Source organism: Pseudomonas sp. 18173 (assembly GCF_050432945.1).
GTDB lineage: Bacteria > Pseudomonadota > Gammaproteobacteria > Pseudomonadales > Pseudomonadaceae > Aquipseudomonas.
In genome coordinates this window covers 56567-114237 of record NZ_JBKFTN010000021.1, presented here as the reverse complement: position 1 = coordinate 114237, position 57671 = coordinate 56567, and the positions used below count along the sequence as shown (strand labels likewise).

The following is a 57671-nucleotide window of genomic DNA, read 5'->3' as shown; positions in this document are numbered from 1 at the left end:
CCTGGCGCAAGGGACACGGCCTGGGCGGCGAAGAGCGGGCGCAACTGGCGCTTTCGATCGCCTGCGCCAAAGTGGCGGCGACCCGTACCGGCCTCGACCTGTGCACCCGCCTGTTTGAAGTCACCGGGGCCCGCGCGACTCACGCCTCGCTGCGGTTCGACCGCTACTGGCGCAACCTGCGCACCCAGACACTGCATGACCCGGTGGACTACAAGATTCACGAACTGGGTGACTGGGCGCTGAACCAGAACCGCCCTACCCCTACTTTTTACTCATGAGCGAGGGAGCCCATGCAACTGCTGACTCTGCCCCCATCCCCATCGTTGGCCACGTCGATACGGGCCACCGCCCAGGTCTTCGAAGACCCCAAGTCGCAAGCCCTGCTCGCGCATCTGCAACAGGTGGCGCCGAGCGAGGCCAGCGTCCTGATCATTGGCGAAACCGGAACCGGGAAGGAGTTGGTCGCCCGCCATATCCATAACCTCAGCCGACGCAGCCAGGGTCCGTTTGTGGCGGTCAACTGCGGCGCCTTCTCCGAATCACTGGTCGAGGCCGAATTGTTCGGCCATGAGAAAGGCGCCTTTACCGGCGCCATCAGCGCCAAGCCGGGCTGGTTCGAAGAGGCCAACGGCGGCACCTTGTTCCTCGATGAAATCGGCGATCTGCCAATGCCTGTGCAGGTCAAGCTGCTGCGTGTACTGCAGGAGCGTGAAGTGGTGCGACTGGGGTCGCGCAAGAGCATCGCGATCAACGTCCGGGTGTTGGCGGCGACCAATGTGCAGCTGGAGAAAGCGATCAACGCCGGGCATTTCCGCGAAGACCTCTACTACCGCCTCAACGTGGTCAGCCTGCATCTGCATCCGCTGCGTGACCGCCCCGGCGACATTCTGCCCCTGACCCGACACTTCATCCGCACCTACAGCGAACGCCTGGGGTATGGACAGATTGCCCTGAGTGCCGACGCCGAACGCAAGCTGGCGGACTATGGTTGGCCCGGCAACATTCGCGAGCTGGAAAACGTCATCCACCACACCTTGCTGATCTGCCGCGACGGTCTCGTGCGGCAGGAAGATTTACGCCTGTCGAACTTGCGTATCGAGCGTCAGGAGGAAAGAGTCAGCACCTCTGAAGAATCAGCCCAGGCGCTGCTGCAACGGGCGTTCAAGCGCCTGTTCGAAGAACATCAGGGGGCGCTTTACGAGAAGGTCGAGGACAGTTTGCTGCGCGCCGCCTATCAGTTCTGCCATCACAACCAGGTGCATACCGCCAGCCTGCTCGGGCTCTCACGCAACGTGACCCGGGCACGCCTGATTGCCATCGGTGAGCTGGTGGTCAACAAGCGCCGCGCCGTCAATGACGAGCCGGACAACCGGGTTATCCAGCTATCGATCTGATTGCCCGGCGCTGCCGCCGCCAACGGCCGGCTCAGGCACTGGCCCGCTCGACCCGATCGGCAATCTGTCGTGCCTGTTGCAGCAACGCATCCCACCCGCCACTGGCGGCCTCCACGCGCACCCGCAGGCAACCCAGCGCACGGCCCTGGATGCGTTCGATACCGCCTTGCACCAGGTGCGTCCGGCAGCCGAACAGCGCGGCGATGGCCGACAGCTCCGGCTCGTGGCCACTGGCTCCGGTGTAATGCAGATCCAGCAGTATCCCGGCCGGTTCCTGTGCTGACGACGCCTCATGCCCAGCAGGCAGCAACGTGCCAAGCAAGGCGCGGGTGACGTCGTGTCGCGGGTCACCGAACACTCGCCAGACATCGCCCTGCTCGACCACCCGGCCATGCTCCATGACCACCACTCGGTCACACAGATCGCGGATCACCTCCATCTCGTGGGTGATCAGCACGATGGTCAGGCCCAGGCGCCGATTGATATCGCGCAGCAGCGCCAGAATCGCCTGGGTGCTCTCCGGATCGAGTGCCGAGGTTGCCTCGTCGCACAGCAGCAGATCGGGCTGCAACACCAACGCACGGGCAATGCCGACCCGCTGTTTTTGCCCACCGGAGAGTTGTGCCGGGTAAGCGTCCCGCTTGTCTTCCAGCCCCACCAGGCGCAACAGTTCGTCAACTCGTCGCTCGCGCTCGGCGCGCCCGATGCCCGCCAGCCGAAGCGGCAGGCCAACGTTGTCGCCGACGGTTCTTGAGGCCATCAGGTTGAAATGCTGGAAGATCATCCCGGTGCGCTGGCGCAAACCGGCCAGACGCGCACGATCGAAGCCGACGATGTCCTCGCCCTCGATCAATACCTGGCCACTGCTCGGTGTTTCCAGACGGTTGAGCGAGCGCAGCAGCGAGGACTTGCCGGCGCCACTGCGACCGATGATGCCGAACACTTCACCGCGGCGAATGTCCAGGTTGATGTCGTGCAACGCCTGCACGCTCTGCTGCCCGACCCGGTAATGCTTGCCCAGCCCCACCAGGCGTATATGCACGGCGGGGGCCAGGGCCTGCGGATTGAAACTGACCATGAATGAATGTCCTGCACAAACAAATGTGACCATGCCCCCCCTGTGGCGAGGGAGCTTGCTCCCTCGCCACAGAAAGAGCGTTCGTCTTCGAGTGAACGGTATGGCTGCCGATCAGAAGCCGGGAGCGATCTGGCCCTTGTAGCGCGTCAGGATGAAATCGCGCACTTGCGGCGAGTTCAGTGCCTTGGCCAGTTTCTGGATACCAGGATCATTGAGGTTGTCCGGGCGGGCGACCAGGAACTCGACGTACAGGTCCTTGCCCTTCTCGACGATCAGCGCGCTGTTGGTGTCGATACCGGCCTCCAGTGCGTAGTTGGCAAATACGAAGGCCAGGTCCACCTGGCTGACCGCACGGGCCAGCAGCGCACCTTCCAGCTCGCGAATCTTCAGCTTGTGCGGGTTTTCGGCGATATCGTGTTGCGTCGACAAGGTATTGCTCGGGTCCTTGAGCTTGATCAACCCCGCCTCGTGCAACAGCACCAGTGCGCGCCCGGTGTTCACCGGATCGTTGGGAATGGCGACACTGGCGCCTTCCGGCAGATCGGCGAGTTTCTTGATCCGGGTCGAATAGGCACCAAAAGGCTCGATGTGCACGCCCACTACCGGTACCAGATCGGTATGCCGGGTCTTGTTGAAGTCATCGAGGAACGGCCGGTACTGGTAGTAGTTGGCGTCCAGGTTTTTCTCGGCCAGTTGCAGGTTGGGCTGGATGAAGTCGCTGAAGACCTTGATATCCAGGTCGACACCCTCCTTGGCGAGTGCCGGTTTGACGAACTCCAGAATTTCCGCGTGCGGAACCGGGGTGGCACCCACCACCAGCTTTTCGTTGGCGTGGGCGCTCAGGGACAGAACGGCAGCGAGGGCGGCCAGGGTCTTTTTCATGCTCATGACTCCAGAATGATCGGAAAGTGGCCGTCGTGAGGTGGACGTAGGGCCTGCAGCAGCGGTACCCGGCTGCTGCGTTCGGGTATGCAGGGCGCTCAGCGCCTTGTGTAATGTCGGACCAGGCGATCGCCGCTCATCTGCAATGCCTGCACCAGCAGGATCAGCAGCAGCACGGTGACCACCATCACATCGGTCTGGAAACGCTGGTAACCGAAACGAATCGCCAGGTCCCCCAGGCCACCGCCGCCCACCACCCCGGCCATGGCGGTGTAATCCACCAGCACGATGGCGGTCACCGTGACCGCGGCGATCAGCCCGGTGCGGGCTTCAGGCAACAAGGTGTAGAGGATGATTTGCGCAGTACTCGCGCCCATCGATTGCACGGCTTCAACCAGCCCGCGATCGACTTCGCGCAAGGCGCTTTCCACCAGCCGGGCAAAGAACGGCGTACACCCGACCACCAGAGGTGGAATGGCGCCGCGTACGCCCAGCGAGGTGCCGGTGACCAGGGTGGTTACCGGGATCAGCACGATCAACAGGATGATGAATGGCATCGAGCGCAGCACGTTGGCCAGCACCGACAACAGCCGGTAGAGCCGGGGCGATTCAAGCAACTGGCGCTGGCCCGTCAGGTACAACAGCACGCCGAGCGGCAGCCCCAGCAACACCGTGCAGCCCAGTGCCACGCCGAGCATGCTCGAGGTGTCCAGGCAGGCCTCGGCCACTTCGCTCCAGTTGACATGGGCGAACCACTCGTTCATCGCCGCTCTCCCGCCCGCAACGCCGCGACCGGATGCGGCGCAGCCAGCCGATCGCCCTGACCGAAGAGCTTGTGCCGCAGGGTGCCCTCCTCGTACTCGCGCTTGAACAGGCCCCGGGCCTGTAACTCCGGCACCAGCAGATCGACCACCGCCCCAAAGGTCTCGGGCGCGACCACGCTGGCCAGGTTGAAGCCGTCGACGTCGGTCTCCTCGACCCACTCCTGCAACTGATCCGCCACCGTCTGTGCCGAACCCACCAGGATCGGGCCATCACCGCCGATAGCGCAGTAGTCGGCAATTTCCGCGGTGGTCCAGGTGCGATTCGGGTCGGCGCGGGTGAACGCCTCGACGGCCGACTGGATGGCATCGCTCGGCACTTCGCGCAGCACCTGGTCCGGCGTGTATTCGCCGAAATCGATCCCGGTCCAGCCCGACATCAAGGCCAGGGCCCCGCTCGCACTGGCGTACTCGCGGTATTCACGCAGGCGCTCCAGGGCCTCGGCATCCGTCGCGGCGACGATGACCGTGAGCTGCTCGAACACCAGTACCTGATCAGCCTGGCGACCGGCCGCCTGAACCGCGGCACGCAGCTGCGCGACCTGTTGTTTGAGCACCACCTTGCTCGGTGCGGCGACAAACACGCACTCGGCATTCGCCGCCGCGAAGACCCGACCACGGCTCGACGCGCCGGCCTGGTAGATCACCGGAGTGCGCTGTGGCGATGGCTCGCTGAGGTGGAAGCCGGGCACGCTGAAGAACTCGCCCTGATGATCGATGCCGTGCACCTTGCGCGGATCGGCGTACACCCCGCTGGCGCGGTCGGCCTGCACCGCACCCTCCTCCCAGCTGGCTTCCCAGAGTTTGTAGCAAACCTGCAGGTACTCCTCGGCCAGCGCATAACGCTGATCGTGGGACAACTGCCGTTCCTGGCCCATGTTGCGCGCGCCACTGCTCAGGTAGGAGGTGACGATGTTCCAGCCGGCACGCCCCGACGTCAGGTGATCGAGGGTCGACATGCGCCTGGCGAACGGAAACGGATGCTCGAACGACACCGACGCCGTGACGCCAAAACCCAGATGCCGCGTCGCTGCGGCCATGGCCGGCACCAGTTGCAACGGATCGTTGACCGGCACTTGCGCTGCACTGCGCAGCGCCTCGTCGGCACTCCCCTGGTAGACGTCATAGACGCCGAGCACATCGGCGATGAACAGGCCGTCGATCTTGCCGCGCTCCAGGGTTTTCGCCAGTTCGATCCAGTAATGGATGTCGGTGTAGCGCGTGGACTGATCACGCGGGTGCCGCCACTGGCCGGGCGACAAATGCCCGACGGTGTTCATGCTGAAGGCGTTGAGACGAATTTGCTTGGGCATCTGCGTCACCTCAAGACCAGTCATGGCGAGGCGGCTTGATGCCGTTGAGCAACCAGTTGCCGATCACGTGGTACTTCCAGCGCACCGGGTCGTGCAGGGTATGCACCCGCGCGTTGCGCCAATGACGATCGAGGTTGTGCTTGCGCAGCGTCGAGCGGGTGCCGCCCAGCTCGAACAGCTTGTTGCTGGCCTCGATGGCGATTTCGGTGGTCAACACCTTCGCCCTGGCCACCGCCAGCGATGCCAGCGCGACTGACTGCTCATCGGGCGCCACCCTGGCCTGGTCGAGCACCAGGCCCGCACGTTCCAGCAACGCTTCTGCGGCTTCCAGACGGATATCCAGTGCGCCGACCTGAATGATGGTCAACGGATCTTCACTGGCCTTTTGCACCCCGGCATCGATCCATGGCCGCGCCTGCTCACGCACAAAGCCGATGGTGTCGTGCAGTGCCGCACGGGCAATGCCGGCATCAATGGCCGCCGTGGTGATTTGCGCAAAGGGCCCGGCCAGGGTCGGACGCTCGTAGGAGCGGTAAGTCGGGAACAGGTTGAAGGCCGGCACCCACAGCCCCTCGACCAGCACGGTGCCGCTGGAGGTGGTGCGCTGACCGATGCTGTCCCAGTCGTCCACCACCTTCAAACCCTCGGCATGGCGCGGTACGAAGGCCAGTTGTGCACGGTCTTCGCTGTCCAGGGCCAATACTCCCAACCAATGGGCATAGAGCGACCCGGTGCAGTAACCCTTGCGCCCATCGATGCGATAACCCTCGCCCTCCGCAACCAGGCGGGTGCGGATGTCCTGCACGTTCTTGCCGCCGGTTTCCGACAGCGCGTTGGCGAAACGATTACCCGCCAGGGCCAGGTCGAAGAAGAACCGCTTCTGATCGTGGCTGCCCTGCAAGCGGATGTCTTCCAGCAGGCAGTAATGGTTCTGCGGTATCTGGCCAAGGGATGGGTCGGCCGCCGAGACGATCGCGATGACCCGCGCCAGGGTCGCGCAAGACACCTCGGCGCCACCGTATTCGCGTGGCACCGTAATGCCCCACAGTCCACTGTTGGAAAAAGCATCGACCACCTCGGCCGGCACCTGACGCGTCAGATCGCGCTCGCAGGCGCCGTCCTGCAACAGCGCAGCGATTTCATGGGCAACGCGAATGGCTTCGGCATCATCACCGATGACGTGGGCCGAGGGTGGATTGATCGGGTATGCGGCTGAAACTGACATGGATTCCTCACTCTATCGGTGGCTCCGCCAACGGCCGCACAGTCCTGCAAATGACTGTCGGCACGGAGCCTTACCTGGATTGAGCACGATCCATGCCATGACATTTAATCGTTAAATATCAATATCTTATAAAATTCATGGAAACCCTTAATAGCCAGAGGGACACTTGCTGTTGAAGTACTGTTGAGAATTCAACAGTGACCAGGCCACTCCTGGTCACACCCAATCCACCAATAGCCGGTACTCGATAGTCCTTCCCGGAGTTCAAGGCTGGTGATCGGACTGGTGGGCCTGTCTGCCGACGGCGCCGAATTCCACCGGGGTCTTTATGTAGAACAAGGAGATATCTTCGGCCTCAAGTCGCTCAAACAGGCGAACGAACTCTTCTTCGGTAATGGCCAGGCGGATTTCGGCAGGCTGGTCGGCCAGCTCGAAAAAATGCGCGGAATGCAGTTTCCCCGAATGCCCGAAGCCTTCGATACCCGTTGCCAGGGTGGCACCGCGCAAACCCATCTCCTTGGCCAGATCGATGAGCCAGTCACCCAGCATTTTTCCGCGATGCCGACGGTTCTGCTGGGTAAAGAAAATCACCAAAAAACCTTTCATGACTCATCACCTCTCTCTAACGTGTGCCAACCGATAGAAAAGAAACAAGCCCTGCAACGGTCATCGCCCCTCCAGCATGCCTAGGACTTCTTCACAGCGCACATGAGCTGTTCGATTTCCTGTGCGACCAGGCGTTGTATGCGCCACATGTTTCGGTCACGAATGCCATGGTCGTTCAGCATGGTCACGGTCCGGTACAGATATTGGGCTGCCGACCCCCAGTGCCCGGCTGCGCGAGCCAGCACATGGGCGACCTTTTCCATCGGCAACTTGCCTGCATAGGCCATTCCGTCCCGTGCGGCGACAAAGGCCAACGCACGCAATATCCCGGTCTCGGTTTTAACCGTAATCCAGCGCGGAACATTGGTCGGCGGGTTTGCGTCGATTTCCCGGAACATCAACAGTCCCAGTTGTTTGCAGTGATCCTGCGCCGGAAGCCGGTAGGCCAAGCCGTTGCAGCTGCCACCGCGGTCGAGGGCCAGCATCAGGGCTGGCAACTCGCGAGTGCCGCGCCAGCGAGTCAGTTTCAGGCAGAACGACCGATGCCATCCATAGGCCGTAGCACTACGGCTCTCGACAAATTCGAACTCCGGATTCCATATCAGTGAGCCATAGGCGAAGACCCAGAGATCTTCCGGTTCGTACTCACCCAAAAGCCTCTGCACCATCGCATCAAACTCGGCCTTGGTGTGTTCGGTCGTGCCCGGTTCGGGCCCGGGATCGGGCTCAAACCGCTCGACACACGCGACGAGTTCCGCTGTCAGGTCTGGCCCTTGCAATCGCGTGGTGTTTTTCATCGTTCATAACCGGCACTCAGGGCTGATCAACCGGAAAGTCTAGCACCACATGCCGAATCAGCAGGCATGCTCTGTGTGTCCGTACTGGCACGGTTGCAGTCCTTCCCGCAGCCAGCCAACGGCCGAAAGAGGACGCTCGCTTGAACACTTTTTCAGGAAATCTGCCTTCCAGCCGAACGTTGCATCTGAATGTGCTGGCTGACAAGCACATGAGCGATTGGCAAAAAGCAACAGGCACCTGAAGTGCCCATTCCGGTCCAGAGCCTGGAAGAAATAGCGGGTTTCTTGCGACGGGTCGCTGCCATCGCCGACTGGCCGCCATGGGCGGGTAGCAATCACGTTCAGTGACTGATCCAACTGAGCGGATCGATCCCCTGCAACGTCCACAACGGTGCGTACTCAAACAAATGCGCAATCAGTGCCTACACTGGCACGGGAGCAGCCGCCATCAAGGTTGCACTCGACACCCGCCAACAGGAAGAGCACATGCCGCGAATCTATCTCACGCATTTGTCAGTCATGCTGGTTGCCATACAGGTCGGTATCGCCCGGGCCGAAGACTCCGCAGAACTGGCCAAGGCTGCGCTCAACCCTGTGGCCGCCATGTACAGCCTGCCCGTGCAGTACAACTGGGATCAGAAGATGGGGCCCACCGGCGAAGGCATGCACAGTGTGACCAATATCCAGCCGGTGTTGCCGTTCACGTTGAACGAAGACTGGAACCTCATTTCACGCACCATCCTGCCAGTCATCGACCAACACGGCCTGGCACCCAACGGCGCGGCCGACAAATCGGGTGTGGGGGATATCACGCAAAGCTTTTTCTTTTCCCCGCGCAGACCCACCGACAGTGGCTGGATCCTTGGTGCTGGCCCTGCCTTGTTGATTCCAACCGGCAGTGACGAGTTATTGAGCAACGAACAATGGGGCCTCGGCCCGACCGCGGTGGCACTCAAACAATCAAATGGCTGGACCCGCGGCATTCTCGCCAACCATATCTGGGGCCTGGACGGCAGCCCGCCGGATGACAAGGAAAAGGTCAACCAGACATTCCTGCAGCCCTTCCTCTCCTACACCACCCAAACGCTTACCACTTATGGCATCAACACCGAATCGACCTATGACTGGCAGTCCCGTGAATGGTCGGTGCCTATCAACCTGACGGTCACCCAGCTGTTGAAAATCGGCGGACAACCCTTGACGATCCAGGCGGGTCCCAGATACTGGATCGACAGCCCCGAGGATGGGGCGCAAGGCTGGGGGTTTCGCGCAGCGGTGACGTTATTGTTTCCTCGTTGACAGACCGTAAATGCAACGCCGGATCTCCCCGCGTTCTGCCAATCATAAAAATCCTTCCGGGATAGTGGCTGTGGATTCAACCGGGCGGTGCCTGATTCAACGGTTCGGTTCGCCAACATCTACATGAAAACCCTGCTGCTACCCCGATGAATCAGGAGAAGAGCATGCGCACACTTACCGTTGCCGCGTTCGTCAGTCTGGATGGCGTCATGCAGGCGCCCGGCGGCCCTGAAGAGGATCGCGCTGGCGGTTTCAGGTTCGGTGGCTGGATCGTGCCCTACGCCGACAAGACCACCGGCCAGGCCGTACAGGACCTGTTCTCACAGCCATTCGAATTGCTGCTGGGGCGGCGCACCTACGACATCTTCGCTTCCTACTGGCCGTACATTCAGCCCGACTCAAGCAACCGAGCCCTTGCCGACCTGTTCAACGGCGTGCCCAAGCACGTGGCCACCCATCACGCCGATTCGCTGGACTGGCAGAACAGTCATGCGCTGCGGGGCAACCTGGTCGACGCGATCAACGCGTTCAAGCGTCAGGACGGTCCCCGGTTGTTGACACAAGGCAGCGGCGATCTGGTGCGCCAACTGCTTGCCGCCGGCCTGGTGGACGAATTGCGACTGATGATTCACCCCATCCTGCTGGGGCGCGGCAAACGCCTGTTCGACGACAACGCCCAAGCGGCGGCCTTCACCTTGCTGGATTCGACAAGCTCACCCGGGGGTGTGCTGATCGCCCGTTACACCCGCAGCGGCGAGGTGCGAACAGGTACGTTCGAGGGCGTCAGGCAGCAATAGCCAGCCCCCTGTCGCCCGAGGCCTGCCTCACGCCACCTGCATCAACCTGGCATAAGCCTGCAAATGGTGGTCGTCATCGCCGAACTGACGCGCCACCATCAGCAAATGCTTGGCATGGTGCGAAAGCATGTACTCCCAGGTCAGGCCTATACCGCCGTGCAACTGGATGCCCTGGTCCGCGACAAAACGGCTGGCGCGACTGACGATAAACTTGGCCGCGGCCAACACGCGGCGGCGTTCGTCACTGTCCACCTGATCGGCCACGCAAGCGGCGAGCAGCGTCATTGAAGTGGCCTGGTCCAGTTCGATGCGCATATCCACCATGCGGTGCTGCAGCGCCTGGAACTTGCCGATGGGCTGGCCGAACTGCTGGCGGGTTTTCAGGTAGTCGAGGGTCAACGCGCACGCCGCCTCCATGCTGCCGACGGCTTCGGCGCATTGCGCGGCGATGCACCGGCCTTGCTGATAACGCAGCGCCGGCAAGGCCTGCCCTAATTCGCCGAGCAGCGCGGCGCTTTTGACGAACACGTCCTCAAGGTACAGCTCGCAGGCCATGCGCCCATCCAGGGTGTCGAAGGTGCGCCGGCTGACGCCCTCGTCTTGCGGATCGACCAGGAACAGGCTGATGCCCTGCTCGTCTCGAACCCCGTGGCTGGTACGCGCCGAAACCAGCATCAGCCCGGCGCTCTGGCCGCCGATGATCACCGACTTGCGACCATTGAGCTTCCAGCCGCCAGTGACCGCCTCGGCGCTCGTCTGGACGTCGTGCAACTGGTAGTGACTCTGTGGTTCCTCAAGGGCGACGGCCAGTTGCAGGCTCGCGCTGCCGACTTGCGGCAGCAGTGTGTCTTTCTGGGAGGCGCTGCCCAACTGTTCGACCAGGCCTCCGGCGAAAATCACGGAGTGCAGGTATGGCTCCAGGCACAAGCCCCGGCCCAGTTCGGTCATGACCAGCATGTTCTCCACACCGCTGCCGCCGTAACCGCCATAAGCCTCGGGAAAAGGCACGGCGCAAAGTCCGAGTTCGCCCAGCTGTTGCATGAACGGGCCACTGAAACCCTGTTTGCTCTGGCGGTATTGTTCGCGATGCTCAAAGCCATACACGTCACGCACCAGGCGCGCGGTGGTTTCCTGCAGCATCAGCTGCTCGTCTGTCAGTTTGAAATCCATGATCGTGGCGCCTTACAGTTCGAGGATCATTTTCGCGATGATGTTCTTCTGGATTTCGTTGGCGCCGCCATAAATCGAGGCCTTGCGCGCATCCAGGTACTGGCAGGTGGCAGCGCTGCTGTAGTCGGTGTACAGCAACGGTTCGCTGCCATAACCCAATTCATCTTCAATGAACGGCAACGCGTACGGCCCCACGGCCTTACTGGTCAGGTAGGTAATGGCCTGGCGAATCTCGGTGCCCCTGATCTTCAGGAACGAGCTTTCGGCACCGGGTGCATCGCCATTCTGCGTGGCCGCCAGGGTGCGCAGGGTGCTCATCTCGGCCGCCATCAACTGCATCTCGACTTCGGCGATCTGCGCGCGAAACAGCGGTTCATCGATCAGCGGCCGACCGTCGCGGACTTCCTGGCTGGCAATGTGCTTGAGCCGGGTGAGCAACGCCTTGTTCTGCGCGATCCCGCCGATGCTCGTGCGTTCGTGGGTCAGCAGGTACTTGGCACAGGTCCAGCCCTCGTTTTCCTGCCCCACCAGATTCGCCACCGGCACCCGCACATTGTCGAAGAACACTTCGTTGACTTCATGTTCGCCGTCGAGGGTGATGATGGGCCGCACGGTGATGCCCGGCGTTTTCATGTCGATCAACAGAAACGATATGCCCCGCTGTTGCCGGGCCTGCGGGTCGGTGCGCACCAGGCAAAACATCCAGTCGGCGAAGTGCGCCAGCGTGGTCCAGGTTTTCTGGCCGTTGACCACATAGTGATCGCCCTCGCGCACGGCACGGGTTTTCAGTGACGACAGATCAGAGCCGGCACCCGGTTCCGAGTAGCCCTGGCACCACCAGTCTTCACAGGAAAGAATCCGTGGCAAAAAGTGCGCTTTCTGCTCGGCGGTGCCGAACTTGATGATCACCGGAGCGACCATTTTCAGGCCGAACGACACCACTTTCGGTGCGCCAGCGGCAAAACATTCTTCGTCGAAAATATGCTTGTGCACGGCGTTCCAGCCGGTGCCGCCAAACTCGACCGGCCAGCCCGGAGCCAACCAGCCTTGCTGGTTGAGAATCTGCATCCATAACACCTGTTGCGCTTTGCTCAGGCGTTTGCCGAGGGAAATCCGTTCGGACAATTCGCCCGGCAGATGCTCGCGCAGGAAGGCCCGAACCTCCTGGCGAAAGGCCTGTTCCTGCACCGTGAATTCAATGTCCATCCATCCACTCCAAAAGCACTTGGGCAAACCCCGCCCCCTGTAGGAGCGAGCTTGCTCGCGATGAGGACGGGCCAGTCGATAGCATCGTTGCCTGACNAAGGCCTGTTCCTGCACCGTGAATTCAATGTCCATCCATCCACTCCAAAAGCACTTGGGCAAACCCCGCCCCCTGTAGGAGCGAGCTTGCTCGCGATGAGGACGGGCCAGTCGATAGCATCGTTGCCTGACACACCGCTATCGCGAGCAAGCTCGCTCCTACAGGGGGGGAGTACGCTGTTTATTCGAAAACGATCACCGAGCGCGCCAGCTCACCGCGACGCAACTCATCGAACGCCTCGTTGATCTGGTCCAGACGGATGCGTTGGGAAATCATCTCGTCGAGCTTGAGCTTGCCCGCCATGTAGAAATCCACCAGGCGCGGCATATCGACGGGGAAGCGGTTGGAGCCCATCAGCGAGCCCTGGATGCGGCGTTCATGCAGCAACTGCATCGGGTCGAGCTCGATTTTCAGGCCAGGTTTGAGCATTCCGATCACCGTGGCGGTACCGCCACGCGCAAGCATGGCGAAGGCCTGTTCGGCGGTCTGCTTGAGGCCGATGCATTCGAAAGCATGGTGTACACCGCCGCGGGTCAGCTCCAGCACTTGTTTGGCCGCATCGCCGTCGCGGCCGTTGATCAGGTCGGTGGCACCGAACTGCCTGGCCAGTTCCAGCTTCGACTCGAGCATGTCGATGGCAATGATGCGCCCTGCCCCGGCCAGCGCCGCGCCGTTGATCGCGGCCAGACCGATACCGCCGCAACCGATCACCGCCACGGTCTCGCCCGGCCGCACCTTGGCGGTGTTGAACACCGCGCCGGTACCGGTGGTGACCGCGCAACCCAGCAGTGCGGCGCGGTCCAGCGGCATGTCGCGGCGGATCGCCACGCAGGCGTTTTCGTGCACCAGCATCTGCTCGGCGAACCCGGACAGGTTGACGAATTGCGGCATCGGTTTGTGCACGTAGGTCAGGCGCGGCTCTTCTTCCTTGCCGCGCTTGGTTTCCGGCGACACGCAGCGCGCCAGATGCCCGGTGACACAGTGTTCGCAATGACCGCAGAACACGGTCAGGCAGGTGACCACATGATCGCCGGGCTTGACCGAGCGAACTTCGGAGCCGACCTGCTCGACCACACCGGCCGCTTCATGGCCCAGGACCATCGGACCGGGATACGGAAACGAACCGTCGATGACGTGCAGGTCCGAGTGGCACACGCCCACGGCCTTGGTGCGGATCAACACTTCACGCGGGCCCGGTTTGCTGATGCCCACTTCTTCGATGACCAGCGGGGCTCCAACCTGATGGAATACGGCAGCTTTCATGGCAATTCTCTCGACAATGACCTGGGGTTCAGGCCTGGTTGGGCGCTGTGCGCAAAACGGCTTTGGCATGGCTGAAGGTGCGGAAACCATCGATACCGTGGTAGGCACCCATGCCGCTTTGGCCGACGCCGCCGAACGGCAAGCCTTCGGTGCTGGCGTGGCTCATCACGCCGTTGAGGGTCACGCCCCCGGAACAGGTACGGCTGAGCACCAGGGCTTCTTCGGCGGTATCGGTGCCGAAGTAATACAGCGCCAGCGGACGCGGCCGGGCGTTGATCCAGGCGATGACTTCGCTGAGGTTTTCGTAGGGCTTGACCGGCAGCAGCGGGCCGAAGATTTCGTCCTGCATCACCTGCAAGTCATCGCCGGGATTGCGCAGCAGCGTCGGTACGATCTTGTTCAGCGTCGATTGGCTGAAGTCCTCGGCGGCGGCGTTCAGTTCGATCAATTCGACACCGGCGGCGCGGGCCTCGCTCAGGTAACCCTGCAAGCGTTCGAAATGGCGGGCGTTGATGATCGAGGTGTAGTCGGGGTTGTCCCTGAGCGTCGGGAAGAACTTCGCCACCACGGCTTGCGCCACACCGATGAAGGCATCCATCGACTCCTGCGGGACAAACACATAGTCCGGCGCCACGCACAACTGACCGGCGTTGAGCAGCTTGCCGATGACGATCTTGGCCACCGCGTCATTGAAGTTCGCCGAGCGCGAGATGATCGTCGGCGACTTGCCGCCCAGTTCCAGGGTCACCGGCACCAGGTTTTCCGCCGCCGCGCGCAATACGTGCTTGCCGATGCTGGTGGCGCCGGTGAACAGCAGGTGGTCGAATGGCTGGCCGCAAAACGCCTGGCCGACGTCGGCGCCACCGAGGATCACCGCCACTTCATCTTCGGCGTATACCGAGCGGATCAGCCGCGCTATCAATGCCGAGGTGTGCGGGGTGAATTCCGATGGCTTGATCATCACCCGGTTGCCCGCCGCCAAAGCGCCGGCAAGCCCGCTGAACACCATGTAGCCGGGCACGTTCCAGGCCGTGACAATGCCCACCACACCCAGCGGCTGGTATTGCACCCAGGCTTCACCGGCACGGGCCTGGCGTTGTTCCGGGCGCATCCACTCGGCCAGTTCGGCCTTGGTCTGCTTGAGCGTCGCCAATGGCGACAGCACTTCACTGCCCTTGGAGAAACCCGGGCTGCGATGGCCGAAATCGGCGGTCAGGGCGTCGATGATTGCCTGTTCATGATCGACCAGCAAACCGATGGCCCGGTCGAGCAATTCGCAGCGTTCTTCAAAGGTGTAAGGTTCCCGGGCCTGGAAGACCGCTCGCTGTTTTTCCAGGATCGTGCGGATGTCACAGCTCGTCGAGCTCTCGATGGCGCTCATCACTACCTCTCTTGTCATTGTCGGGACGCGGCCACGGTGGGGCTGCAATGCACAGGGTCTGGCTGCATGGTTGATCATCGCCGGTGCGGTGCCGCCACCCGGATCAGGTGGGTGGCGATCAGGCGAGAATGCCCATGGCCTTGGCGCTATTGATCGCCTGGGTGCGACGGCATGCGCCGAGCTTGACGTTGATGTTCTTGGCGTGGGTTTTCACGGTGTTTTCCGAGATGAACAAGCGGCTGCCCACTTCGCGAACCGACATCCCCTCGGCCAGCAACTTGAGCACCGACAACTCCCGGGGTGTCAGGTCATCCTGGTAATCCGGCACGCCGCTCAAGCGCGCCGGCGAGACCTTGTCGTCGATGGCCGGTTGCTCGCGGGCGGCGATCCTGGCGTTCTGCCGGGCGATCGGCCCTTGGTAGCACGCCGGATGGATCTTGCCCCAATGCATGCGCCGCTCGGCTTCGTACAAGTGCCAGCGGGCCTTTTCCGGGTCAAGGCTGCGCGAAGCGATTTCCGCTAACAGCAGATAGCCGTTGAGCACAAAGGGAGCGCAACAGTCCCGGACCTGCAACAGCCCGGCCTGTACCACCACCTCGGCTTCACTGGCGTACCCCTGTTGCAACAGCAACTCACCTTGCGCAAACAGCAGTCGCCCGAGCAACGGGTGCGGCTGTGCTGCGCTCACGGTCAGTCGATTGAGTTCGCTGCGCACCAGCGATTGCGCCAGCCCCGTTTGCCCCTCCAGCGTCAGCAGGCGCACCCGGTCGACATTGACCAGCGCTTCCGACTCATGGCTGCCCTGGCGCCGGGCCAGTTCCAGCGAGTGATCCAGCAGCGACCGGGCCTCGATCAGGTCACCGGCCTCCATGGCAATGCGCGCCAGGATGCAATGGCACAACAGCACCGACAGCCAATCCTCGGCCATCAGCTGGTCAAGGGCCGCACGACAATGCAGGCGCGCCAAATCCGCATGGCCGAGCAAGGCCTGCAAGGTGCCGTACAACGCCTGCCAGTTCGCCAGCAGGCGCTGGTTTCGCCGCGCATCGGGCAACGGCAGAAAATGCCCGAGCCGCGCCAGGCATTCGCCGGCTTCGTCCAGCCGTCCACTGAACAACAGCGCCTTGGCACACAGGTAGATCAGGCGCGGGCTGCTGTGCAGCAGCTGTGGTTCGATACGCTCGCGCCAGTCCATCAGCTTGTTCAGATGCCGCTCGCCGAGGATCCAGCTCAGCCACAAGCGCTCCATGTAGTTGGCCGCCACCTCGGGCTGGTCGGCGGATAACGCCTGCTCGACCGCATCGTCGACATGCCCCAGCACGCTGAGCAACTGACAGGCGCGCAAACGCATGCGGTTCAGCGCCATGCCGGTCAGCTGCGGCTGCAGCGCCCGGGACACGGCAGGAAGCAGCTGGAACCAGCCGGGTTGTTGGTCGAGCGGGAACACGAACGCCTGGCAGTGCAGCAGGCTGTTGAATACCCGAGCGCCCTGCCGGCCTTCCCATAACTGTTCGCACAAGTCGGCGCTGACCCGGGACAAATGCGCAAGCCCGCACAGGACCTCGCACTGCTCTTCGCTTAGCCGCGACAGCAGTTCACGCTCAAGGTAATGACCGAGCAAGGGTGCAGAGCGTGTCGGTTGCGCAGAAAGCGACAGGCAAATACCGGCGCACCAGCCGCCTGTCTCATGCCAGAGTTTTTCTCTGGCCAGGGCATTGGTGTGCGGTGCCAGCGCATCGATCAGCGACTCGAACTCATCGGGGCGCAGGGCCAGCTGCCGGGTGTCCAGCTCCAGCAACTGCCCCGTCAGCATCAGGCGTGGCAGGTTCCAGTCCGGGCGCTGGCGGCAGGTGACCAGCAGTTGCAGATGAGGGTTGTGCAGAGACAGGAGCTGGTCGAACCAGAGGTTCAGGTCTGTGGGCATTTGTGCCGGGAGGTCGTCGAGGACCAGGCGAAGTTTTAGATTTTCATCACTAGGGATGGTCTCTTCGCGAGCAGGCTCGCTCCCACAAGAGAACGCACTCCCCTGTGGGAGCGAGCCTGCTCGCGAAGGCGGTATGACAGTCACAGCAGATCCTGAATCGAGAAACGCCAGTACCGCCTCCGGCGCAGTATCAGCCGCCAACCCCACAGCCCCCGCCAGTCTCGCAACGAACTGCTCCAGCGTCTGCGGCGGCCCACCCATTGACATCCACACCACTCGCCCCGGCAGCGCAACGCCTGGCAAATACTGCTGCAACAATGACGTCTTTCCATACCCGGCAGGCGCGCAAAGCAGTTGCAAGCGGCATTGCTTGCCCTCAAGTGCATCGCACAGATGCGGCCGTGGCACCAACATGGCGGACCTCGCTGATGGAAAGTGGACTCCATCATTGAGCCGCACGCCCGACTGCGCGCCACCCACATCAGGTGGGTATTGGCCGCACAACGCACAACGCCCTGCGGACAGGGCGTTGCTCGAGGCGCGGTGAACGGTCAGCGAATGCCGGCGTTACGCAGGGCGGACGGGGTGAAGTCGGTCATTTTCGCGGTCATGCCATAGGTGGTTGCATGCCTGGACTGGTTGGTCATCGCCAACACGTTGTAGCGACCGGCGATCAGGTCATAGATGCCGAGCATGGCGAAGTTCGGCGCGCCGCGTTCGTAATCGTTGAGCGCATAACCTTCGGCGACACGCCACAACTGGCCACGGCCGTCGTAATGATCGACTTCGGCCAGTTGCCAGGTGTCTTCGTCGAAGTACAGGTCACGCTTGGCATAGACGTGGCGCTGACCCGGCTTCAACGTGGCCTGTACGTGCCACACACGGTGCAGCTCATAGCGCGTCAGGTCCTGGTTGATGTGCCCTGGCTTGATGATGTCGTCATACTTGACCTTCGGCGACTGCAGCCTGTAGTTGTTGTACGGGATGTACAGTTCCTGCTTGCCGACCAGCTTCCAGTCATAACGATCCGGTGCACCGTTCATCATGTCGGTGTTGTCGGCGGTGCGCATGCCGTCGGAGCCGTTGCCCGGGCCGTCGTAAGCCACTTGTGGCGCACGGCGCACGCGGCGCTGGCCGGCGTTGTAGACCCACGCCAGGCGCGGTTCCTTGACCTGGTCGATGGTCTCGTGGATCAGGATCACGCTGCCAGCCATGCGCGATGGCGCGGTGATTTCCTGTTTGTAGTAGTACAGGACGTTGTCGGCCTGCCCGGCGTCGACGCCTTCCATCAGTTGCGGGAAGGCCAGTTTGTCCTCGTATTCGACAATGGAGTAGGAACCGTTGGTTTGCGGAGCCGCCTGGGCCGCTTCGCGCTCCATGTTGCCGCCGCGAAAACGGTTGGTATGGTTCCAGTAGACCTCGACGCCATTCTTGGGAATCGGGAACGGGTAGTAGCGGGTCTGGGTGAAATTCAGCAGGCCGTTGCCATCGGGCGTCAGCTCGGTGGTCACTGCGCTCTTCCTGGCGATGTCATAGATGTTCTGCGGTGCGGCCGCGGTGCGCTGGGTCTTGAACACCGGGATCTTGTAGCTGTCCGGATAACGCTTGAACATCGCCAGCTGGCCCGGGGTCAGCTTGTCCTTGTACTGCTCGACGTTGGCCGCGGTGATCACGAACTGCGGTTTTTCACCGGCGAACGGGTCGCCGAGAAAACCATTGTCGAGTGCCGCCGCGCCGGGTTTGAGACCACCGCTCCAGGCCGGAATGCTGCCGTTGGCATTGCCCTCTTTCTGTGCCCCCAACGGCGTCAGCGTGGTGCCCAGTTGCGCGGCCTCCTGTGGGGAAACAGCGGCCATCACAGCACTGGCCAGCAACGACAGACTCAGTGCGCCAGCGCGCAGAATTAAACGTGCGTTCATGTTCAGTTTCCTCTGGCAGGGTTGCATCAGAAATTCACGCCGAAGCTCAGCGCAACGTAGTCGCGGTCGACGTTGGTGTTGAAATCGCCACCGAAGTAGTTGGTGTAATTCAGGCTGGCGGTGTAGGTGTTCTGGTAATCGGCATCGACACCGAGGCTGACGGCCTTGGAGCCTTCATCGAAGTTCGGGCCGAAACCCTGGACGTCGTGGGACCAGGCAATGCTCGGCGACAGGTTGATGCCGGCGATCACGTTCGGGTAATCGAGCTTGCCGCGCAGGCGATAACCCCAGCTGCTGCTGGTGTAGAAGCCATCGTTGTTGCATTCCTGCGCCGGGTTGCTGGCGTTGGGCAGGCCTGCCGCGGTACCACGGCAGGCGGCTGCGCCCGCGGCACCCGGCAGTTCACCGGAACCGAATGCCGGGCTGCGGCCGAAGCGCAGGTCCGTGCCGTCCGCCTTGCCCAGGCCGTTGATCTTGTTGTAACCCACCTCACCCACCAGGGTCAGGCGATTGGCGCCGAACACCTGATCGAAGAACTGCGTGGCGGTCACCTGCGCCTGGGTCACCGGCATGCGCTTGTAGCCATTGACCTCGGCACCCAGGTTGCGGCCGGCGAAACCGGTGGTGATCAGCGGCGAGGTCGCACCGAAGGTGGCGGCGGAGAGCAAGTCAGCCGTGTTCAGTTGCAAGGGCATGTTCGGCCGGTAGCTGAGCTCACCACCCAGCGAGACACCCGCGACGTTGGTCTGGAAACTCAAACCGTACAGGCGGATATCTTCCGGATAGTCGATGAAGTAGCGGGCACTGCGCCCCGATGCCACGCCGCCAGCCGTGCTGGTCATTTGGTTGACGCTCAGGAACGGGTTGCGGCTGTGATAGTTCATCGCGTAGGCGCCGAACTCGGTGTCATTGGCTTCCGGCACGTACCAGCGCAGTGCCAGGCCGTACTGGCCGCTGTTGCGCGCATCGTTGTCTTTCAGGCGCGGAATGAAGGCGTCATCAGTCCCGGCGGCAATGGCCGCCAGGCTACCGGTGTTCTTCGCCACGCCCGGCGGCAGGTCCAGGCCGGCGAACACCAGGCGGTCGTCACAGCCTTGCGCCACGCCGTCACTGCCAAAGAAGGTGCCGCAGTTGTCCACCACCGACTTGTCCCATTGCAGCTGATAAAAGCCTTCGGCGGTGATGTTGTCGGCCAGGCCCTGGGACACATACAGCAGGTTGACCGGAATCAGGCCTTCCTTGACTTCCGCACCGGGGCGACGCAAGGCGGCGACGTCGATCGGGTTGATGCTGTTGATCGAGTTGCCGATGAAGGTACTCTCGCCCCAGCTCACCACTTGCTTGCCCAGGCGCACGTTGCCGACCTGATCGCCAATCGTGTAGTTGTGGTAGACGAAGCTGTCGAGGAACATCGCCCCGGAAGACTTGGCCGCGCGGTCGCGCCCCGAGTCATCGATGTCGTAGAACGGACGGTGTTCGTCCATCAGCTCGAAGTCGTACCAGTATTTGCCGCGCACGAAGGCGCCGCTGTCGCCGTACTTGAGTTCCAGGTCATGCACGCCCTTGAAGATCTTCGAGAAGGTTTCACCCTTCTTGAAGTTCAGGCGGTTGTCGTCGGTGGTCCGGGATGCAGACTCGCCGCCGGTGACGCCCTGGGAGTTGAAGTTGGAGATGAACTGCTTGTCTGGATCCGCCGTCGACCAGCTCGCGCCAATCGACAGCGACGAATCGAAATTGCCCTGAATTTCCCCGATGTTGAAATCAACAGCGTGAGCCTGGTTGCTCGCACAAGAGGCAACCATCACAGCTACGGCCAGCAGACTCGGCTGGAAGACTCCGCGCATTGTTTTTGTTGTCATGCGGTTTCTCCGGTTAAGGATTAAGTGTTGGAGAGCCCATGCTAGTGGGGCTCCGGCGCGTTCCTCACACCCGAACGGGTGATTTGGAACGCTGTTGGTCGCAAGGTTTCGCGCGGTGTAACGACCCGCTGTACGCAGGGCGTTACGCTCGGTGACATTCACCCGGTAAAGCTCGGCACGCGCTTGTCGATAAAGGCCGCCACGGCTTCGCGGTGGTCGGCGGTCTGGTGCGACAACACCTGGAATGTCGCGGACATTTCCAGCAGCGTGTCGAGCCGGGTGTGCAAGGCTTCGCGCAACAAGCGCTTGGCCAGGCGCACCGCGTGGGGTGGGTTGGCGGCAATGGCGTTGGCCATTTCCCTTGCCGTATCCAGCAATTGTTCAGCGGGTACGACCCGGGACACCAGGTTCCATTGCTCCGCCTGGCGGGCGTCGATCATTTGCCCGGTCAGCGTCAGCTCGGTGGCACGGGACAGGCCGATGATACGTGGCAACAGCCAGGCGCCGCCGTCCCCCGGAATGATCCCCAGCTTGACGAAGCTCTCGGCAAACTTCGCCTGCTCGGACGCCACGCGGATGTCGCACATGCACGCCAGGTCCAGCCCCGCGCCGATGGCCGCGCCATTGACCGCGGCAATCACCGGTACTTCCAGGTTGAACAGCGCCAGGGGCAGGCGCTGGATGCCGGTGCGATATTCCTGGCGCAATTGCATGCCCGACATCTGCGCGTAGCGGTCCATGTCGCGCACGTTGCCACCTGAGCAAAACGCCGTGCCGGCGCCCGTGATGATCACGGCGCGAACGCTGCTGTCGCGCTCGATACGCTCGATGGCTTCGAGGAACTCGGGCACGGCACTGTTGCCGGTCAGCGGGTTGCGTCGCTCGGGGTCATTCATCGTCAGGGTGACGACATGGCCGTCCTGTTCGTATTTCAAAAACGGGCTCATGGGAGATCCTCAGGCCGATGGAGATGGGGTGACGTGACGCACGAACTCGCTGGCCGTGACGTTCGGCTGCGCCAGCAACGCCTGGCCGACAATCGCGTTCCAGCAGGTTTCCGAACCTTCGCTGATGCGCCACTCGTGCAAGCGTCGAGTGAACAGTTGCAAGTCCAGCTCTTCGGTCACGCCGATGGCGCCGAACAGCGCATGGGCCGTCGCGGTCACCTGCGACACGGCCATGCTGGTACGGGCCTTGGCGATGGCGGTGGCCATCCGGTCCGGCACCTGGCGCCCGGCGCAAAACGCCAGTTCCGCGGCGATGCGCGATGCGGCAACCTGCTCCGCCATTACGCTGAGCTGGTGTTGCACCGCCTGGAACTTGCCGATGGCCTTGCCGAACTGGACACGGTCGTTGCAGTACTCCAGCGTCATGCCGATCACGGTTTCCATGGCCCCGGCGATGGCGGCGGCGTGGATCGTGGCATGAAACAACCGAACCTCTTCACCGTTGTGTCCAATGGCCGACCCCAAGGTCTCTGGCGGCCAATACAAGGTGGCGCACTGACTGGCGTGAACGCCGACGGGCTGACGAAGGGCCAGGCTGCAATCGAGTAACAGCAACTGACCTTCCAGGTTCACCAGGGCAAAGTCGGCCAGCAGGCCGAAGGCCATGCGCGGGACGCACAGCGTGCCGTCGATCTCGCTATAGGCCGTACCGCTGAGGGTGATCATTCCAGCGGGTGGCGCGATCGGGCATGCACGCATCAGTGCGCGGGCGGCGATGCTCTGCGCCGCCGGAACCGGCAAGGCGTGGCGACCGAATGCAACGAAAATCGGCAACAGGGCATCCAGGCCCAGCCCGGCGCCGTCGGCCGCTTCCGGCGTCAACAACTCCAGAAAACCGCTGTCTTCCAGGGCACTCCACAACGCTGGTGCGCCTTCGCCGTTTTCCACCGCCCGGACCAGGGCCGGCGTGCACAGGTCAGTCAGGATTTTTTCAATGGCTTCAGTGAACATGAACACTTTCCTATTCGATGCGCCTCAGCGCAGGCCAAGGCCGCGGGCGATCATGCCGCGCAGGATTTCCCGGGTGCCGCCGCGCAACGAGAATGTCGGCGCGACCTGATTGAGGTACGCCACGGTGCTGTACAGCGCCTCATCGACGGGCACATCCGGATCGGCACTGATCGCCGCGGCAATCGCCGCCGGGATCGCCTGCTCGAATTCGGTGCCGATGTCCTTGACCAGCGCGGCTTCCACCACCGGGCTTTCGCCCCGGGCGAGCAACGCCGTCAGTGCCAGCGAAAGGTTGCGCAGGCAGGTGAGCTGGCTGAGGAAACTGCCGAGCAACGCGGTCTCCTGGGCAGTGGCACCCTTGCGCCGCAACGTATCGGCCCACAGGTCGAGCAGCACGATGCTGGAGTAGAAACGCTCCGGCCCGCTGCGCTCGAACGCCAGTTCGGCGTTGACCTGCTTCCAGCCGCTGCCCTCCTCGCCCACCAGCGCGTCTGCGCCGAGCAAGACGTCGTCGAAGGCCACTTCGGAAAAATGCGCGTCGCCCGCCAGGTCGACAATGGGACGCACGCTGACGCCGGGCTGCCTGAGATCGATGATGAATTGCGACAGGCCGTTGTGACGGTCCTCGGGCGAACCGCTGGTGCGCACCAGGGCGATCATGTAGTCGGCGTGGTGGGCGTTGGTGGTCCAGATCTTGCGCCCGCTCAGGCGCCAGCCTTCAGGGCAACGGGTGGCACGGCTGCGCACGCTGGCCAGGTCTGAACCCGAGTTCGGCTCGCTCATGCCGATGCAGAAAAACGCCTGGCCTGCGCAGATGCGCGGCAGGAAAAAATCCTTCTGCGCATCACTGCCGAATTTCAGGATCAACGGCCCGCTCTGCCGGTCGGCGATCCAGTGCGCCGCCACCGGGGCACCGGCCGACAGCAGTTCCTCGACCAGCACGAAGCGACTGAACGCATCCAGTCCTGCGCCGCCGTAAGCGGCCGGCAAGGTCAGCCCGACCCAGCCGCGTTGCGCGAGTCGGCGGCTGAAGTCGGCGTCAAAACCGGTCCAGCTGCGCGCTCGCACAGCCGGCGAAGCGCTCGGCAGATGTTCGGCCAGAAAGGCTTTGACCTCGGCACGAAAGGCCTCGGCGTGTGGCGGTAGCGCAGTCAGTCGGAAGGCGTCGAGCAAGCCGCTCACTGGGCACCTCCGCTGACTTTGCCGTACAGCGTCACCACGCAGGCGCCGCCCAGTCCGAGGTTGTGGGCCATGGCCAGGCGCGCACCGTCGACCTGGCGCTGCTCGGCGTTACCGCGCAATTGTCGGGTCAGCTCGTAGCACTGCGCCAAACCGGTCGCGCCCAATGGATGGCCCTTGGAGAGCAGGCCACCGGACGGATTGACAACGATTTGCCCACCGTAGGTGTTGTCGCCATCCATCACGAACTTCTCGGCGCCACCCTCGGGACAGAAACCCAGGGATTCGTAGCAGATCACTTCGTTCTGGGCGAAGCAGTCATGCAGTTCGCAGACATCGATGTCCTGCGGGCCAACACCAGCCTTCTCGTAGACCTGGCCCACCGCAGCGTGGGTCATGTGGGTACCGACCCAGTCGAGCATCGACGGTTTTTCGAAATTGAAGGATTGCGGCGTATCGGTGGTCATCGCCTGGGCGACGATTTCCACGTCGCGGCGCAGGCCATGCTTTTTCGCAAAACGCTCGGACACCAGGATGGCCGCTGCACCGCCACAGGTCGGCGGGCAGGCCATCAGACGCGTCATCACACCGGGCAGAATGACCGGGTCGTTCATCACGTCTTCGACGCTGAGCACCTTGCGAAACAGCGCCAGCGGATTGTTGGCCGCATGGCGGCTGGCCTTGGCGCGCACGGCGGCAAAGGTTTCCATTTTCGTGCCGTATTTGTGCATGTACTCGCGCCCGGCACCGCCGAAGGTCCGGATGGCCTGGGGCATGCCGTCCATGTCGGCGGTCAGGCCACGCAGGATCGGCAAAAAGCGTTCACGGGTTGGCGGGCGGTCGTCCCAGTGGGATTTCAACGCACCGCCCTGCATCTGCTCGAAGCCCACCGCCAGCACGCAATCGGCCGAACCGGATTCGATGGCCTTGCGCGCCAGGTACAGCGCGGTGGAGCCGGTCGAGCAGTTGTTGTTGACGTTGACCACCGGGATCCCGGTCATGCCCACTTCGTACAGCACGGTCTGGCCGCTGGTGGAGTCGCCATAGACGTAACCGGCATACGCCTCCTGCACCAGACGGTAATCAATGCCCGCATCGGCCAGGGCCAGACGCACGGCCTCGGACCCCATCTGCACATAGGTCGGGCTGTCGCTGGGCTTGCGGAACGGGATCATGCCGACGCCGGCAACCAGTACTTTTTCGCTCATGGTGTCACCTGAAAATGAGGGGGAAGGATCACAACTGGCGCGCGATCAGTTCGCGCAGCACTTCGCTGGTGCCACCAAAGATGCGCGTGACGCGCATGTCGACGAAGGCGCGGGCAATCGGGTACTCGAGCATGTAGCCGTAGCCGCCGTGCAGCTGGACCATGTCGTCGATGCATTGGCACAGCGTCTCGGTGGCGAACAGCTTGGCGATGGCCGATTCCTGCACCGTCAGGCGCCGGCGCATGTGTTCGGCAATGTAGTGGTCGATGGTCAGGCGCACGGCGGTGGCCTTGGCCTTGATGTCGGCGAGCTTGAATTTGGTGTTCTGGAAGTCCCAGACGGTCTGGTTGAAAGCCTTGCGGTCCTTCACGTACTCGACGGTCTGCTCCAGCAGGCGTTCGAGCTTGGCGGCACTGTACAGGGCGATCACCAGGCGCTCCTGCGGCAACTCTTCCATCAAGTGCATGAAGCCTTTGTTTTCTTCACCGAGCAGGTTGCCCACCGGCACACGCACCTCGTCGAAGAACAGCTCGGCGGTGTCGGCCGCGTGCTGGCCGACCTTCTCCAGCTTGCGCCCACGACGGAAACCTTCGCGATTGCACTCGACCATGATCAGGCTGCAACCCTTGGCCCCGGCGCCCGGATCGGTCTTGCACACCACCACGACCATGTCGCAGGTCAGGCCGTTACTGATGAAGGTCTTGCTGCCGTTGATCACCCACTCGTCACCGTCGCGCACGGCGGTGGTACGGATCGCCTTGAGGTCGGAACCGGTGCCCGGCTCGGTCATGGCCACCGCCAGCACGGTTTCGCCGGAGCAGATTTTCGGCAGCCACTTCTGCTTCTGCTCCTCAGTGCCCAGACGCACGATGTACGGTGCGACGATGTCCGAATGCACACCCAGGCTCCAGCCCGAGACACCGGTGCGGTACAGCTCTTCGATCAGCACCGCCGAGTGGCCGAAGTCACCGCCGCCACCGCCGTACTCGGTCGGCACAGTCAGGCACAACAGGTTGTGGCGCCCGGCCTTGAGCCAGGTTTCCCGATCGACCTGCCCGGCCTCGTCCCACTGCGCCTGCTTGGGCAGGCATTCACGCTCGAAGAAACGCCGCGCGGTTTCACGCAGCATTTCGTGGTCTTCACGGTAGACGGTACGGTTGATGTGCATCGGGATCTCCAGTGGGTTGCCAGGCAGGCATGCGCCCGGTTCGTGAGTCCACTGTATTGATGCGGGTGGGTGGTGAAGCCACCCGGATCGGGTAGCGAATCTGGAGGGCTGAACAACGAACTCAGGGAATGGAACACAGTCCCCTGTGGGAGCGGGCTTGCTCGCGAAAGCGGTGTGTCAGTCAACATCAATGTTTAATGTGCCGACGCCTTCGCGAGCAAGCCCGCTCCCACAAGGGATTTGTGGTGTGGTTACTTGCGCAACTCGCGCTTGAGGACTTTGCCGGCGGCCGACAGCGGCAGATCATCGCGGAACTCCACGCTCTTGGGGCACTTGTAGCCGGCGATGAATTCGCGGCAGTGCAGGCGCAATTGCTCTTCATCGACCTGGGCACCGGGCTTGCGCACCACTACCGCATGCACCGCTTCCCCCCATTGCTCGTGAGGGACGCCGATCACCGCACACAGCGCCACTGCCGGGTGCCGGGCAAGGACGTTCTCGACCTCCGCCGAGTAAACGTTTTCCCCGCCACTGACGATCATGTCCTTCAAGCGGTCAACGATGAACAGGTAACCCTGCTCGTCCATCCACGCGGCATCGCCGGTGAACAGCCAGCCGTTGCGCAGCGCCTTGGCGGTTTCCTCGGGCTTGTTCCAGTAGCCCTGCATGATGTTCGGCCCGCGCACGATGATCTCGCCCACAGTGCCGCGCGCAACCTCCCGGCCCTGCGGGTCGACAATCTTCACATTGACGCCCAGGCCGCCACGTCCCACCGATCGCGATAACCCACTGAGGCGCGCCTCGGGCGTGTGGTTGCAAGGCAGGTTGCTGGACACCACCGGGCAGGCCTCGGTCAGCCCGTAGGAATGTGAGAGTTCGATGTCCGGCAGTTTCGCCAGCACTTGCTCGACCATATCCCCGGCGCTGGGCGATGCACCGTAGGTCAGGCGTTTGAGGCTGCCGAGGTCGTGGCGCTCGAAGTCCGGGTGGGCCAACAGGGCAAGGATCATCGTCGGCACCAGCAGCGTCTCGGTGACCCTTTCGCGCTCGATCACCTGCAATGCCTGCAGTGGATCGAAGCTCGCCACCAGCACATGGCTTTCACCGGCCAGGAACTGAACCAGGGCACGGGCCAGGCCGGCGACATGGAACAGTGGCGCCACATGCAGCAACAGGCCGCCGCGGATTGGCGGCATGTCCACCATGCGCGGCATGCACGCCGACCACAGGTTCAGGTGCGACTGCATCACGCCCTTGGGAAACCCGGTGGTACCGCCTGTGTACATGATGCAGGCGAGGTCTTCACCACCACGCCCGGCGTCCTCGATCGGCATGGCCTGGGCAATCAGTTGCTCGAAACCCAACATGCCGGCCGGCACCGCACCGTCCCCCGCATAAATCAGCAACGGCGCGCGACGGGCCCTGGCACAGATGCCTTCGGCCAGCGCCGCGAAGTGTTCGTCGACGATGAGAATGCCGGTACTGCAATCGTCCAGCGAATAGACAATCTCCGGCACGCTCCAGCGCACGTTCACCGGGTTGAGCACCCCACCGCCCCACCATACGCCCATGATGTATTCCAGGTAGCGGTCGCTGTTGAGCGCGAGCATGCCGACCCGGTCACCCGCCGCCATGCCGAGCGCCTGCAAGGCACCCGCCAGGCGGGCGACACGCTCGCCAAACTCGCGGTAGGTGTGGCGGCGGTCAGCGAAGAGGGTCGCGATGTGTCCCGGGTCCTGTTGCAACGTACGTTGCAGGCATTGGGTCATGTACATGCGGTCAGCTCACGCCCCGATCGGTGCCACGCCAGAACGGCTCGCGCAGATCGCGCTTGAGCACTTTGCCCGCACCGGACAGCGGCAAGGCTGTACGGAACTCCACGGATTTCGGGGTCTTGTAGCCGGCAATCTGGCGGCGGCAATGCTCGATGAGCTGGGCGCTGGCCACATCGCTGTCCGGCTTGAGCACCACCACCGCGTGCACCGCTTCGCCCCACTGTGCGCAAGGAATGCCGATCACCGCGCAGGCGGCAACGGCCGGGTGACTGGCAATGGCGCTTTCCACTTCACCGGAATAAACGTTCTCGCCACCGCTGACGATCATGTCCTTGAAACGGTCGACAATGTAGATAAAGCCGTCGGCGTCCATGTAGGCGCCGTCGCCGGTGTGCATCCAGCCACCACGCAAGGCCTTGGCGGTTTCCTCGGGTTTGTTCCAGTAGCCGAGCATGATGTTCGGCCCGCGCACCACCACTTCGCCGACGGTGCCGCAGGGCACTTCGTTGTCATTGTCATCGACGATGCGCACCGTGACGCCCAGCCCCGGTCGCCCGGCCGAGCGCAGGCGACCGTTGGCGATGCCTTCGGCGCTGTGGTTTTCCGGACCGTTGGCAGTTATGGGTGGCGCCGCTTCGGTCATGCCGTAGCCCTGGGTGAACTCGACATTCGGCAAGGCCTTCAGCGCCAGCTCCAGCAGGGGCACGGCAATCGGCGAGGCGCCATAAGTGAGGCTGCGCAGGCAACTCAGGTCATGTCTGGCGAAATCAGGATGCATGATCAGCGCCGCAAGCATGGTCGGCACGATCAGGATGTCGGTGATGCGCTCGCGCTCGATGGTGTGCATCACGTCCTGGGCATCGAAGCCCGGGACGAAAATGCTCGGCAAGCCCAGCAAGGAAATCAGGATCACCCGCGACAACGCCGCCAGGTGGAACATCGGTGCGATGTGCAGGGTCAGGGCGTCCGCCGGCACCGGCACATCGGCCGCACGGGCCACGGCAGCGGTCCACAGGTTCATGTGCGATTGCATCACGCCCTTGGGCTGGCCGGTGGTGCCGCCGGTGTACATGATGCTCGCCAGATCGTCACCGCCGCGAAACGCGTCGTCCACCGGCTCGGCATCATGAATCAGTTGCTCATAGGACAACATGCCTTGCGGTAAGGGCCCGTCGCCGATGTGAATCAGCAGTGGCCGCACCCTGGCGCTGCTGGCGATGTCTTCGGCCATGGCCAGGAAGGTGTCGTCGATCAGCAGGATGCGCGTGTCGCAGTCGTCCAGGGAGTAGACGATTTCCGGCACGCTCCAGCGAATGTTCACCGGGTTGACCACGCCGCCGCCCCACCAGGTCGCCAGGAAGTACTCAAGGAAGCGGTCGGAGTTCAAACCCAGCAAGCCGACCCGGTCGCCGGTCCGCATCCCCAGTTGCTGCAAGGCCCCGGCCAGCCGCGCCACCCGGTCGGCCAGTTCGGCATAGGTGCGACGACGCTCGCGAAAGACCGTCGCCACGGCTTGGGGACGTTGCTGCAGCATGCGGTGCAGGCCTTGGGTCAGATACATGGGGTTCTCCTGTGAATTATTATTGTCAGGTCAGGACGAAGGCGGCGCTTGGCCGTTGTGTCAGGTGCCGGTGTACTTTGGTGAACGCTGCTCGACCTGGGCCATGCGCCCTTCGGCGTGATCTTCGCTGTCGCGCAGCAGGCCCCAGTGCAGATGGGCCAGGGCGACGAAATCCCGGGGGGCGAGGTGGGCGGTCTGCAAGGCCAGGCGCTTGATCGACTGCACCGCCAGCGGGCCGTTGGCGGCAATGCGCTCGGCCAGGTCCAGCGCCGCTGGCAGCAGACGGTCCTGGGGCAACAGCTCTATGACCAGACCGATATTCAAGGCTTGCTGCGCACTGATCGGTTCGCCGGTCAGGGCCATTTTCATCGCGTGTGCGGCTGGAATCGCACGCAGCAGGTACTGCACGCCACCGGCTGCCGGAATGGTCGCGTCGCGCACTTCGGGCAAGCCGAACGTGGCGCTGGCCGAGGCGATGCGCAGATCGCATTGCAACGCCAACTCCAGACCGCCGCCCAGGCAGGCACCATTGATGGCGGCGATCACCGGTTTCCAGATGTCCAGGTCGCTGAGGTCGAACAGCCGGCTGTAGCCACCCTCCTCGGCTTCGGTCTCGCGGCTTTTGAGGGTGCCGGCGACAAAACCGGAGGCCGCCAGCAACGATTCCTTGTGGCTCGCACCGCTGCAAAACCCGCGCTCACCGGCGCCGGTCAGGACGATGACTCGCACCTGCTCGTCATCCTGGCAGGCACCCAGGGTCTTGCGCAGGTGCATCAGATCGCTGACGGACAGCGCGTTGTTCGACTGTTGCGCATCGAGCGTGATGAGTGCCACGTGATCGATGATCTTGAACTGAATGGCCATGGACGAGCTCCTGCGCTGCGCCGATCTTTATGTTGTTGTTCGAGGCGGACGCGCTCAGGCGCGCAATCCCAGGCCCAGTTCACGCAAGCGCTCGATGGCCGCCGTGTCGAAACCCCAGTCGCGCAGTGCGTCGCCGCCGTGCTCACCACGCTCGGGCGCCGGTCGCGGCTGTGCCGATGGCGTGCCAAGGAAACGCGGCGCCGGGACTGGTTGCACCACCCCGTCGACCTCGATGAAGCTGCCACGGGCAACGCCGTGGGGGTGCCTTGTCGCTTCGGCGAGCCCAAGCACCGGCGCAACGCAGGCATCGCTGCCTTCGAAGGCTTCTTCCCATTGCTGGCGGGTACGGCCGAGGAACGCGGCGGTGAATGCCTCACGCAGACGCGGCCAGCCAGCCCGGTCATGCTGATTGGGCAGGTCTGCGTTGGAGAGTCCGAGAATTTCCAGCATCTGCGCATAGAAGCGCGATTCAATCGGCCCGATTGCCATGTGCTGGCCGTCGCGGGTCTGGTAGGTGTCATACCAGGGCGCACCGCCATCGAGCAGGTTGCTGCCGCGCTGTTCTTTCCAGTGCCCGCCGGCCAGCAGGCCCCAGATCGCCGAACCCAACTGCGCCGCCCCCTCGGTCATGGCCGCGTCGACCACCTGCCCGGCACCACCGCGCTGCACATTGACCAGCGCCGCCAGCACGCCCATCGCCAACAGCATGCCGCCACCGCCGTAGTCGCCCACCAGGTTCAGCGGCGGCACCGGTCGCCCCCCGGCCGGGCCGATGCTCGACAGCACGCCCGACAAGGCGATGTAGTTCAGGTCATGCCCGGCGCGGTCGGCCATCGGACCGGTCTGGCCCCAACCGGTCATGCGCGCATAGACCAGACGCGGATTGCGCTTGAGCGCGACCTCGGGGCCAAGGCCCAGGCGTTCCATCGTGCCGGGGCGAAACCCTTCGATCAGCACGTCGGCACGCTCGATCAGGTCCAGCGCAGCGGCGACACTGTCCGGGCGCTTCAAGTCGAGGGTGACCGAACGACGATTGCGCCCGGTGATATCGGCACGCTTGCCTTCGAGCTTGGGCCCAAGGTCAGCGGCCTTCTGCGGGCGGTCGATACGCACCACGTCGGCACCCATGTCGGCCAGCAGCATGGTGCCAAACGGCGCCGGCCCGATTGCCTCAAACTCCACCACCCGAATGCCGCTCAGTACGCCCATCGCCAACGCTCCACTGTTCTGACGGAGCGCCGCAGCACTCCTATTCTTGTGCCTTCCAGTAGAACAATCCGTTGATCGACGACCACCACCCGCATCGGGTGGTGGCCGCCAAAGACAGGCTCATGCCGCCCATGGTCTGGGTTACACTCGATGAGATTCGACGTACTCACAAAACAAGAAAGAATCGGACAGCCCCATGGACAAACACCGCAAGTCCAATGCATCGGACACCCATGCCAGCCAGGCCTTCAATCCGGTTCAGTCCCCGATCGTCAGCACCAAACTGATTCCGCCGCGCAGCGCCGGGCGCCTGATTTCCCGCGAACGCCTGCAAGAGCAAATGCTCAAGGCCCGCCGCCTGCGCTGCATCGTGCTCAAGGGGCCGGCCGGCTGCGGCAAGACCTCGACCCTGATCGCCTGGCGCCAGGCGCTGTTGCCATTGGGGTTCGACGTGGCGTGGCTGACGCTGTCGGCGGATGACAACGAACTGACGCGTTTTCTTGACTACCTGCTGGCGAGCCTCGGCCAGATCGACCCACTGCTCGTGCTTGAAGCGACTCAACTGGAAGGCCGTGGCATCGACAGCGAAGCCGTGGAACGCACGGTCATCACCCTGGTGCGCAGCATTGCCAGCCGTGGCCGTGAACTGGTGCTGGTGCTCGATGACCTGCACCACCTGACCGACGTCGGCATCCATCAAGCCCTGCAATGGCTGATCGACTACGCTCCGGCCAACCTGCATCTGGCGCTGGTGTCGCGCAGTGCCGTGCCGTTGTCCCTGGCACGCTTGCGCAGCCAGGAGCTGGTGCTGGAACTGAACCTGCGGGACCTGCGTTTCACTCCCGCCGAATCCGAACAGTTTCTCAAGACCCAACTGGGCGACGTCAGCGCCCGCGACGCCCGGCAGATGCATGAGCTGACCGATGGCTGGGTGGCCGGGCTGCAACTGCTGGCGGTCAGCCGCAAGAAGAATCGTTCGGCTGTCACGGCCACCGATCAGACACAAGTGCGCGACGATCAGGCGTTCGCGAAGTTTTTCGAAGTCGAGGTGCTGTCTCACCTGACCCCGACAGATCTGGACCTGATGCTGCTCATGGCCGTCTGCAACCGTTTCTGCGCATCCCTGTGCGCCGCCCTCAGCGGCAATCCGCAAGCGGTCGGCTCGGCCAGCACGCTGTTGGCCCGCCTGGAGCGGGACAACCTGTTCCTGATCCCGGTGGACAGCGCCGGGCGCGAAACCTGGTATCGCTTGCACCCATTACTGCGCGAGACATTGCTCAAGTATTTCGACTCGCGCAGCAAGATCGAACAACAGGCGGTGCACGCACGAGCCTGGGTCTGGTTTCACGACCACCAATACCTGGACGAAGCGGTTCACCATGCCGTCATGGCAGGCGACCCCGATGCCGCGGCCGATCTGGTGGAGCAGCACGCCGAAGCCTTGTATGCCCATGGCGACTTGCGCATGCTGATCGAACTGGTCCGGCTGCTGCCGTTCGAGCAAGTCCAGGCGCGGGTCAAATTGCGTATTCTCAAGACCCGGATGCAGCTCTATGCGCGGGATTTCGCGGCCTGCGCGCAAAGCCTCGATCAACTGTTCAGGGACGTTCCCGAAAGCGACGTCCATGACCGCTTCATGATCGCACTGCTGCGGGCCTCACTGGCCCTGCAACGCGATGACACCGACGCTGCGATGACCGTACTGCCGCAACTGCTCGACCCGCCCGCGGGCAGCAACGCCGTTGCCGTTGGCTCGTGCCTGAATATCCTGTCCTGGCTCTACATGCACCGCGGTGACTACGAACGGGCCCGTCAGGTGCAACTTGACCGCCCTGCCTTGCTGATCAATGGCGAACCGCTTCTGGGAACCACGGCGGGCAGCCTGCAGGGGCGTTGCCTGGTCGGGTTGAGTCACGCCCTGGAAGGCCAGATGAAGCTGGCCGAACGGGTCTATCGCGATGTGCTGCATGAAGCCGCCCAGTGCGGAAAAGCCGGGACCGACGCAACGTACCTCGCCACCGCCCTGCTGGGCGAGGTGCTCTACGAAACCAATGACCTGGACGCCGCGTTCAAACTGCTGGCGGGCTGGGTCGATATTCTTGAGCGGATTTCGATTCCGGACTCGGTCCTGCGCGTCCTTCAGGTGCTCTGGAAGGTCCAGTGGCTGGCCGGCAACCGTCAGGAAGCGTTCGCCTTCATCGACCGACTCGACGAGTACGCGACCAAGCTTGGCCTGGATCGCCTGCAGACCTACTGCCTGACCTGGCAGGTGTATTGGAATACGTTGCTCGGCGAGACAGCCATCGCCGAGGCCAAACTGGCCCGGCTGGAGTCGATAGACGCCCGTCACCGCGACTCCGGTCCCAGCGCATTCAAGGAAATCAACATCCTCACCGAGAACGTGCGGGCGCGTTGGCAAATTCACCAGGGTGACCTCGACGGTGCGCTGCAACGCATTGAACGGCTGATCGAAACCTGTGACCTGCAACGTCGGCATTTGGCCACGGTGCGCCTGATGGTCCTCAGTGCCGTGATCGAATCCCGCCGTGGCAACCGGGAGATTGCGCGTACCAGGGTCATGGAAGCGCTGCGCCGCGGCCAACGATTGGGCATGCTGCGTACCCTGCTCGATGCCCACCCCGATGCGCTGGATCTGATTGGCGATATTGCCGGCAAGGAAGAAAACCTCGACCCGGTGCTGGCGTTTTATGTCGAGCGCCTGCAAGCGGCACAGGTCACGACACCCGCCGTCCCTACGGGCAAACCCTCGCCGAGCGCGACAAGCAAACCGCTCGCCACCGGCATCGAGCCGTTGAGCGAGCGGGAAATCGAAGTGGTGCGCCTGCTGGCCCAGGCCCTGCCCAACAAGAAGATTGCCCGTGCCCTGGGACTGTCCCCGGAAACAGTGAAATGGCACCTGAGCCATATCTACAGCAAACTCGGCGTCAGCAGCCGCGATGAAGCGGTGGCGCGGGTGCGGGATCTGGAATCGCAGACCCAAGACAACCAATAAACCCTGTAGGAGCGAGCTTGCTCCGGGCGGCGTTCCGACGAAAAACGTCAGCACGACGTGGGCATTCAGACAACCCGCGTCAGCGTTGTCCTCCATCGCGAGCAGGCTCGCTCCCACAGTGGATCGTCAGCGACCAGGACAGATGGGTACAGCTCAGCTCACTCTGTAGGAGCGAGCTTGCTCCGGGCGGCGTTCCGACGAAAAACGTCAGCACGACGTGGGCATTCAGACAACCCGCGTCATCGTTGTCCTCCATCGCGAGCAAGCTCGCTCCTACAGAGTGAGCTGAGCCGTACCCATCTGTCCTGGTCGCTGAAGATCCACTGTGGGAGCGAGCCTGCTCGCGATGGAGGACAACGATGACGCGGGTTGTCTGAATGCCCACGTCGTGCTGACGTTTTTCGTCGGAACGCCGCCCGGAGCAAGCTCGCTCCTACAGAGTGAGCTGAGCCGTACCCATCTGTCCTGGTCGCTGAAGGTCCACTGTGGGAGCGAGCCTGCTCGCGAAGAGGCCGTCACATTCAACACTACCTTTGACTGACACACCGCCTTCGCGAGCGGGCTCGCTCCCACATTGATTTGTGTTGCTTTCCAGACCCGGCCACCCACCTCGGGTGGCGTTCGCCCGATGTGCCCAAGCCTATCGTAACCCTCAGATCACAGGCGCAGTCCGCGCCTTGCGTAAGCGTCCGGCCCAAGGCCGGCCTGCCATTGATGAGGAGTCTTGCGTGCACATCGCCCGAACCGTTTTCCGCGACGACCATGAGATGTTCCGCACCACCGTGCGCCGTTTTTTCGAGCGTGAATGCCTGCCGCGCCAGGCCGCCTGGGACAAGGCCGGCCAGGTCGACCGGGAAACCTGGCTCAAGGCCGGCCGCGAAGGCTTGCTCGGCATCACCCTGCCCACCGAATACGGCGGGGGTGGCGGCGATTTCGGCCACTGCGCGGTGTTCAACGAAGAGTTCGCCAGGGCTGGCGTGAGCGGTGCCTACTTCGGCATGCATTCCGACGTGATCGCCCCTTACATCAACCGTTGTGGCAATGAAGAACAAAAACAGAAATGGCTGCCGGGCATCTGCGCCGGCGAAATCATCCTCGCCATCGCAATGACCGAACCCGGCACCGGCAGCGACCTCAAGGCCGTGCGCACCACCGCCGTGCGCGATGGTGACGAGTACGTGATCAATGGCAGCAAGACCTTCATCAGCAACGGCCTGACCGCCGACCTGGTGATCGTCGTGTGCAAGACCGACCCGGCTGCCGGTGCCAAGGGCATCAGCCTGATTGCCGTGGAAACCAGCCGCGCCGGTTTCAAGCATGGCCGCAAGCTGGAAAAGGTCGGCCAGCACGCCCAGGACACCGCCGAGCTGTTCTTCGACAACGTTCGCGTGCCGGTGGGCAACCGCCTCGGCGAGGAAGGCCTGGGGTTCACCTACCTGATGGGGGAACTGCCGCAAGAGCGTTTTTCCATCGCCATCTCGGCGGCCGCCAAACTTGAGCGCCTGCTGGAGCAGACCGTCGAATATGTCAAAGACCGCAAGGCCTTCAACCAGACCGTGTGGGACTTCCAGAACAGCAAATTCAAACTCGCTGACATCAAGGTCCAGGCCACCGCCCTGCGGGTGATGGTCGACCACTACCTGGGCGAACACATGCGTCGCCGGCTGACCCTCGAAGAAGCCGCCATCGCCAAGCTCCACACCACCGAAACCCTGTGGAAATGCATCGACGACATGGTCCAGCTGCACGGCGGCTACGGCTACATGATGGAGTACCCGATTGCCCGTGCGTTCGTCGACATGCGCGTCAACCGCATCTACGGCGGTACCAGCGAAGTCATGCGCGAAGTGATCGCGCGCAAGCTCTGAACCTCTCTAACAACAAGGAAAACAACGATGAGCAATAAAGTGTTCGTTGCTGGCGTCGGCATGATCCAGTTCAAGAAACCGGGGACCAACGAGCCCTACGACATCATGGGTGAACAGGCGATTCGCCTGGCCCTGGCCGACTGCGGGCTGGACTTCAGCGACATTCAGCAGGCCTACGCCGGCTACGTCTACGGTGACTCCACCTGCGGCCAGAAAGCCCTGTACCGCGTAGGCATGACCGGAATCCCGCTGATCAACGTCAACAACAACTGCGCGACCGGCTCCAGCGCACTGTTCCTGGCCCGTCAGGCCGTGGCCAGCGGCGCGGTGGACTGCGCCCTGGCATTCGGCTTCGAGCAGATGAATCCGGGCGCGCTGAAATCGGCCTGGACCGACCGTGCACCGGCCACCGAGCGGGCCCTCAAGCTGACCAACGAACTGGTCGGCATGCCCGACTTGCCAACCGCGATCCGCCAGTTCGCCGGTGCCGGCTACGCGCACATGCAGAAGTACGGCACGCGCCTGGAAACCTTCGCCAAGATCCGCGCCAAGGCCAGCCGTCACGCCGCCAACAACCCATTGGCCGTATTTCGCAATGTGGTCAGCACCGAAGAAGTCCTGGCCGCACCGATGCTATGGGAAGGCGTGCTGACGCGCCTGATGGCCTGCCCGCCCACCTGTGGTGCCGCAGCGAGCATCGTGGTCTCCGAAGCCTTCGCGAAAAAACACGGCCTGCGCACCGACGTGCTGATGGCTGGCCAGGCCCTCACCACTGACCTGCCGAGCACCTATGACGCCAAGGACATGATCCGTGTGGTCGGTTTCGACATGACGCGCATGGCTGCCGACATTGCCTACAACCAGGCCGGTATCGGTCCCAAAGACATCGATGTCATCGAACTGCACGACTGCTTCGCGCAGAACGAGCTGCTGACCTATGAAGGCCTGGGCCTGTGCGCCGAAGGCGGCGCCGAGCAACTGGTCAACGATGGCGACAACACCTATGGCGGCGAATGGGTGACCAACCCGTCCGGCGGCCTGCTCTCCAAGGGCCACCCGCTGGGCGCCACCGGCCTGGCCCAATGCTACGAGCTGACGCACCAGTTGCGCGGCACCGCCGAGCAACGCCAAGTGCAGAACGCGCGCATCGCAGTGCAGCACAACCTCGGTCTGGGCGGCGCCTGCGTGGTGACCGTGTACCAGAAAAACTGACGCGGCCGGTAACCCAGGGAGCCATTAAGATGATCGACAAGAAACACATCGGCAGACAACTGCCCACGTTCCTCGCCTCCGCCGAAGCCGGACAACTGCGCTTTTTCGCCAAGGCCACCGGAGAAACCAACCCGATCTATTTCGACGTGCAGGCCGCCCGCGATGCCGGTCATCCCGACCTGCCGCTGCCGCCGACCTTTCTGTTCTCGCTGGAATTCCAGATCCCGTCCAACGCCTGGCGCGACGAACTGGGCATCGTCACCGCACGCATCCTGCACGGTGAAGAATCGTTCCGTTATCACCGCATGGCCTACGCCGGCGACACCCTGCGCTTCGACGTACGCATCGCCGACATCTACGACAAGAAAGGCGGCGCGCTGGAGTTCGTAGTGCGCGAAACCCGAGTCACCAACCAGCACGGCGAGCACGTTGCGGACCTGCGCAGCGTGCTTGTGCAGCGCAACAGCTGAAGCGGAGAACCCTGATGAACGCGATTAGCCTGGAAAAGATCAACATTGGCGACACCCTGCCGCCACTGGCCCTGCCGCCAATCAACCGCACCACCCTGGCCTTGTTTGCCGGTGCGTCGGGCGATCACAACGCCATTCACATCGACACCGACTACGCACGTAAAGCCGGCATGCCCGATGTGTTCGCCCACGGCATGTTGTCGATGGCCTACCTCGCACGCCTGCTGACCCAGTGGGTCGATCAGCGCCAATTGCGCGAGTTCGGCGTGCGCTTTCTCGGCATTACCCACCTGGGCCACCAGATCACCTGCACCGGCACCGTCGTCGAGCGTTTCGAAATCGACGGCGAACAACGGATCAAGGTCGAAGTGCGCACCACCAATCAATACGGCGAGACCAAAATCGTTGGCGACGCCGTGATCGCTCTGTAAACAAACCCAAGAATTGAGGAGCAACACCCCATGGCAAAACTCGAAGGCAAAGTCGCACTGGTCACCGGCTCCGGTCGTGGCATCGGCCAGCAGATCGCCCTGAAACTGGCCAGCGAAGGCGCGCGCATCGTGATCAACGACCTGGATGCCGATCCGGCCCACGAGACTGCGCAAATGATTCGCCAGCTGGGTGGCGAAGCGGCCGTCTGCCACGGCAACGTCAGCGCCCCGGACTTCGGCGACCGCTACGTCAAGACCGCGATGGACAATTTCGGCGCCATCGACATCATCGTCAACAACGCCGGCTACACCTGGGACGACGTGATCCAGAAGATGAGCGACGAGCAGTGGTACGCTATTCTCGACTGCCACATGACCGCACCCTTCCGCATCCTGCGTGCCGCCTACCCGATCATCAAGGCCCAGGCCCAGGCGGATATGGCGGCTGAGCGCGAGGTGTTCCGCAAGGTGGTGAACATCTCGTCGGTGTCGGCGCTCAACGGCAACGCCGGGCAGATGAACTACTCCTCGGCCAAGGCCGGTGTGATCGGCATGACCCGTGCGCTGGCCCGTGAATGGGGGCGTTTCAAGGTCAACGTCAACGCCGTGGCCTTCGGTTTCATCGAGACCCGCATGACCAAGGCCGACGCCCATGCCGGCGCCACGGTGAACATCGAAGGTCGTGACATCCGCGTCGGCATCAGCCCGGAAGCGGCCAAGTCGTTCGCCCAGCGCAACCCGCTGGGCCGCCCGGGCACCGTGCAGGAAGCAGCCGACGCCGTGTACCTGTTCTGCTCGCCGGAGTCGAACTACATCACCGCGCAGACCATCGCGGTGGCCGGCAATCTGCAATAAACCCTGTAGGAGCGATGCTTGCTCGCGATGGACGTCAACGATAACGCGCCTCATCTGAATGACCGCGTTGTCCGGACATTCTTCGCGAGCAGGCTCGCTCCCACAACAAGCTCTCTCGCCACAATTGTTGTGATGACCGCAGGTCCCCACCCGGCTCGGTGCCCATTTCGCCCGTTTGATCAGCCTCGCAGGCGCCCGGGTGGCCCTTGGTGCGCAACATCCTGCACAGCTTGAGCCAGGCCATGGCCCAGTCACTGACACCACACCGGATTCGGGTCAACGTGATTGCCGCCGGACGCGGCAAGGACACCGCCCTGCAGGAACTCAACGGCCCGCTGCTGTTGCTGGCCAGTGGCGCCGGTGCCAGCGTCACGGGTGCGGTGTTGCATGTCGACCATCACGCCACCTGATACGGGTGGCGTTTTATTTCCGACGCCCCCTGAACATCGCGATCGGTCGCCCTGCGCGACGCCCGTCAATAAGGAGCCGGTCAGATGACTCGCATAAAAAAGTGGCTGCCGAAACTCGCCCTGGTGGCGACAACGGTCATGGCAATGGCGGCCAATGCCGCCGACAAACCCAACATCCTGGTGATCTTCGGCGATGACATCGGCCAGACCAACATCAGCGCCTACTCCATGGGCGTGGTCGGCTACAAGACGCCGAACATCGACCGCATCGCTCACGAAGGCATGCTGTTCACCGACTACTACGCGGAGAACAGCTGCACCGCCGGGCGCTCTTCGTTCATCACCGGTCAGTCACCGCTGCGCACCGGCCTGACCAAGGTTGGCGTACCGGGGGCGCCGATCGGCATCCAGAAGCGCGACATCACCATCGCCCAAGCCCTCAAGTCCCAGGGCTACGCCACCGGTCAGTTCGGCAAGAACCACCTGGGCGATCGCGACGAATACCTGCCGACGAATCACGGTTTCGACGAGTTTTTCGGCAACCTGTATCACCTCAATGCCGAAGAAGAACCCGAGCGCCCGTACTGGCCCAAGGACGACCCCGACTTCGTCAAAACCCGTACTCCACGGGGCGTGATTCACAGCTACGCCGACGGCAAGATCGAAGACACCGGCGCCCTGACCACCAAGCGCATGGAAACCATCGACGACGAAACCACCGCGGCGGCCCAGGCGTTCATCGAGAAACAGGCCAAGGCAGACAAGCCGTTCTTCGTCTGGATGAACACCACCCGCATGCACGTGTTCACCCATGTGCGTGATTCGATGAAGGGCCAGAGCGGCATGCCCGGCAACGAATACGCCGACGGCATGCTCGAACACGATGGCGACATCGGCAAACTGCTCAAGACCCTCGACGACCTGAAGATCGCCGACAACACCATCGTCGTCTACACCACCGACAATGGCCCGAACCAGTTCTCCTGGCCGGACGCGGCGACCACGCCGTTCCGCAACGAAAAGAACTCCAACTGGGAAGGCGCGTACCGGGTGCCGGCGATTGTGCGCTGGCCGGGCAAGATCAAGGCCGGTGCGGTGTCCAACGAGATGTTCTCGGGCATGGACTGGTTCCCTACCCTGCTCGCCGCGGCGGGCGATACCGAGGTGAAGGACAAGCTGTTGAAAGGCTGGGCACCGACCTCGGGCGGCTCCAGTTTCAAGGTGCACCTGGACGGTTATAACCAATTGCCTTACCTGACCGGTCAGCAGCCCAAGGGTGAACGCCGCGAGTTCTACTACTTCAATGACGACGGTGTGCTGGTCTCGATGCGCTACGACAACTGGAAAGTGGTCTTCGCCGAACAACGCGAACCCGGCGGTTTTGCGGTGTGGAGCAGCCCCTTCGTGCCGTTGCGCGTGCCCAAGCTGTTCAACCTGCGCATGGACCCCTATGAGCGCGCTGACCTGGTCTCGGACCAGTACAACGACTGGCTGGTGAAGAACTCCTACCTGCTGGCCGCAGGCGTGGCCAAGGCTGCACGCTTCCTGCAGACCTTCATCGAGTACCCGCCGAGCCAGAAACCCGCCAGCTTCAGCATTGACCAGATCCGCGCGGCGGTGGACGCGAAAATCGAAGAAAAGCTGAAAAGCCAGGCCAAACCGTAAGAAGCGCCTCGCCACGACAAAGCCCCGGTCATTCGGGGCTTTGTCGTGGTGGAATACGCACCGACGACCAACCGGCCCGGCTGAAATTAAGCTTGGGCTAAGGTTGGTTCTTTAGTCTTCGACGCTTTCGGGTCGTCGAGCATTTCGCAGATGGGTAGTGTCGATACAAGCGCCAAGCCACCGTTCAGCATCGTGCTGGTCAATTACAAAACCCTTGATTTGACCAGGATCTGCCTGGACCTTTTGCGCGAGCCTGTACAAAAAGCCGGCATTGCGGTCTGGGTGGTGGACAACGGTTCGGCGGATGCCAGCGTCGAGTATTTGCGCTCACTCGACTGGATCAATCTGATCGAGCGCGATGCGCCCGCCAAAGAGCCGGGCCACATCGCCCATGGCAAGGCGCTGGACATGGCACTGGCCCGGGTCGAAACCGACTATCTGTTCCTGATGCACACCGACACCTTCGTCTTCGATGCCAATGTTTTTGCGATGATGATGGAGCACTGCACCAAGGATCGAAACGTCATCGCGGTCGGCTGCACCGAGCAACTCAATCGCGGACTGCCAAGGACTGTCTGGCGCTTCACTTCACGCTTCGCCAAGCACCATTTCCGCCGCCTGAAACTGTCCCTGGGCCTGCGCTCAAAAGAACCGAAGCCCTACACCGAGACATACCTGAAAAGCTTCTGCACCCTGTGGAATTGCAGGCTGATGAAGCAGCAGGGTCTGCATTTCCAGATCGATGATCGTGTGCCCGGCTATGAGCTGCAGGACCGAGTGATCGGGCTTGGCTACCAGGTCGTGTTTCTGTCGCCCGGCAAGATCTTCAAGTACCTGGACCACGTCCAGGCCGGCACCGTCGCCGCTGCTGGCGGATACGGCCAGGATCATCGACGGACCAGAATGTACCAGGACATTGTCAAGCGCTTCAGTGCTGCCAATACTTCGATGTCCTGAACAAACCGCACTCACAAAAAAGCCCGTTGACCGTCGCCGGTTCAGCGGGCTTTTTTGCATCAGGCTCACTGGCTCATGATGAACGTCGCCAGGCTTTTCAGATCATCCGAACTCAACTGCGCGAAAGGCGGCATGGGCACATCCCCCCACTTTCCACTGCCGCCGTGCTCGATGCTGGACATGACCCGGGCCAGTGCCTGCGGGTCATTGGCATATTTGGCTGCCACATCGTGATAGGCCGGGCCGACGACCTTGTGGTCGACCGCGTGACACGACAGACAGGCGTTGTCCTTGAGCAAGGCCGAGGCGACTTTCGCCACCGACACCGTCGGAGGCTGATCCGCCGGCGGGTTCGAGGCCGCCTGGACATCGGCATCGCTCGCCTTGGCGCTGCCGTAGGTCACCGCCAGATAGGCGCCGATAACACTCACCTCCCGGTCGCTGATCGGCGCCCCGTACACGTGCTGCATCTTGCTCGCTTCGGCGGTCCACTGCGCCAGGCTCATGCCCGGAGGCTGGAAGTTGATGTAGTCGGCCGAATGGCAGATGGAACACTTCTGCTGGGCCAATGGGTAGCCCGGCAATGTACTGGGCTTCAAGGCAGCCGTTTCGGGCGGCAGCGTAATCGAAAGGGGTGCTGCGCCGGCCATGCCGGCCAGACCGACCTGAGCCGCGCACAGCAAGGCGGTCATGAATTTCATGGGTTTCATGCGGCCCTCCTCAGGCGACGGTGACGTGGCTGGTTTCGACGACATGGCGGCGGTAGCCACCGGGGTTCCAGTCGGCTTGCAGCGGTTGCGTCTCGCCGGCACTGTTGCTGGCTCGCACCATCAACTGCGTGGCGCCCTTGCTGGTAAAGGTGATCGGCAGCGTCCACTCGCGGAAGGAGAAGCGGCCAAGGTCCTGCCCGAGGGTGGATTCACGCCAGTTTTTTCCGCCGTCGATCGACACTTCCACCTTGTTCACCCCGACGCCGCCGTCGAACGCGATGCCCTTGAGCACCACGCTTTTGTTCAGCGGCAAAACGTCGCCGTGCTTGACGCTGGTGATGAAACTGCGCACCGGCAGTTTTGAAATCGGCCGGGTTTTCTCCGGCGTAGTGCCGGGAGCAACGCAGAAGCAGTCGTTATCCGGAACCCGATAACCCTTGGCCATGAAGAAACCGTCGTAGGTATGGTCGACGACTTCGATCTCGCTCAGGTGCTTGACCCAGTACGTGCCGAAGTAACCGGGCACCACCAGGCGTATCGGGTAACCGTTGAGAAATGGCAGGTCGGTGCCATTCATCGACCAGGCGATCATCGGCTCGCCGTCCATGGCATGGCCGATATCCAGCGCCTTGATGAACTCCGGCGTGCTCGGCAGCACCGGTTTATCCAGGCCACGGAAGGTCACTTGCCTGGCCTCGGCCTTCACCCCGGCCTTTTCCAGCACCGCCTTGAGCGGCACCCCCAGCCAGCGCGCATTGCCCATGGAGCCATTGCCCAATTGAGCGCCGAACACCCGCGGCATCGAGAAGCCACGGCTGTTGCCCGAACACTGATTGACGGCCACCACTTCCACCGGCTCGGCGAGAGCCTTGAGCTCGGCAAGGGACAGTGACAGCGGCGTGTCGACCACCCCCTTGATCGTAAGGCGGTAGGTGTCGGGGTCGATGCTGGTCGGGAAGTTGGCCAGGTGGTAACGCACGAAAAAGGCGTCATTGGGTGTGATGACCCCTTCGTTAAAGACGGAGAACGGCGTCTCCAGGTGCGGCGGGCGCGTGGTCACCAGGGTCAACGGACGCTTTTGCGGGTATTGCACCAGCGGTCGTGGGCCCGCGGCAAAAGTCACTTCCTCGGCGGACTCGCTGACCGACCCGCTTTCCTCGGCAGCCCTGGCGAGGCTGGCCAACGGCGAAGCCGCCACAGCCAGAGTGAATGCATCGCGTAAAACCCGCCGCCGGCTCGGCTGGCTGGCGTCTACAAAACTGAACTTCATTGCACGCTCTCCTTGATTGCTTTATCGAGATGCAACTGACAGTTCCTCATCAGGATGAAGAGGCATCAGCCTTGATGTGCCAGTGCGGGTTCTCTTTATTGTTCGATGTCGATAAACAAACCAGTATCGTCAGGTGTACGTGGGTTGCTTCGCATTGAACGTCAGGGACTTGGCAATTGATGACAGGGGTTGCGAAAGAGAAATTCATGGCTTGCGCGCAAACGTCCTACAGCCAAACCCACCAACACAGTGTAGGAAAAATCTGATTTCACCCATTAGCGGCTTTGGGATGAACCCTGCCTGCCCGGAAGAACGTACATTCCCTCCCGCAAATATTGATTGCCAAGGAGAGGTCGCATGGCGTTTGACGCATACATCAAAATCGAAGGCATTCCGGGCGAAGCGCTGGACGAGAAGTACCGCGACTGGATCGAGGTCGACGGCTAAAGCTTCGGCACTCGTCAAAGCACTTGCGCCACCGCCAGCTCTGCCGGTGGCGCAACGGCCGGCCGCACCACGCTGAGCACCTTCACCTTTACCAAGGTTCTGGACAAATCCAGCTGCAAACTGATGGAGGCCAGTTGCGCCGGCGACCACCTGAAAGAAGTCACCCTGGTGCTCAGCCGTGCGGGGGCTGACAAGCTCAAGTACTTCGAGATCGTGCTCGAGGAAGTCATCATTGCCGACTACATGCAAAACGCCAGCGCCGGCATTCCGGTAGAAATCGTGCAACTGGACTATGGCCGCATCAAGACCGTCTATACCCAGCAAAAACGCAGCGATGGCGCCGGCGGCGGCAATGTCGCCGGCGGCTGGGATCGCATCGGCAACAAACGTTATTCGTGAGGCTGACATGGCACAGCCGCTGGCGTTCATCAATGCGCAATCCCAGACCTACGCGTCCCTCAAGGCCCACCTGGGCCTGACCGGTATCGCCAAAAACAAGTTCGATGCACTCAACAGCCATATCGCCAACTCGGTGGTGCTGGCGGGCGAGCTTGTGATCATCGGCGACGTGTCGACTCCATCGAGTACCCATGAAGAGGCGTACCTGATGGCCAGGGCGAGGGAAATCCACATCGCCCTGCTGACCAATCAGGTCGACGCCGACGACTTCCTGCTCGATAACTTCGAACTGCTTAAGGAAATGCTCGCTGACGGTGCTATCGGCGCCGGTGTCGTCAGTGACGGCTGGAGCAAGCACATGGCCGCGATCAAGACCACCCTGGAGGAGATCGAACAGGCCCATAAAGACTATCTGCGCAGCGGATCGATAGCGGCCCGGGACAGGTTTTACACCGAACGCGCCCGGTTGTTCGGCAAGCTGGAAACACAACTGGGCAATGTCGCGTCCTACGGCTCCGGGCTGCGTTATCGAGGCTCGATAAAACGCATGCTGGGGATTTCGACCAAGAGCTACCTGAGCACCGGGGAGATTGCCGGTTATGCGCAGAAGGTCAGCGGCGTGGCCAGGGCGGCGAAGCTGATCAAGCGGGGGGTCTATATTGGCGTCGCTCTGGACGTTGCTTCTGCCGGACTGAGTATCCGGCAAGCATGTGCGTTGGGGCGGGAGGATGAATGTACAAAGGCCAAGTATGTTGAGGGGGCTTCGCTGGCGGGAAGCTTAATAGGCGGAAGCATCGGGGGGGTCGCAAGCGGTTATACTGCTTCTATGGGCTGTTTACTTGTTTTGGGAATAGCTACAGGTGGTCCCGGGGGACTCATTTGTAGTGTCGTAGGTGGAGCAGTGGGAGGTAGGGCCGGGGGAACTTTCGGAGCGGATGTGGGTGAGGACTTGGGAGAATACCTTTATCGGAAAAAAGAGCAGTGACTCATATACCGTCCGGACTAATATCATTGTTTATTCTTGCACCCCTTTTTCTTATAGAGATTTGGCTGATTTACATGGTCCATGCCTATACAGAAAAAGCGGAAGCACTATTGCCTAAAAGCAGTTTTGTAGAGGCAAACAGAACCGCATTTTGGCATGCAGGTCTTGTAGGAAAGGCAATGCGCAATGGCATTCTAACAATGGTTCTTATGATGCCAGGACCGTGCGCCAAAAGAGGAATTGTGGATTATACCGAAGCCAGGAATTTCCCCGCGGGATTTAGGCGAATGTTGTTTGTGTCATGGGGAATGAGCTGGCTGTTTGGTATTGCTCTGATGATATTTGGTGTTTATCTCAAATATTTTGAATGAATAGTTAGCATTGAACTTATTTCGGAAATCCATATATCACCTGTCAGGTCTCGCCCCTCCCAAAAAACCATAAAAAACCCGCCTACCATTACTGGTTCAGCGGGTTTTTCATTACAGCTCCAAGTGACTCAAACGCCTCACCATCACGGGTGAGGCATCCTTTTACAGAGCCATATCACTCGCAGCATTAGCCTTCGGCGCTTTTACAGCCGTATCGACCGTCACCGGCTTCACAGCCGGCGCGATCACCGCCGGTGGCGGAGTCAGCTCCAGTACCTTGGCGGTGTAGGCCCACTCTTCAGCAACCTTCTCAGCGCTGGCATTCAACTGGGTGCCGTAGCTCGGCACGATCTGGTGCAGTTTTGCCTGCCAGTCAGGGGTCGCGACCTTGTCCTTGAACACCTTCTGCAGCACGGTCAGCATGATCGGTGCGGCGGTCGAAGCGCCTGGGGAAGCGCCCAGCAGGCCGGCGATGCTGCCGTCTTGCGAAGCGACGATCTCGGTGCCCAGTTTCAGCACGCCACCGGCGGCTTCGTCACGCTTGATGATCTGCACGCGCTGGCCGGCTTGCCACAGGCGCCAGTCTTCAGCCTTGGCGTTCGGGAAGTACTCTTTCAGGGCGTTCATGCGGTCTTCGTCAGACAGCATCAACTGGCCTGCAAGGTACTCGACCAGCGGGTATTCCTTGATGCCGACCTTGGTCATTGGCCACACGTTGTGCGTGGTCGTGGTGGTCAGCAGGTCCAGGTACGAACCTTCTTTCAGGAACTTGGTGCTGAAGGTCGCGAATGGGCCAAACAGGATCACGCGCTTGCCGTCCAGCACGCGGGTGTCCAGGTGTGGAACCGACATCGGCGGAGCGCCCACCGAAGCCTTGCCGTAGGCCTTGGCCAGGTGCTGCTGGGCGATGGTCGGGTTCTCGGTCACCAGGAACGAGCCGCCTACGGGGAAGCCTGCGTATTCCTTGGCTTCAGGAATGCCGGACTTCTGCAGCAGGTGCAGGGCACCGCCGCCGGCGCCGATGAACACGAACTTGGCGTCGGTTTCGGTCTTGCTGCCGTCTTTCAGGTTCCTGTAGCTGACACGCCAGCTGCCGTCTTCGTTCTTGGTGATGTCCTGCACTTCGCTGGACAGCTTCAAGTCGAATTTAGGCGTGGTCTGCAGGTGCGCAACGAACTGACGGGTGATTTCGCCGAAGTTAACGTCGGTGCCGATCGGGCTCCAGGTGGCCGCGATCTTCTGGTTCGGGTCACGCCCTTCCATCATCAGCGGTACCCATTGCTTGATCACAGCCGGGTCTTCGGAGTACTGCATGCCGGCGAACAGCGGGCTCGCCTGCAGGGCTTCGTAGCGTTTTTTCAGGAACTTGATGTTGTCATCGCCCCACACGAAGCTCATGTGCGGAGTGGAGTTGATGAACGAACGCGGGTTCTTCAACACGCCTTGCTGAACCTGCCAGGCCCAGAACTGACGGGAGATCTGGAACGCTTCGTTGATTTCAACGGCCTTCGGGATCGAGACCTTGCCGTTCTCGTCTTCCGGGGTGTAGTTCAGCTCGGCCAGGGCGGAGTGACCGGTACCGGCGTTGTTCCAGCCGTTGGAGCTTTCCTGGGCGACGCCGTCGAGGCGCTCGACCATTTCCATCGACATCCCTGGCTCCAGCTCGTTGAGCCACACACCCAGGGTTGCGCTCATGATGCCGCCGCCAATCAGCAGTACATCGACCTTCTTTGCCTCTTGCGCATGGACGGAACTCATCCCCATCGACAACGCCAGCCCCAGCAGGGCCGTGTTCACTTTCTTAAACATCTGTAGCACCTATGATAAAACGCCATCCGCCCTTCCATCCTCACGCGCACAGCCCCGTGTTTCACGGCAGTCACGGGTATGGCACTCAAGGATTGCAGGGTGGGCACACAAGGCCGACGAACCGCATCGACCCCAGTTTTAATGTCCCTTCTGAACTGACTTTTTATCTTTATTGGCTTCAGCTACTTGAGCGACAGTGATTCCGTCGGCACGTCTCGCGGACGCGCCAACTGAACAGGTCAAACCAAGTTGGCGCGAAGAATATCACGACAAGGCTTACCCGCGCGTCTGTTGCCGGCTCCTACAGGTTCCGGTGCACGAGGTTACGGCGGATCGGCGACTATACTCAGTGGTCTTCGGATGAGCAGGTGAGGACAAGTCATGAGCGACAAAGACGATCTGCGCAAGTACTCCTCTCAAGTCATCGACGGCGTCGAAGCCGCCCCCGCGCGCGCCATGCTGCGGGCCGTGGGCTTTACCGATGCCGACTTCGGCAAGCCGCAGGTCGGCATCGCCTCGACCTGGGCCATGGTCACGCCCTGCAACATGCACATCGACAAGCTGGCGCTCGAAGCGGAAAAAGGCGCGAATGCCGCGGGTGCCAAGGGCGTGATCTTCAACACCATCACCATCTCCGACGGCATCGCCAACGGCACCGAAGGCATGAAGTATTCGCTGGTGTCCCGCGAGGTGATCGCCGACTCCATTGAAGTGGTCACCGGTTGCGAGGGTTTCGACGGCCTGGTGACCATCGGCGGCTGCGACAAGAACATGCCGGGGTGCCTGATCGGCATGGCGCGGCTCAATCGCCCGTCGATCTTTGTCTATGGCGGCACCATCCAGCCGGGGGCCGGGCATACCGACATCATTTCCGTGTTCGAGGCCGTGGGCCAGCACGCGCGGGGCGATATCAACGAAATTCAGGTCAAACAGATCGAGGAAGTGGCGATCCCCGGCCCCGGTTCCTGTGGCGGCATGTACACCGCCAACACCATGGCCTCGGCCATCGAGGCATTGGGCATGAGCCTGCCCGGTTCCAGCTCCCAGGACGCCATCGGCACCGACAAGGCGTCGGACAGCTTCCGGGCCGGCCAGCAGGTCATGGAGTTGCTCAAGCTCGACCTCAAGCCTCGCGACATCATGACCCGCAAAGCCTTCGAGAATGCCATCCGCGTGGTGATCGCCCTCGCCGGCTCGACCAACGCCGTGCTGCACCTGCTGGCCATGGCCAATGCGGTGGATGTCGAACTGACCCTGGATGACTTCGTCGAGCTGGGCAAGATCTCCCCGGTGGTCGCCGACCTGCGCCCCAGTGGCAAATACATGATGAGCGAACTGGTGGCCATCGGCGGTATTCAACCGCTGATGAAGCGCATGCTCGATGCCGGCATGCTGCACGGCGATGTGCTGACCGTGACCGGCCAGACCCTGGCGGAAAACCTGGCCAGCGTGCCCGATTACCCGGCCGGCCAGGACGTGATCCGGCCTTTCGACCAGCCGATCAAAAAGGATTCCCACCTGGTCATTCTGCGCGGCAACCTCTCGCCCGGCGGTGCCGTGGCCAAGATCACCGGCAAGGAGGGCCTGCGCTTTGAAGGCACGGCGCGGGTCTACCACGGCGAGGAAGGTGCGCTGGCCGGTATTCTCAATGGTGAGGTGCAGCCTGGCGAAGTGATCGTGATCCGCTACGAAGGCCCCAAGGGCGGGCCGGGCATGCGCGAAATGCTCTCGCCGACGTCGGCGGTCATGGGCAAGGGCCTGGGCAAGGAGGTGGCGCTGATCACCGACGGGCGTTTTTCCGGCGGCTCCCACGGCTTCGTGGTCGGCCACATCACGCCGGAAGCCTTCGAGGGCGGACCGATTGCGCTGGTCGAGAATGGCGACAGGATCATCATCGATGCGCAAACCCGGCAGATTACCGTGGACGTCTCCGAGGCTGTACTGGCCGAGCGCAAGTCGCGTTGGGTGCCGCCGCCGCCCAAGTACAAACGCGGGGTGCTGGCCAAGTATGCGAAAACGGTGTCCAGTGCTTCGGAGGGGGCTGTGACGGACAAATACCTTTAACCCGTAGTTTTGCGTTGTACGGTCTGCCGCCTTCGCGAGCAAGCCCGCTCCCACAGAGGATCTCCCTATACCGAAGATCCCTTGTGGGAGCGGGCTTGCTCGCGAAGGCATCCTGTCAGGCAACCTCTACCTCACAGCCGAAACCGATCCACCGACTGCGACAACTGACCCGCCAGGCTCGACAACTCATCGGTAGTCGAAGCCGTCCGCCCGATCACCTTGCTGTTACCTTCCGACATGCCGGCAATCATCTCCACCTGATGGGCAATTTCGTTGCTGGCCAGGCTTTGCTCGCCGATGGTGCGGCTGATGTCATTGACCAGTTGCGTGGTGTTGAGCGTGGCGTCGAGGATTTCACGAATGGCGCGCTCGACATCGGCTGTCACCGCCATGCCTTTGTCGACCTGGGTCACGCCCTCCTCCATGCTGATCACCGCCTCGCGGGTGCTTTGCTGGATGCGCGCAACCATGCTGGCGATTTCCTGGGTGGAAGCGCTGGTGCGCCCCGCCAGGCTGCGGACCTCATCGGCCACCACGGCAAAACCGCGCCCCTGCTCGCCGGCACGGGCGGCTTCGATGGCGGCGTTCAGCGCCAACAGGTTGGTCTGGTCGGCGATGCCCTTGATCACCTGAATGATGCTGAAAATCCCCTCGGACTCTTTGTCCAGCGTGCGAATCACCTGCGCCGAGTGCTGCGCCGAACGCGCGATACCGTCCATGTCCTTGACCACCTGGTGGATCACCCGGCCACCGTCCTTGGCCAGCGCCTCGGCCTGATTGGCCATGTCCAGCGCCCGCTCGGCATGCCGGGTGATTTCCTCGATGCTGGCGGTCATTTCGCTGGCGGCCGCGGCCATGGTGCTGGCGGCCGCGCTTTGCTGCTGGCTGCTGCCGGCCACCTCATGGCAGCCATTGCTCAGTTGCTCGCTCATGCCGCTGACGCCGTGGGCATTGCTGCGCACGACTTCGATCATGCCGCGCAAATCCCGCTGCATGGTTGCCAGGCTACGAATCAATGCGCTGGCTTCGTCCTTGTGGGTGGGCTCGACAATCGGCTCGCCGAGGTTGCCATGGGCGATGCCCTGGGCAATGCGGCTGGCGGTTTGCAGCGGGCCCATGATGCTCAGGATCGCCGAACGCCCAAGGGCCAGCAGCAACAACAAACCGGCGATCAGCATGCCAGCCAGGGTCAGGTTGGCGTTGCTGATGGCATGCGCCGTGCCCTGGCTGGTCTGTTGCGTATTGCTTTCGATCAACTCGCTGAGGGCGGCCATCTGGTCCTCCAGCTGGCTGAAGGCGTTGTTGAACGTGCCCAGTTCCTGTTGCGCCGCTTCCGGGTGTTCCAGCGCCAGCCCGACAATGCGCTCGGCGGCACTGATGTAGGTGTCGAGGCTCGGCTTGATCTTGTTCAGAGCGGCCTTGATGGTGTCGTTGACCGGCAGCTTGAGGTTCTCCCCGAGCACTTCGCGAAAGCGCCGGGTGTGCTCTTCGATGGAACTGCGCACCTCGGCCTTGCTGCTGGTGCTTTTGTTCAAGCCCACCAACATGGCCGACAGCACATCGGCACGCAACGCGTCGTGCATCATGTCGGCTTCCAGGTGATTGCGCAGCGCGGCCATGCTGACGTTGTTGTCGTCCACGGCCTCGGCCATCCGGGTGTTTCCCAGGTAACTGACCAGGCTCATGATCAACGCAGTGAGCAATCCGGTGCCGATCAGCAGCATTAAACGCAGTTTTATGGACACGCTGTGGTACCCCTCTGGCACGTTTGGCGGCGGGGATTGCCCGACGCGGATGGCACTCTTCAAGAGGTTATCGACAGGTTCGGGCAGTCATTGAAGCCTATTCCCACAGATTGTTTTTTTTGCGACATGCGGTCGTCACCGGTTGTTTTTGCGCCTTGGCGCGCAGGGACACCAACAACAGGCTGGCCAATGCACCGGCGACCGCAATGGCCATGTCCTTTTGCGAGTCCCAAGGGTCGTTTTGAGCGCCGACGAAGGCATTCGCCGTGTCATTGCCCAGGAAGGCACCGCCGACCCATTCCACCAGTTCATACACGGCGGAGGTCGACAGCATGATGTTCAGGGTCACGAAAAACAGCCAGAACCCGCGCAACGGCGTCAGGCGCAGCAGCACTTCGCGCACCGGACAGGCCAGCAGCAGTCCGTAGCTCAGATGCACCAGTCGGTCGTAGTGATTGCGGTGTACGCCTGACACCTGCTCGAAACTGAAACCCAACCACGCCGCAGACCAGTGATCGTAAGGCACCAGGGAATAGGTGTAGTGGGCACCCAATTCATGCACGCACAGAAACGCAAACACCAGCGTGATGGACGTCGCCGACAAGCGGAACCGCCGTGAAACCGCCACCAGCGTGCCCACCAGCAACAGCACCAACAGGTTCTCCAGCGCCCAGTCCACCCGGCTGCGGGGAGCAAAACCTGACACCACGACAATCACCAGGAACACCATGAGCAACGTCAGGTCGTGCCGTAAACGCGGGTCAGGCTGCATGGCGCAATACCTCGAAGTCAGGGCATCGCCCTTTTAACTTCGAGGCACGGTGGCCGGGCAAGTTCGCTTTTTCCCTCCACTGCATGATAGGTTGTACGATGACCGATGAATACTCGAACAGTCCTCGCGCTATCCCTACAACAACAAGGAAACACCCATGAAAAAAACAACAGTGCTGATTGGTTTTCTGTGCCTGTTCAGCGGCTTCGTCGCCGCCACCCCGGCTGCCGTGGACAAGGAAGTGGCCCAGGCGGTCGACCACCTGACCCAGGCCATGCTGCACAAAGACATCCCGGAGCTGAACGCCCTGACCGCCGAGAACCTGACCTACGGGCATTCCAGCGGCAAGATCCAGGACAAGCAGGCCTTCATCGCCGACATCGAAACCGGCAAGAGCGCCTTCAAGACCCTGGAGATGCAGAACCAGACCATTACTGTCTCGGGCGATGTCGCGCTGGTCCGCCACCACTTCTCGGCGCAAGCGCTCAAAGGTACCGAAGTGGTGCCAACCGAAATCGAGAACTTGCAGATCTGGCAAAAGCAGGACGGCAAATGGCTGTTGGTGGGACGGCAGGCGTACAAGTTCTGATGAGTTCGTAAACCACCCACATAACCTGTAGGAGCGAGCCTGCTCGCGATGGAGGTCAACGATAACGCGGGCTGCCTGACTGAACGCGCCGCCTGGACGTTCCTCGCGAGCAAGCTCGCTCCTACATTTGATCTGCGCTCGGCTGAAACTCTCAGTGCTTGCGCAACCACGATAAACAGCGCAAACAACTCCGAGTGCGAACCCACTTCCAGTTTCAGGTACAGATTCGGTTTCCGGCGAAATGCTCATCCGGCGGGCGGTAGAACTCACTCGTCCGAACCAGGTTCAAGACTCCTGGTTCAAAAGTGGTGTTGCAGGCATCAACACCGTGCCCCAGAGACCCGCCGCAGCCGCGCCGCCACTGAAGATGAATTGCGGCCCGGCACCGCGCTGAATCGCCTGCGCCCCGGCAGCGACGGCTAGCCAAGGCGAAGCGCAGCCAGGATGACCCAGCATTGCATCGAGGTTGCGTGTTCCCAGCTTGTTGACTGACATGGGGACTTCAAACAATACGCCTGTAAGGGCAGCAGCTCGTTGCGCGTCAATACCCACCCGCCAAACCTGCTCGATTGATGTCGACTCAAGCGGCACCCAATCAAGCGCCTGGCGCGTAGCGTAAAGCAGGTCATCGGCAGTGGGCTTGCGCTCCTGCTCCGGGCGGCGAAGAAAGGCCATTGGCGGTAATGTGGTTTGCGTCAGACGGTTACCAAACAACAACCCGACAGCGGCTTCCGCCGTGCCTTCAGGCTGCAGCGGCGCAAACTGCACGGCCACCACCAGCAGCATCGCTCGATCACCAATACGCTGGTCTAGCCAATAGTCCAATGCCGCCAGCCCGCTGCCATCGACGGAATTTATGGGCTGGCGAACGCCGGATTCGCGCCATGCCTGTTGCCAAACTCGGCGCCATTGCTTCTCCGGCAGACCGGTATCGACGTCCAGCAACAGGGCCAATGGTTGATCAGCAGGCAACTGCACCAAAGTGGGTGCAAGGTCGGCGAGCGTCTGAGCCAAAATACTCAGCAATACTGCTTCCAGATTTTCATCTGCATCGCAATATAAACAACTATGGCGAAGCGTCGCTCCATCCATTCTGGACGCTTGTGACTTCAGCACTTTCTTGCCACTCAGCAGAGCTTCCAGTTGTATTGCCGGTTCATCCTCAGGCTCTCGAAGCGCGGTCTGCAAGCTCACGCCCAACACCTGCTGCGAACGACGGCCCTGACGAATCTTGCGGATCAGGTCTTCTTCACGAGCTTCATCCCAACCATCGGCAGCACCATGTTCGCCGACGTGCAACAGCACCCGCCCGAATCCCAGCACGCACCAGCCCAGGATTGGAATGCCCAAAGCCAAACTCCAGAAATCCGAAGGTCGCTGGGGTAACGTTTCGTCGCCGAACAACAGCGTCGCTCCGGCGCCCAGCAAACAGCTCAGCAACAACAGGCCGAGCCAAAGTAAAAATCGAGGTCGTTGAGGGCGCAGTGCGAGAGGAGGGATTTCATCCAGTCTGATTGGCATGCTTTCACCTAACTCGCCGAAAAATCAATCGACTTACACTGTGTCCAGTTTGTGATTATCTTTATTGTTGTTTGATATGAAACTCTGCACCACCCACCCCACGAATCCTCCACTAAAACTTTATCCCCCTTAATTAAATACATCTTTGGTGAATACTGCAGCAACGGCTCCGAACCGCCATCATAAAGAAATGCTTTTTCCATAATGGAGCCGCTGATTACTTTGCCAGCAAGGATGGCGTGAAACAAAGGCGAACCCGCCGTCTTCTCAACACTCTTTCTGTCTTTATACGGATACATAAACTTTATCCCCCTTTTTTATCAACATCATCCCCACCCAAATGAAAAAAACGAGTGAGCTTTTTGTCCAGGAGTAGAGTGTCCGCCTCAAACCTAAACACACTTACATCGTAAATATCGCTTACCGGATCCCACTCTCTTGGTATCTCCATGCGATGTACGACGAACAGCAATTCTTCTCCCCCCTCATCAACGGGAAGCAAGAACGCGTCAGTGATTACTCCTTCCGTACCCAGGTATGGAAACTCATAAACAAGCTTTGGTTTTTCAGATGAAACAACTGAATAAAGGGATATCCCATCAGGCTCACGGGATAGTTGCCCCTTGGCTTGCAAATCTGGTTTTGTGTAGACAAAACATGCTTTCACCCCATGAACATCCAAAGAGCTATACGCTTCCCGAAGGCCAGTAGCGCTGCACCCCTCATTACTCGCTATAGCCGTCGACCCAAGTAAATAACCCAAGAATATAATTAGCTTAATCATTTCTATTGCACCGACTATCAAAGTGAGCATTGAGTTCTTTAGCGACCTCCCACTTGCATGAGTGGCGAAGCATGGAATGCACAACCAGCGATATAACACGAACAAAATTCTTACGCCTGTCGAGATAGCTTTATAATTTAATAACACTCACTACACGGCCCGCACCTACATCGCCTGAAATTTCATTCGAACTCGACAGATTTTTTCTTCCTCTGCATAAATAGCGCTTGTCAACTCACAATTTTTCTTATAGTAATCAAGCTCTTCAGGATATTTTTCTACACTTTCTATGTACGAAAATATTTCCTCCCTCGTCATAGAAGAAATTTTACTCATAACAGAAAGCGAACTATAGAAGCCATCACCACTAACGCCTGTATCTAAATACAACAACTCCACCAATCTTGACGATGTCAACGCGGTTAGGCACGCTATTTTCTCGATTCCAGCTTCCTCACCCGGAAATATAGACTCGTAAATATTAGCGCAATAAACATCCCTATATCTAATCCAAGCCCGCTCACCCTCCAAAAGCAAATCCCTATTAAGGAATTTTGGATCCGCAATCAACATCGAGTACTGCTCATTAAGTTTTTTATCAATTTTTTTGTAAGAAGCATCTGCACACTGAAAAATATCTTTAGTGATAACACTATTTTTATTGCAGTCACCGCCAGCAAAAGTTGACGAAACCCAAAAAAAACTGAAAACGCTAACCATTACTTCCAACAATCGCATTTCAAACCTCTCTCAAAAAGTTTCGCCTCATCCTCTCGGCGGGTTATTAGCCCTCCAAGCCCAGCTTTTCCCTCCCAAAGTCTTTTCATCGAGCGCAGCCTAGAAGGAATTTTTTCGGGCATACGACTCAATAGATCATCGTTAATTTGCTTCATCTCCAAGCGAGAATCGGTATTTGGACGAGTAAAGGAGTTACCTCTATTGACCACAAGAGACAGTAATGCTCCCTGGCAGTGCGGATGCAAATCCATCACTCCGGGATAAGCATCAATCACTAACTGCGCATAACGTTTTTTCATTCTCACGGCAAGAGTTATAGAGTTATCTTCACTAATGGATATATGCCTTACAGAACTTAAGATACTTCTGGCTTGGTCCCCTTGCCTCCCGACAGCGCCTATTAAAATTTCAATATCAGACTGAGTATAGAGCTGAGCAAGATCTTGACGAACTTGCAATACCGATTGCTGCCCTAAATCATACCCATATCCAATAGTCACTCCGCTAGCACCAGCAGGTACGTAAGGGTATTTGCTATACCCTTCCTTTTCCAAAATAAACTGAAATGATTCTTTTGAAACGATAAGGAAACCGGCCAACCCCTCCAACGTATAAGTTTCAACAACACATTTT

The 57671-nt window shown here is 61.4% G+C and carries 49 protein-coding genes and 3 pseudogenes (2 of these 52 running past the window's edge); 18 read left to right on the top strand and 34 right to left on the bottom strand.

The window, feature by feature from the left end:
- Positions 1-278, top strand: partial view of an acyl-CoA dehydrogenase family protein gene (locus ACLD1X_RS22245; protein ID WP_429371342.1) — the 3' end only. 910 nt of this gene lie to the left of the window's left edge; the window shows 278 of its 1188 coding nt (coding positions 911-1188); its start codon lies beyond the left edge, outside the window; the stop codon is at positions 276-278.
- A 12-nt stretch (positions 279-290) separates the two neighbouring features.
- Entirely contained in the window at positions 291-1394 is a 1104-nt protein-coding gene (locus tag ACLD1X_RS22240) for a sigma-54 interaction domain-containing protein (RefSeq protein WP_429371340.1), read from the top strand.
- Between the two features lie 31 nt (positions 1395-1425).
- Here the strand turns inward: ACLD1X_RS22240 and ACLD1X_RS22235 are convergent, their stop codons facing one another.
- The 7 genes from ACLD1X_RS22235 to ACLD1X_RS22205 form a co-directional block, all read right to left on the bottom strand.
- Entirely contained in the window at positions 1426-2472 is a 1047-nt protein-coding gene (locus tag ACLD1X_RS22235) for a methionine ABC transporter ATP-binding protein (RefSeq protein WP_429371338.1), read from the bottom strand.
- Between the two features lie 111 nt (positions 2473-2583).
- A complete protein-coding gene (locus ACLD1X_RS22230) occupies positions 2584-3354 on the bottom strand; it encodes a MetQ/NlpA family ABC transporter substrate-binding protein (protein ID WP_429371335.1) in 771 nt (256 codons plus the stop codon).
- Positions 3355-3452: 98 nt separating this feature from the next.
- Positions 3453-4118, bottom strand: coding sequence for a methionine ABC transporter permease (locus ACLD1X_RS22225; RefSeq protein WP_429371333.1), 666 nt, complete (start codon positions 4116-4118; stop codon positions 3453-3455).
- A complete protein-coding gene (locus ACLD1X_RS22220; RefSeq protein WP_429371331.1) occupies positions 4115-5488 on the bottom strand; it encodes an LLM class flavin-dependent oxidoreductase in 1374 nt (457 codons plus the stop codon). The genes ACLD1X_RS22225 and ACLD1X_RS22220 overlap by 4 nt, the downstream gene beginning before the upstream one ends.
- A 10-nt stretch (positions 5489-5498) precedes the next feature.
- The gene (locus ACLD1X_RS22215) at positions 5499-6713 is read right to left on the bottom strand and encodes an SfnB family sulfur acquisition oxidoreductase (protein WP_429371329.1); all 1215 of its coding nucleotides are present in this window, start codon (positions 6711-6713) and stop codon (positions 5499-5501) included.
- Between the two features lie 264 nt (positions 6714-6977).
- Positions 6978-7319, bottom strand: a complete 342-nt coding sequence (locus ACLD1X_RS22210) for a DUF190 domain-containing protein (protein ID WP_429371327.1) — start codon at positions 7317-7319, stop codon at positions 6978-6980.
- Positions 7320-7399: 80 nt separating this feature from the next.
- Positions 7400-8116: a gamma-glutamylcyclotransferase gene (locus ACLD1X_RS22205; RefSeq protein ID WP_429371325.1), complete on the bottom strand. Its 717-nt coding sequence runs from the start codon at positions 8114-8116 to the stop codon at positions 7400-7402.
- A gap of 486 nt (positions 8117-8602) precedes the next feature.
- Between ACLD1X_RS22205 and ACLD1X_RS22200 the strand changes: the two genes are divergently transcribed.
- Both ACLD1X_RS22200 and ACLD1X_RS22195 read left to right on the top strand, forming a co-directional pair.
- Positions 8603-9415, top strand: a complete 813-nt coding sequence (locus ACLD1X_RS22200) for a transporter (RefSeq protein WP_429371323.1) — start codon at positions 8603-8605, stop codon at positions 9413-9415.
- A 164-nt stretch (positions 9416-9579) separates the two neighbouring features.
- On the top strand, positions 9580-10212 hold the full coding sequence (locus ACLD1X_RS22195) for a dihydrofolate reductase family protein (protein WP_429371321.1): 633 nt from the start codon (positions 9580-9582) through the stop codon (positions 10210-10212).
- 27 nt (positions 10213-10239) lie between these two features.
- Here ACLD1X_RS22195 and ACLD1X_RS22190 read toward each other — a convergent pair whose 3' ends face one another.
- From ACLD1X_RS22190 to ACLD1X_RS22115, 16 genes and pseudogenes are all read right to left on the bottom strand, one after another.
- Positions 10240-11382 (bottom strand): acyl-CoA dehydrogenase family protein, encoded by a 1143-nt coding sequence (locus tag ACLD1X_RS22190; RefSeq protein ID WP_429371319.1) that lies wholly within the window; start codon positions 11380-11382, stop codon positions 10240-10242.
- A gap of 12 nt (positions 11383-11394) precedes the next feature.
- Complete coding sequence (locus ACLD1X_RS22185; RefSeq protein ID WP_429371317.1) at positions 11395-12588, bottom strand: acyl-CoA dehydrogenase family protein; 1194 nt, start codon at positions 12586-12588, stop codon at positions 11395-11397.
- Between the two features lie 277 nt (positions 12589-12865).
- Positions 12866-13948 (bottom strand): Zn-dependent alcohol dehydrogenase, encoded by a 1083-nt coding sequence (locus ACLD1X_RS22180; RefSeq protein ID WP_429371315.1) that lies wholly within the window; start codon positions 13946-13948, stop codon positions 12866-12868.
- A gap of 28 nt (positions 13949-13976) precedes the next feature.
- Complete coding sequence (locus tag ACLD1X_RS22175; protein ID WP_429371313.1) at positions 13977-15329, bottom strand: coniferyl aldehyde dehydrogenase; 1353 nt, start codon at positions 15327-15329, stop codon at positions 13977-13979.
- Positions 15330-15447: 118 nt separating this feature from the next.
- Entirely contained in the window at positions 15448-17253 is a 1806-nt protein-coding gene (locus tag ACLD1X_RS22170) for a LuxR C-terminal-related transcriptional regulator (protein ID WP_429371311.1), read from the bottom strand.
- A 551-nt stretch (positions 17254-17804) separates the two neighbouring features.
- Positions 17805-19172 (bottom strand): DUF1329 domain-containing protein, encoded by a 1368-nt coding sequence (locus ACLD1X_RS22165; protein ID WP_429371309.1) that lies wholly within the window; start codon positions 19170-19172, stop codon positions 17805-17807.
- 26 nt (positions 19173-19198) lie between these two features.
- A complete protein-coding gene (locus ACLD1X_RS22160; RefSeq protein WP_429371307.1) occupies positions 19199-21031 on the bottom strand; it encodes a DUF1302 domain-containing protein in 1833 nt (610 codons plus the stop codon).
- Between the two features lie 158 nt (positions 21032-21189).
- The gene (locus ACLD1X_RS22155) at positions 21190-21978 is read right to left on the bottom strand and encodes a crotonase/enoyl-CoA hydratase family protein (protein ID WP_429371305.1); all 789 of its coding nucleotides are present in this window, start codon (positions 21976-21978) and stop codon (positions 21190-21192) included.
- A 9-nt stretch (positions 21979-21987) separates the two neighbouring features.
- Complete coding sequence (locus ACLD1X_RS22150) at positions 21988-22989, bottom strand: acyl-CoA dehydrogenase family protein (RefSeq protein ID WP_429371303.1); 1002 nt, start codon at positions 22987-22989, stop codon at positions 21988-21990.
- A gap of 24 nt (positions 22990-23013) precedes the next feature.
- The gene (locus ACLD1X_RS22145) at positions 23014-24171 is read right to left on the bottom strand and encodes an acyl-CoA dehydrogenase family protein (protein ID WP_429371300.1); all 1158 of its coding nucleotides are present in this window, start codon (positions 24169-24171) and stop codon (positions 23014-23016) included.
- Positions 24168-25376 (bottom strand): lipid-transfer protein, encoded by a 1209-nt coding sequence (locus ACLD1X_RS22140; protein ID WP_429371298.1) that lies wholly within the window; start codon positions 25374-25376, stop codon positions 24168-24170. The genes ACLD1X_RS22145 and ACLD1X_RS22140 overlap by 4 nt, the downstream gene beginning before the upstream one ends.
- 28 nt (positions 25377-25404) lie before the next feature.
- On the bottom strand, positions 25405-26544 hold the full coding sequence (locus tag ACLD1X_RS22135; protein ID WP_429371296.1) for an acyl-CoA dehydrogenase family protein: 1140 nt from the start codon (positions 26542-26544) through the stop codon (positions 25405-25407).
- Positions 26545-26795: 251 nt separating this feature from the next.
- Complete coding sequence (locus ACLD1X_RS22130) at positions 26796-28319, bottom strand: acyl-CoA synthetase (RefSeq protein WP_429371294.1); 1524 nt, start codon at positions 28317-28319, stop codon at positions 26796-26798.
- Between the two features lie 4 nt (positions 28320-28323).
- Positions 28324-29883, bottom strand: a pseudogene (locus ACLD1X_RS22125) (acyl-CoA synthetase); the annotation flags it as partial.
- 57 nt (positions 29884-29940) lie between these two features.
- A complete protein-coding gene (locus ACLD1X_RS22120) occupies positions 29941-30744 on the bottom strand; it encodes an enoyl-CoA hydratase/isomerase family protein (protein WP_429371292.1) in 804 nt (267 codons plus the stop codon).
- Between the two features lie 54 nt (positions 30745-30798).
- Positions 30799-31953 (bottom strand): CaiB/BaiF CoA transferase family protein, encoded by a 1155-nt coding sequence (locus ACLD1X_RS22115; protein WP_429371289.1) that lies wholly within the window; start codon positions 31951-31953, stop codon positions 30799-30801.
- Positions 31954-32149: 196 nt separating this feature from the next.
- Here ACLD1X_RS22115 and ACLD1X_RS22110 point away from each other — a divergent pair, with 196 nt between their 5' ends.
- The 9 genes from ACLD1X_RS22110 to ACLD1X_RS22070 all read left to right on the top strand — a co-directional run bounded on the left by ACLD1X_RS22110 (position 32150) and on the right by ACLD1X_RS22070 (position 42834).
- Positions 32150-34966 (top strand): LuxR C-terminal-related transcriptional regulator, encoded by a 2817-nt coding sequence (locus tag ACLD1X_RS22110; RefSeq protein WP_429371285.1) that lies wholly within the window; start codon positions 32150-32152, stop codon positions 34964-34966.
- 767 nt (positions 34967-35733) lie between these two features.
- Positions 35734-36834 carry an acyl-CoA dehydrogenase family protein gene (locus tag ACLD1X_RS22105; RefSeq protein ID WP_429371362.1) on the top strand — a complete coding sequence of 367 codons (1101 nt, stop codon included), beginning with the start codon at positions 35734-35736 and terminating at the stop codon, positions 36832-36834.
- 27 nt (positions 36835-36861) lie between these two features.
- Positions 36862-38046, top strand: a complete 1185-nt coding sequence (locus ACLD1X_RS22100) for a lipid-transfer protein (RefSeq protein ID WP_429371283.1) — start codon at positions 36862-36864, stop codon at positions 38044-38046.
- A 29-nt stretch (positions 38047-38075) separates the two neighbouring features.
- Positions 38076-38516 (top strand): MaoC family dehydratase N-terminal domain-containing protein, encoded by a 441-nt coding sequence (locus tag ACLD1X_RS22095; RefSeq protein ID WP_429371281.1) that lies wholly within the window; start codon positions 38076-38078, stop codon positions 38514-38516.
- Between the two features lie 14 nt (positions 38517-38530).
- Complete coding sequence (locus ACLD1X_RS22090) at positions 38531-38947, top strand: MaoC family dehydratase (RefSeq protein WP_429371279.1); 417 nt, start codon at positions 38531-38533, stop codon at positions 38945-38947.
- Between the two features lie 30 nt (positions 38948-38977).
- On the top strand, positions 38978-39802 hold the full coding sequence (locus ACLD1X_RS22085) for an SDR family NAD(P)-dependent oxidoreductase (protein WP_429371277.1): 825 nt from the start codon (positions 38978-38980) through the stop codon (positions 39800-39802).
- Between the two features lie 209 nt (positions 39803-40011).
- Positions 40012-40212, top strand: coding sequence for a hypothetical protein (locus ACLD1X_RS22080; protein ID WP_429371275.1), 201 nt, complete (start codon positions 40012-40014; stop codon positions 40210-40212).
- A gap of 84 nt (positions 40213-40296) precedes the next feature.
- Positions 40297-41877, top strand: coding sequence for an arylsulfatase (locus ACLD1X_RS22075; RefSeq protein WP_429371273.1), 1581 nt, complete (start codon positions 40297-40299; stop codon positions 41875-41877).
- Positions 41878-42027: 150 nt separating this feature from the next.
- Positions 42028-42834, top strand: a complete 807-nt coding sequence (locus tag ACLD1X_RS22070) for a glycosyltransferase family 2 protein (RefSeq protein ID WP_429371271.1) — start codon at positions 42028-42030, stop codon at positions 42832-42834.
- 65 nt (positions 42835-42899) lie between these two features.
- Here the strand turns inward: ACLD1X_RS22070 and ACLD1X_RS22065 are convergent, their stop codons facing one another.
- Positions 42900-43544, bottom strand: a complete 645-nt coding sequence (locus tag ACLD1X_RS22065) for a c-type cytochrome (RefSeq protein ID WP_429371269.1) — start codon at positions 43542-43544, stop codon at positions 42900-42902.
- A 10-nt stretch (positions 43545-43554) separates the two neighbouring features.
- Positions 43555-44814 (bottom strand): molybdopterin-dependent oxidoreductase, encoded by a 1260-nt coding sequence (locus tag ACLD1X_RS22060; RefSeq protein ID WP_429371267.1) that lies wholly within the window; start codon positions 44812-44814, stop codon positions 43555-43557.
- Between the two features lie 357 nt (positions 44815-45171).
- Between ACLD1X_RS22060 and ACLD1X_RS22055 the strand changes: the two are divergent.
- The 3 genes and pseudogenes from ACLD1X_RS22055 (at position 45172) to ACLD1X_RS22045 (ending at position 47016) form a co-directional block, all read left to right on the top strand.
- Positions 45172-45660, top strand: a pseudogene (locus ACLD1X_RS22055) (Hcp family type VI secretion system effector).
- Positions 45661-45667: 7 nt separating this feature from the next.
- Positions 45668-46645, top strand: a complete 978-nt coding sequence (locus tag ACLD1X_RS22050) for a hypothetical protein (protein WP_429371265.1) — start codon at positions 45668-45670, stop codon at positions 46643-46645.
- Positions 46646-46671: 26 nt separating this feature from the next.
- Positions 46672-47016: a hypothetical protein gene (locus ACLD1X_RS22045; protein ID WP_429371263.1), complete on the top strand. Its 345-nt coding sequence runs from the start codon at positions 46672-46674 to the stop codon at positions 47014-47016.
- A 162-nt stretch (positions 47017-47178) separates the two neighbouring features.
- Here the strand turns inward: ACLD1X_RS22045 and mqo are convergent, their stop codons facing one another.
- Positions 47179-48825: a malate dehydrogenase (quinone) gene (gene mqo, locus ACLD1X_RS22040; protein WP_429371261.1), complete on the bottom strand. Its 1647-nt coding sequence runs from the start codon at positions 48823-48825 to the stop codon at positions 47179-47181.
- A 381-nt stretch (positions 48826-49206) separates the two neighbouring features.
- Here mqo and ilvD point away from each other — a divergent pair, with 381 nt between their 5' ends.
- Positions 49207-50889 (top strand): dihydroxy-acid dehydratase, encoded by a 1683-nt coding sequence (ilvD, locus tag ACLD1X_RS22035; protein WP_429371259.1) that lies wholly within the window; start codon positions 49207-49209, stop codon positions 50887-50889.
- A gap of 131 nt (positions 50890-51020) precedes the next feature.
- Here the strand turns inward: ilvD and ACLD1X_RS22030 are convergent, their stop codons facing one another.
- From ACLD1X_RS22030 to ACLD1X_RS22020, 3 genes and pseudogenes are all read right to left on the bottom strand, one after another.
- Entirely contained in the window at positions 51021-51674 is a 654-nt protein-coding gene (locus tag ACLD1X_RS22030; protein WP_429371360.1) for a methyl-accepting chemotaxis protein, read from the bottom strand.
- Between the two features lie 450 nt (positions 51675-52124).
- Positions 52125-52634: pseudogene (locus ACLD1X_RS22025) on the bottom strand (MCP four helix bundle domain-containing protein); the annotation flags it as partial.
- A gap of 97 nt (positions 52635-52731) precedes the next feature.
- Positions 52732-53406: a DUF2238 domain-containing protein gene (locus ACLD1X_RS22020; RefSeq protein ID WP_429371257.1), complete on the bottom strand. Its 675-nt coding sequence runs from the start codon at positions 53404-53406 to the stop codon at positions 52732-52734.
- A 157-nt stretch (positions 53407-53563) separates the two neighbouring features.
- On the opposite strand from ACLD1X_RS22020, the gene ACLD1X_RS22015 reads away from it, so the two are divergent.
- Positions 53564-53995 (top strand): nuclear transport factor 2 family protein, encoded by a 432-nt coding sequence (locus ACLD1X_RS22015; protein WP_429371255.1) that lies wholly within the window; start codon positions 53564-53566, stop codon positions 53993-53995.
- A 285-nt stretch (positions 53996-54280) separates the two neighbouring features.
- Here ACLD1X_RS22015 and ACLD1X_RS22010 read toward each other — a convergent pair whose 3' ends face one another.
- The 5 genes from ACLD1X_RS22010 to ACLD1X_RS21990 form a co-directional block, all read right to left on the bottom strand.
- On the bottom strand, positions 54281-55516 hold the full coding sequence (locus tag ACLD1X_RS22010; protein ID WP_429371253.1) for a hypothetical protein: 1236 nt from the start codon (positions 55514-55516) through the stop codon (positions 54281-54283).
- Positions 55517-55524: 8 nt separating this feature from the next.
- Complete coding sequence (locus tag ACLD1X_RS22005; RefSeq protein ID WP_429371251.1) at positions 55525-55815, bottom strand: hypothetical protein; 291 nt, start codon at positions 55813-55815, stop codon at positions 55525-55527.
- Positions 55816-55820: 5 nt separating this feature from the next.
- Positions 55821-56330 carry a hypothetical protein gene (locus ACLD1X_RS22000; protein ID WP_429371249.1) on the bottom strand — a complete coding sequence of 170 codons (510 nt, stop codon included), beginning with the start codon at positions 56328-56330 and terminating at the stop codon, positions 55821-55823.
- Positions 56331-56465: 135 nt separating this feature from the next.
- Complete coding sequence (locus tag ACLD1X_RS21995) at positions 56466-57038, bottom strand: lysozyme inhibitor LprI family protein (RefSeq protein WP_429371247.1); 573 nt, start codon at positions 57036-57038, stop codon at positions 56466-56468.
- Positions 57020-57671 carry the final stretch of a hypothetical protein gene (locus ACLD1X_RS21990; protein ID WP_429371245.1) on the bottom strand. Its footprint extends 2018 nt past the window's final position, so the window shows 652 of its 2670 coding nt (coding positions 2019-2670); the start codon falls outside the window, past its right edge — the gene reads right to left on this strand; its stop codon occupies positions 57020-57022. The genes ACLD1X_RS21995 and ACLD1X_RS21990 overlap by 19 nt, the downstream gene beginning before the upstream one ends.

Bases quoted from the DNA above. Each gene is read 5' to 3' on its own strand.
- ACLD1X_RS22065 (WP_429371269.1), bottom strand. From the start codon at position 43,544: ATGAAACCCATGAAATTCATGACCGCCTTGCTGTGCGCGGCTCAGGTC.
- ACLD1X_RS22120 (WP_429371292.1), bottom strand. From the start codon at position 30,744: ATGGCCATTCAGTTCAAGATCATCGATCACGTGGCACTCATCACGCTC.
- ACLD1X_RS22090 (WP_429371279.1), top strand. From the start codon at position 38,531: ATGAACGCGATTAGCCTGGAAAAGATCAACATTGGCGACACCCTGCCG.
- ACLD1X_RS22180 (WP_429371315.1), bottom strand. From the start codon at position 13,948: ATGAAAGCTGCCGTATTCCATCAGGTTGGAGCCCCGCTGGTCATCGAA.
- ACLD1X_RS22140 (WP_429371298.1), bottom strand. From the start codon at position 25,376: ATGAGCGAAAAAGTACTGGTTGCCGGCGTCGGCATGATCCCGTTCCGC.
- ACLD1X_RS22200 (WP_429371323.1), top strand. From the start codon at position 8,603: ATGCCGCGAATCTATCTCACGCATTTGTCAGTCATGCTGGTTGCCATA.
- ACLD1X_RS22010 (WP_429371253.1), bottom strand. From the start codon at position 55,516: ATGCCAATCAGACTGGATGAAATCCCTCCTCTCGCACTGCGCCCTCAA.
- ACLD1X_RS22150 (WP_429371303.1), bottom strand. From the start codon at position 22,989: ATGTTCACTGAAGCCATTGAAAAAATCCTGACTGACCTGTGCACGCCG.
- ACLD1X_RS22050 (WP_429371265.1), top strand. From the start codon at position 45,668: ATGGCACAGCCGCTGGCGTTCATCAATGCGCAATCCCAGACCTACGCG.
- ACLD1X_RS22205 (WP_429371325.1), bottom strand. From the start codon at position 8,116: ATGAAAAACACCACGCGATTGCAAGGGCCAGACCTGACAGCGGAACTC.
- ACLD1X_RS22030 (WP_429371360.1), bottom strand. From the start codon at position 51,674: ATGGCCAATCAGGCCGAGGCGCTGGCCAAGGACGGTGGCCGGGTGATC.
- ACLD1X_RS22075 (WP_429371273.1), top strand. From the start codon at position 40,297: ATGACTCGCATAAAAAAGTGGCTGCCGAAACTCGCCCTGGTGGCGACA.
- ACLD1X_RS22195 (WP_429371321.1), top strand. From the start codon at position 9,580: ATGCGCACACTTACCGTTGCCGCGTTCGTCAGTCTGGATGGCGTCATG.
- ACLD1X_RS22000 (WP_429371249.1), bottom strand. From the start codon at position 56,330: ATGCTCACTTTGATAGTCGGTGCAATAGAAATGATTAAGCTAATTATA.
- ACLD1X_RS22100 (WP_429371283.1), top strand. From the start codon at position 36,862: ATGAGCAATAAAGTGTTCGTTGCTGGCGTCGGCATGATCCAGTTCAAG.
- ACLD1X_RS22005 (WP_429371251.1), bottom strand. From the start codon at position 55,815: ATGTATCCGTATAAAGACAGAAAGAGTGTTGAGAAGACGGCGGGTTCG.
- ACLD1X_RS22105 (WP_429371362.1), top strand. From the start codon at position 35,734: ATGTTCCGCACCACCGTGCGCCGTTTTTTCGAGCGTGAATGCCTGCCG.
- ACLD1X_RS22095 (WP_429371281.1), top strand. From the start codon at position 38,076: ATGATCGACAAGAAACACATCGGCAGACAACTGCCCACGTTCCTCGCC.
- ACLD1X_RS22155 (WP_429371305.1), bottom strand. From the start codon at position 21,978: ATGAGCCCGTTTTTGAAATACGAACAGGACGGCCATGTCGTCACCCTG.
- ACLD1X_RS22225 (WP_429371333.1), bottom strand. From the start codon at position 4,118: ATGAACGAGTGGTTCGCCCATGTCAACTGGAGCGAAGTGGCCGAGGCC.
- ACLD1X_RS22110 (WP_429371285.1), top strand. From the start codon at position 32,150: ATGGACAAACACCGCAAGTCCAATGCATCGGACACCCATGCCAGCCAG.
- ACLD1X_RS22135 (WP_429371296.1), bottom strand. From the start codon at position 26,544: ATGCACATCAACCGTACCGTCTACCGTGAAGACCACGAAATGCTGCGT.
- ACLD1X_RS22215 (WP_429371329.1), bottom strand. From the start codon at position 6,713: ATGTCAGTTTCAGCCGCATACCCGATCAATCCACCCTCGGCCCACGTC.
- ACLD1X_RS22190 (WP_429371319.1), bottom strand. From the start codon at position 11,382: ATGGATTTCAAACTGACAGACGAGCAGCTGATGCTGCAGGAAACCACC.
- ACLD1X_RS22070 (WP_429371271.1), top strand. From the start codon at position 42,028: ATGGGTAGTGTCGATACAAGCGCCAAGCCACCGTTCAGCATCGTGCTG.
- ACLD1X_RS22220 (WP_429371331.1), bottom strand. From the start codon at position 5,488: ATGCCCAAGCAAATTCGTCTCAACGCCTTCAGCATGAACACCGTCGGG.
- ilvD (WP_429371259.1), top strand. From the start codon at position 49,207: ATGAGCGACAAAGACGATCTGCGCAAGTACTCCTCTCAAGTCATCGAC.
- ACLD1X_RS22170 (WP_429371311.1), bottom strand. From the start codon at position 17,253: ATGCCCACAGACCTGAACCTCTGGTTCGACCAGCTCCTGTCTCTGCAC.
- ACLD1X_RS22185 (WP_429371317.1), bottom strand. From the start codon at position 12,588: ATGGACATTGAATTCACGGTGCAGGAACAGGCCTTTCGCCAGGAGGTT.
- ACLD1X_RS22230 (WP_429371335.1), bottom strand. From the start codon at position 3,354: ATGAAAAAGACCCTGGCCGCCCTCGCTGCCGTTCTGTCCCTGAGCGCC.
- ACLD1X_RS22130 (WP_429371294.1), bottom strand. From the start codon at position 28,319: ATGTACATGACCCAATGCCTGCAACGTACGTTGCAACAGGACCCGGGA.
- ACLD1X_RS22085 (WP_429371277.1), top strand. From the start codon at position 38,978: ATGGCAAAACTCGAAGGCAAAGTCGCACTGGTCACCGGCTCCGGTCGT.
- ACLD1X_RS22210 (WP_429371327.1), bottom strand. From the start codon at position 7,319: ATGAAAGGTTTTTTGGTGATTTTCTTTACCCAGCAGAACCGTCGGCAT.
- ACLD1X_RS22020 (WP_429371257.1), bottom strand. From the start codon at position 53,406: ATGCAGCCTGACCCGCGTTTACGGCACGACCTGACGTTGCTCATGGTG.
- ACLD1X_RS21995 (WP_429371247.1), bottom strand. From the start codon at position 57,038: ATGCGATTGTTGGAAGTAATGGTTAGCGTTTTCAGTTTTTTTTGGGTT.
- ACLD1X_RS22015 (WP_429371255.1), top strand. From the start codon at position 53,564: ATGAAAAAAACAACAGTGCTGATTGGTTTTCTGTGCCTGTTCAGCGGC.
- ACLD1X_RS22165 (WP_429371309.1), bottom strand. From the start codon at position 19,172: ATGAACGCACGTTTAATTCTGCGCGCTGGCGCACTGAGTCTGTCGTTG.
- ACLD1X_RS22160 (WP_429371307.1), bottom strand. From the start codon at position 21,031: ATGACAACAAAAACAATGCGCGGAGTCTTCCAGCCGAGTCTGCTGGCC.
- ACLD1X_RS22175 (WP_429371313.1), bottom strand. From the start codon at position 15,329: ATGAGCGCCATCGAGAGCTCGACGAGCTGTGACATCCGCACGATCCTG.
- mqo (WP_429371261.1), bottom strand. From the start codon at position 48,825: ATGTTTAAGAAAGTGAACACGGCCCTGCTGGGGCTGGCGTTGTCGATG.
- ACLD1X_RS22235 (WP_429371338.1), bottom strand. From the start codon at position 2,472: ATGGTCAGTTTCAATCCGCAGGCCCTGGCCCCCGCCGTGCATATACGC.
- ACLD1X_RS22060 (WP_429371267.1), bottom strand. From the start codon at position 44,814: ATGAAGTTCAGTTTTGTAGACGCCAGCCAGCCGAGCCGGCGGCGGGTT.
- ACLD1X_RS22115 (WP_429371289.1), bottom strand. From the start codon at position 31,953: ATGGGCGTACTGAGCGGCATTCGGGTGGTGGAGTTTGAGGCAATCGGG.
- ACLD1X_RS22240 (WP_429371340.1), top strand. From the start codon at position 291: ATGCAACTGCTGACTCTGCCCCCATCCCCATCGTTGGCCACGTCGATA.